49 protein-coding genes and 1 riboswitch (2 of these 50 cut by a window edge) are annotated in these 56,736 nt (G+C 60.6%); of the genes, 20 read left to right on the forward strand and 29 right to left on the reverse strand.

Annotated elements, in window-relative coordinates; all coding sequences use genetic code 11:
- On the forward strand, positions 1 to 674 hold the 3' portion of the coding sequence (locus EJ576_RS02670) for a transporter substrate-binding domain-containing protein (RefSeq protein ID WP_126569520.1). It extends 229 nt beyond the left edge of the window; the window shows 674 of its 903 coding nt (coding positions 230-903); the start codon falls outside the window, past its left edge; it ends in the stop codon at positions 672 to 674.
- A 3-nt stretch (positions 675 to 677) separates the two neighbouring features.
- Here EJ576_RS02670 and EJ576_RS02675 read toward each other — a convergent pair whose 3' ends face one another.
- Together EJ576_RS02675 and EJ576_RS02680 are read right to left on the reverse strand one after the other, a co-directional pair.
- Positions 678 to 1,397, reverse strand: coding sequence for a 16S rRNA (uracil(1498)-N(3))-methyltransferase (locus EJ576_RS02675; protein WP_123474965.1), 720 nt, complete (start codon positions 1,395 to 1,397; stop codon positions 678 to 680).
- Positions 1,398 to 1,468: 71 nt separating this feature from the next.
- Complete coding sequence (locus EJ576_RS02680; protein WP_122729598.1) at positions 1,469 to 2,875, reverse strand: adenosylmethionine--8-amino-7-oxononanoate transaminase; 1,407 nt, start codon at positions 2,873 to 2,875, stop codon at positions 1,469 to 1,471.
- Between the two features lie 271 nt (positions 2,876 to 3,146).
- On the opposite strand from EJ576_RS02680, the gene EJ576_RS02685 reads away from it, so the two are divergent.
- Both EJ576_RS02685 and EJ576_RS02690 read left to right on the forward strand, forming a co-directional pair.
- Positions 3,147 to 3,698, forward strand: a complete 552-nt coding sequence (locus EJ576_RS02685) for a cytochrome b (protein ID WP_028618276.1) — start codon at positions 3,147 to 3,149, stop codon at positions 3,696 to 3,698.
- A 32-nt stretch (positions 3,699 to 3,730) separates the two neighbouring features.
- A complete protein-coding gene (locus EJ576_RS02690; RefSeq protein ID WP_028618275.1) occupies positions 3,731 to 4,309 on the forward strand; it encodes a YceI family protein in 579 nt (192 codons plus the stop codon).
- Positions 4,310 to 4,468: 159 nt separating this feature from the next.
- On the opposite strand, the gene EJ576_RS02695 is transcribed toward EJ576_RS02690, so the two are convergent.
- From EJ576_RS02695 to ahcY, 5 genes are all read right to left on the reverse strand, one after another.
- Positions 4,469 to 6,346 (reverse strand): DEAD/DEAH box helicase, encoded by a 1,878-nt coding sequence (locus EJ576_RS02695; RefSeq protein ID WP_126569521.1) that lies wholly within the window; start codon positions 6,344 to 6,346, stop codon positions 4,469 to 4,471.
- Positions 6,347 to 6,567: 221 nt separating this feature from the next.
- Positions 6,568 to 7,359 (reverse strand): ABC transporter substrate-binding protein, encoded by a 792-nt coding sequence (locus tag EJ576_RS02700; RefSeq protein WP_122729591.1) that lies wholly within the window; start codon positions 7,357 to 7,359, stop codon positions 6,568 to 6,570.
- Positions 7,360 to 7,422: 63 nt separating this feature from the next.
- A complete protein-coding gene (locus EJ576_RS02705) occupies positions 7,423 to 8,505 on the reverse strand; it encodes a hypothetical protein (protein ID WP_028618272.1) in 1,083 nt (360 codons plus the stop codon).
- Positions 8,506 to 8,583: 78 nt separating this feature from the next.
- On the reverse strand, positions 8,584 to 9,429 hold the full coding sequence (metF, locus tag EJ576_RS02710) for a methylenetetrahydrofolate reductase [NAD(P)H] (protein WP_028618271.1): 846 nt from the start codon (positions 9,427 to 9,429) through the stop codon (positions 8,584 to 8,586).
- A 175-nt stretch (positions 9,430 to 9,604) separates the two neighbouring features.
- A complete protein-coding gene (gene ahcY / locus EJ576_RS02715) occupies positions 9,605 to 11,014 on the reverse strand; it encodes an adenosylhomocysteinase (protein ID WP_016977735.1) in 1,410 nt (469 codons plus the stop codon).
- Between the two features lie 21 nt (positions 11,015 to 11,035).
- Positions 11,036 to 11,141, reverse strand: a riboswitch (S-adenosyl-L-homocysteine riboswitch).
- A gap of 198 nt (positions 11,142 to 11,339) precedes the next feature.
- Here ahcY and EJ576_RS02720 point away from each other — a divergent pair.
- The 3 genes from EJ576_RS02720 to EJ576_RS02730 all read left to right on the forward strand — a co-directional run bounded on the left by EJ576_RS02720 (position 11,340) and on the right by EJ576_RS02730 (position 14,737).
- On the forward strand, positions 11,340 to 11,744 hold the full coding sequence (locus EJ576_RS02720) for an acyl-CoA thioesterase (RefSeq protein ID WP_010207175.1): 405 nt from the start codon (positions 11,340 to 11,342) through the stop codon (positions 11,742 to 11,744).
- Between the two features lie 99 nt (positions 11,745 to 11,843).
- Complete coding sequence (locus EJ576_RS02725) at positions 11,844 to 13,775, forward strand: patatin-like phospholipase family protein (protein ID WP_126569522.1); 1,932 nt, start codon at positions 11,844 to 11,846, stop codon at positions 13,773 to 13,775.
- A gap of 71 nt (positions 13,776 to 13,846) precedes the next feature.
- Positions 13,847 to 14,737, forward strand: coding sequence for a formate/nitrite transporter family protein (locus tag EJ576_RS02730; RefSeq protein WP_122729574.1), 891 nt, complete (start codon positions 13,847 to 13,849; stop codon positions 14,735 to 14,737).
- Positions 14,738 to 14,999: 262 nt separating this feature from the next.
- Here the strand turns inward: EJ576_RS02730 and EJ576_RS02740 are convergent, their stop codons facing one another.
- Entirely contained in the window at positions 15,000 to 16,235 is a 1,236-nt protein-coding gene (locus EJ576_RS02740; protein WP_028618265.1) for a sodium:proton antiporter, read from the reverse strand.
- 193 nt (positions 16,236 to 16,428) lie between these two features.
- On the opposite strand from EJ576_RS02740, the gene EJ576_RS02745 reads away from it, so the two are divergent.
- The gene (locus EJ576_RS02745; RefSeq protein ID WP_010207167.1) at positions 16,429 to 16,815 is read left to right on the forward strand and encodes an MAPEG family protein; all 387 of its coding nucleotides are present in this window, start codon (positions 16,429 to 16,431) and stop codon (positions 16,813 to 16,815) included.
- Positions 16,816 to 16,943: 128 nt separating this feature from the next.
- On the opposite strand, the gene EJ576_RS02750 is transcribed toward EJ576_RS02745, so the two are convergent.
- The gene (locus EJ576_RS02750) at positions 16,944 to 18,128 is read right to left on the reverse strand and encodes a murein transglycosylase A (protein WP_126569523.1); all 1,185 of its coding nucleotides are present in this window, start codon (positions 18,126 to 18,128) and stop codon (positions 16,944 to 16,946) included.
- Between the two features lie 129 nt (positions 18,129 to 18,257).
- Here EJ576_RS02750 and EJ576_RS02755 point away from each other — a divergent pair, with 129 nt between their 5' ends.
- On the forward strand, positions 18,258 to 18,707 hold the full coding sequence (locus tag EJ576_RS02755) for a cytochrome c (RefSeq protein WP_028618262.1): 450 nt from the start codon (positions 18,258 to 18,260) through the stop codon (positions 18,705 to 18,707).
- Between the two features lie 6 nt (positions 18,708 to 18,713).
- On the opposite strand, the gene EJ576_RS02760 is transcribed toward EJ576_RS02755, so the two are convergent.
- From EJ576_RS02760 to EJ576_RS02780, 5 genes are all read right to left on the reverse strand, one after another.
- Complete coding sequence (locus tag EJ576_RS02760) at positions 18,714 to 19,109, reverse strand: DUF1090 domain-containing protein (protein WP_126569524.1); 396 nt, start codon at positions 19,107 to 19,109, stop codon at positions 18,714 to 18,716.
- A 39-nt stretch (positions 19,110 to 19,148) separates the two neighbouring features.
- Positions 19,149 to 20,813: an NAD-dependent DNA ligase LigB gene (gene ligB / locus EJ576_RS02765; protein ID WP_126569525.1), complete on the reverse strand. Its 1,665-nt coding sequence runs from the start codon at positions 20,811 to 20,813 to the stop codon at positions 19,149 to 19,151.
- 95 nt (positions 20,814 to 20,908) lie between these two features.
- A complete protein-coding gene (locus EJ576_RS02770) occupies positions 20,909 to 21,259 on the reverse strand; it encodes a hypothetical protein (RefSeq protein WP_095013833.1) in 351 nt (116 codons plus the stop codon).
- A gap of 211 nt (positions 21,260 to 21,470) precedes the next feature.
- Complete coding sequence (gene metK, locus EJ576_RS02775) at positions 21,471 to 22,661, reverse strand: methionine adenosyltransferase (protein ID WP_028618258.1); 1,191 nt, start codon at positions 22,659 to 22,661, stop codon at positions 21,471 to 21,473.
- 19 nt (positions 22,662 to 22,680) lie between these two features.
- A complete protein-coding gene (locus tag EJ576_RS02780; protein WP_126569526.1) occupies positions 22,681 to 23,676 on the reverse strand; it encodes a metalloregulator ArsR/SmtB family transcription factor in 996 nt (331 codons plus the stop codon).
- Positions 23,677 to 23,935: 259 nt separating this feature from the next.
- Between EJ576_RS02780 and tkt the strand changes: the two genes are divergently transcribed.
- From tkt to fba, 6 genes are all read left to right on the forward strand, one after another.
- On the forward strand, positions 23,936 to 25,933 hold the full coding sequence (tkt, locus tag EJ576_RS02785) for a transketolase (RefSeq protein ID WP_028618256.1): 1,998 nt from the start codon (positions 23,936 to 23,938) through the stop codon (positions 25,931 to 25,933).
- Between the two features lie 159 nt (positions 25,934 to 26,092).
- Positions 26,093 to 27,148: an erythrose-4-phosphate dehydrogenase gene (epd, locus tag EJ576_RS02790; RefSeq protein WP_122729565.1), complete on the forward strand. Its 1,056-nt coding sequence runs from the start codon at positions 26,093 to 26,095 to the stop codon at positions 27,146 to 27,148.
- 17 nt (positions 27,149 to 27,165) lie between these two features.
- Positions 27,166 to 28,329, forward strand: coding sequence for a phosphoglycerate kinase (locus tag EJ576_RS02795; protein ID WP_025857657.1), 1,164 nt, complete (start codon positions 27,166 to 27,168; stop codon positions 28,327 to 28,329).
- Positions 28,330 to 28,358: 29 nt separating this feature from the next.
- Entirely contained in the window at positions 28,359 to 28,586 is a 228-nt protein-coding gene (locus EJ576_RS02800) for a hypothetical protein (protein ID WP_016977755.1), read from the forward strand.
- A gap of 47 nt (positions 28,587 to 28,633) precedes the next feature.
- Positions 28,634 to 28,969, forward strand: coding sequence for an MliC family protein (locus EJ576_RS02805; RefSeq protein WP_016977756.1), 336 nt, complete (start codon positions 28,634 to 28,636; stop codon positions 28,967 to 28,969).
- 124 nt (positions 28,970 to 29,093) lie between these two features.
- Entirely contained in the window at positions 29,094 to 30,158 is a 1,065-nt protein-coding gene (fba, locus tag EJ576_RS02810) for a class II fructose-bisphosphate aldolase (RefSeq protein WP_003177554.1), read from the forward strand.
- A 56-nt stretch (positions 30,159 to 30,214) separates the two neighbouring features.
- Here the strand turns inward: fba and EJ576_RS02815 are convergent, their stop codons facing one another.
- Positions 30,215 to 30,880, reverse strand: coding sequence for a polysaccharide lyase family 7 protein (locus tag EJ576_RS02815; RefSeq protein ID WP_016977762.1), 666 nt, complete (start codon positions 30,878 to 30,880; stop codon positions 30,215 to 30,217).
- Between the two features lie 310 nt (positions 30,881 to 31,190).
- Here EJ576_RS02815 and EJ576_RS02820 point away from each other — a divergent pair, with 310 nt between their 5' ends.
- Genes EJ576_RS02820 through EJ576_RS02830 form a run of 3 tightly spaced genes read left to right on the forward strand, consistent with a single transcriptional unit; the run spans position 31,191 to position 34,152 of the window.
- The gene (locus EJ576_RS02820) at positions 31,191 to 33,296 is read left to right on the forward strand and encodes a bifunctional diguanylate cyclase/phosphodiesterase (protein WP_122729563.1); all 2,106 of its coding nucleotides are present in this window, start codon (positions 31,191 to 31,193) and stop codon (positions 33,294 to 33,296) included.
- A gap of 41 nt (positions 33,297 to 33,337) precedes the next feature.
- Positions 33,338 to 33,838: a M48 family metallopeptidase gene (locus EJ576_RS02825; RefSeq protein ID WP_122729561.1), complete on the forward strand. Its 501-nt coding sequence runs from the start codon at positions 33,338 to 33,340 to the stop codon at positions 33,836 to 33,838.
- Between the two features lie 17 nt (positions 33,839 to 33,855).
- Positions 33,856 to 34,152, forward strand: a complete 297-nt coding sequence (locus tag EJ576_RS02830; RefSeq protein WP_122729559.1) for a helix-turn-helix domain-containing protein — start codon at positions 33,856 to 33,858, stop codon at positions 34,150 to 34,152.
- Here the strand turns inward: EJ576_RS02830 and EJ576_RS02835 are convergent.
- A complete protein-coding gene (locus EJ576_RS02835; protein ID WP_122729557.1) occupies positions 34,143 to 34,601 on the reverse strand; it encodes a GNAT family N-acetyltransferase in 459 nt (152 codons plus the stop codon). The genes EJ576_RS02830 and EJ576_RS02835 overlap by 10 nt on opposite strands.
- 201 nt (positions 34,602 to 34,802) lie before the next feature.
- Here EJ576_RS02835 and EJ576_RS02840 point away from each other — a divergent pair, with 201 nt between their 5' ends.
- On the forward strand, positions 34,803 to 35,540 hold the full coding sequence (locus tag EJ576_RS02840; RefSeq protein WP_122729555.1) for an ABC transporter substrate-binding protein: 738 nt from the start codon (positions 34,803 to 34,805) through the stop codon (positions 35,538 to 35,540).
- A 4-nt stretch (positions 35,541 to 35,544) separates the two neighbouring features.
- Here EJ576_RS02840 and yccS read toward each other — a convergent pair whose 3' ends face one another.
- The 10 genes from yccS to betI form a co-directional block, all read right to left on the reverse strand.
- Positions 35,545 to 37,728, reverse strand: a complete 2,184-nt coding sequence (gene yccS / locus EJ576_RS02845) for a YccS family putative transporter (RefSeq protein ID WP_122729553.1) — start codon at positions 37,726 to 37,728, stop codon at positions 35,545 to 35,547.
- 206 nt (positions 37,729 to 37,934) lie between these two features.
- On the reverse strand, positions 37,935 to 39,113 hold the full coding sequence (locus EJ576_RS02850) for an NAD(P)/FAD-dependent oxidoreductase (RefSeq protein WP_123474986.1): 1,179 nt from the start codon (positions 39,111 to 39,113) through the stop codon (positions 37,935 to 37,937).
- A 151-nt stretch (positions 39,114 to 39,264) separates the two neighbouring features.
- Complete coding sequence (dbpA, locus tag EJ576_RS02855) at positions 39,265 to 40,602, reverse strand: ATP-dependent RNA helicase DbpA (RefSeq protein WP_233081520.1); 1,338 nt, start codon at positions 40,600 to 40,602, stop codon at positions 39,265 to 39,267.
- Between the two features lie 130 nt (positions 40,603 to 40,732).
- On the reverse strand, positions 40,733 to 42,160 hold the full coding sequence (gene mdtD / locus EJ576_RS02860; RefSeq protein ID WP_126569527.1) for a multidrug transporter subunit MdtD: 1,428 nt from the start codon (positions 42,158 to 42,160) through the stop codon (positions 40,733 to 40,735).
- Positions 42,161 to 42,197: 37 nt separating this feature from the next.
- Positions 42,198 to 43,046, reverse strand: a complete 849-nt coding sequence (locus EJ576_RS02865) for an alpha/beta fold hydrolase (protein ID WP_028618248.1) — start codon at positions 43,044 to 43,046, stop codon at positions 42,198 to 42,200.
- Between the two features lie 286 nt (positions 43,047 to 43,332).
- Positions 43,333 to 44,649 (reverse strand): TldD/PmbA family protein, encoded by a 1,317-nt coding sequence (locus tag EJ576_RS02870; RefSeq protein WP_068937844.1) that lies wholly within the window; start codon positions 44,647 to 44,649, stop codon positions 43,333 to 43,335.
- Positions 44,649 to 46,091, reverse strand: coding sequence for a TldD/PmbA family protein (locus tag EJ576_RS02875; RefSeq protein WP_122729551.1), 1,443 nt, complete (start codon positions 46,089 to 46,091; stop codon positions 44,649 to 44,651). The genes EJ576_RS02870 and EJ576_RS02875 overlap by 1 nt, the downstream gene beginning before the upstream one ends.
- A 181-nt stretch (positions 46,092 to 46,272) precedes the next feature.
- Positions 46,273 to 47,976, reverse strand: a complete 1,704-nt coding sequence (gene betA / locus EJ576_RS02880; RefSeq protein ID WP_122729549.1) for a choline dehydrogenase — start codon at positions 47,974 to 47,976, stop codon at positions 46,273 to 46,275.
- Positions 47,977 to 48,119: 143 nt separating this feature from the next.
- Positions 48,120 to 49,592, reverse strand: coding sequence for a betaine-aldehyde dehydrogenase (gene betB, locus EJ576_RS02885; protein WP_122729546.1), 1,473 nt, complete (start codon positions 49,590 to 49,592; stop codon positions 48,120 to 48,122).
- 110 nt (positions 49,593 to 49,702) lie between these two features.
- Positions 49,703 to 50,296, reverse strand: a complete 594-nt coding sequence (betI, locus tag EJ576_RS02890; protein WP_028618243.1) for a transcriptional regulator BetI — start codon at positions 50,294 to 50,296, stop codon at positions 49,703 to 49,705.
- 379 nt (positions 50,297 to 50,675) lie between these two features.
- On the opposite strand from betI, the gene EJ576_RS02895 reads away from it, so the two are divergent.
- Positions 50,676 to 52,610: a BCCT family transporter gene (locus EJ576_RS02895; protein WP_223204552.1), complete on the forward strand. Its 1,935-nt coding sequence runs from the start codon at positions 50,676 to 50,678 to the stop codon at positions 52,608 to 52,610.
- 162 nt (positions 52,611 to 52,772) lie between these two features.
- Here EJ576_RS02895 and choV read toward each other — a convergent pair whose 3' ends face one another.
- From choV to EJ576_RS02910, 3 genes are all read right to left on the reverse strand, one after another.
- Entirely contained in the window at positions 52,773 to 53,951 is a 1,179-nt protein-coding gene (gene choV / locus EJ576_RS02900) for a choline ABC transporter ATP-binding protein (RefSeq protein ID WP_028618241.1), read from the reverse strand.
- The gene (gene choW, locus EJ576_RS02905) at positions 53,948 to 54,793 is read right to left on the reverse strand and encodes a choline ABC transporter permease subunit (RefSeq protein WP_016972877.1); all 846 of its coding nucleotides are present in this window, start codon (positions 54,791 to 54,793) and stop codon (positions 53,948 to 53,950) included. Before choW ends, choV begins: the two co-directional genes overlap by 4 nt.
- A gap of 66 nt (positions 54,794 to 54,859) precedes the next feature.
- Entirely contained in the window at positions 54,860 to 55,807 is a 948-nt protein-coding gene (locus tag EJ576_RS02910; RefSeq protein WP_028618240.1) for a choline ABC transporter substrate-binding protein, read from the reverse strand.
- Positions 55,808 to 56,222: 415 nt separating this feature from the next.
- Between EJ576_RS02910 and EJ576_RS02915 the strand changes: the two genes are divergently transcribed.
- Positions 56,223 to 56,736, forward strand: partial view of an L-serine ammonia-lyase gene (locus EJ576_RS02915; protein ID WP_126569528.1) — the 5' portion only. It continues 863 nt past the right edge of the window; 514 of the gene's 1,377 nt are visible here — the first part of the coding sequence; its start codon is at positions 56,223 to 56,225; its stop codon lies beyond the right edge, outside the window.

The raw sequence follows: 56,736 nt of genomic DNA on the forward strand, positions 1-56,736 counted from the left end.
AGAAAACCGGGGTGGCCAAGCTCAATGTGAAGTACAACCTGGTGACTTCCCAGACCCGCATCCCGCTGGTGCAGAACGGCACCGTCGACCTGGAATGCGGCTCCACCGGCGTGACCGCCGAGCGGCAGAAACAAGTGGCGTTTTCCTACGGGTTTATCTACGTGAAGGGGCAATTGCTCACGGCCAAGGACAGCGGCATCAAAGGCTTTCCCGACCTGGCAGGCAAGAACGTGGTGACCACCGCCGGTACCACCAATGAGCGTTTCCTGAAAAGCTACAACGCCGAGCACAAGACCAACATGTTCGTGATCAGCGCCAAGGACCACGGCGAAGCGTTCAAGATGCTCGAAACAGGCCGCGCTGTGGCGTTCTACATGGACGACGCGTTGCTCTACGGCGAGCGCGCCAAGGCCAAGGACCCACACAACTGGGTCGTGGTGGGCGAGGAGCAATCGCGGGAAATCTACAGTTGCATGGTGCGCAAGGACGACCCGCAGTTTCTGGCGGTGGTCAACGAAACACTCGCCGACCTGTACAGCAGTGGCGAGATCAACGGGATTTACCAGCGCTGGTTTGAACAGCCGATTCCGCCCAAGGGCCTGAACCTGGAATTCCCGATGACCAGCGAGTTGAAGGCGATCATTGCCAAGCCGGTCAGCGACCCAGTGGAGTAAACCCTAGAAATCGCCCCACAACTGTTGGGCGACTGCCAACGCCACCACCGGCGCCGTCTCGGTACGCAACACCCGCGGCCCGAGGCGGGCGGCGTGGTAGCCAGCGGCTTGGGCGCTGTCGACTTCATTATCGTTCAGCCCACCTTCAGGGCCGATCAGAAAGGCCAGGCTGGAAGGCTTGGCGTGACTGACCATTGGCTCGGCCACCGGGTGCAGCACCAGCTTCAAGTCCGCTTCGGTCTGTTTCAACCAATCCGCCAGCAGCAGCGGTGGGTGAATCACCGGCACCGTGGAGCGCCCGCATTGCTCGCAGGCGCTGATCGCCACCTGGCGCCAGTGCAGCAGGCGTTTGTCGGCGCGTTCGTCCTTGAGGCGCACTTCGCAGCGCTCGCTGAAAATCGGTGTGATGGCGTTGACGCCCAGTTCGGTGGCTTTCTGAATCGCCCAATCCATGCGCTCGCCACGGGACAGGCCTTGGCCGAGGTGGATATGCAGCGGCGATTCGGTCTGGCCGGCGAAGCTTTCGGTGAGCTGCACAGTGACGCGTTTCTTGCCGACCTCCAGCAGGCTGCCCCGGAACTCCTGGCCGGAGCCGTCGAACAATTGCACGGCGTCACCTTCGCCCATGCGCAGTACACGACTGATGTAGTGCGCCTGGGCTTCCGGCAGTTCGTGATCGCCAATGCTCAGCGGGGTGTCGGTGAAAAAGCGGGACAGTCTCATTTCTGTTCTCTGGAAAATGGGAGCGATGGCAAATCCCTGTAGGAGCCGGCAAGCCGGCTCCTACAAGGGGGCTAGCCTGGGTCGCGGAAATCGGGGTGGAAATTGTCTGGAACGGCGACGCTCACTTTGCTATTGGTGGCGATATCGATGCCTTCGCTGGCCACTTCAGCAAGGAAGTCGATCTGCTCCGGCGTAATCACATAGGGTGGCAAGAAGTACACCACGCTGCCCAGAGGCCGCAACAGTGCGCCGCGTTCCAGGGCGTGCTCGAACACCTTCAGGCCACGGCGTTCCTGCCAGGGGTAGGCGGCCTTGGTGGCCTTGTCCTGCACCATTTCGATAGCCAGCACCATGCCGGTCTGGCGCACTTCCGACACGTGCGGATGGTCCACCAGGTGCGCGGTGGCGGTGGCCATGCGCTGGGCCAGGGCCTTGTTGTTCTCGATGACGTTGTCTTCTTCGAAGATATCCAGGGTCGCCAATGCTGCCGCACACGCCAGCGGGTTGCCGGTGTAGCTGTGGGAGTGCAGGAAGGCGCGCAGGGTCGGGTAGTCGTCGTAGAACGCGTCGTACACGTCATCGGTGGTGACTACGGCGGCCAACGGCAGGTAACCGCCGGTGAGGGCCTTGGACAGGCACAGGAAGTCCGGGCGGATGCCGGCCTGCTCACAGGCGAACATGCTGCCGGTGCGACCGAAGCCTACGGCGATTTCGTCGTGTATCAAGTGCACGCCGTAGCGATCGCAGGCTTCGCGCAGCAATTTGAGATACACCGGGTGGTACATGCGCATGCCGCCGGCACCCTGGATCAGCGGTTCGATGATCACGGCGGCGACGGTGTCGTGGTGCTCGGCGAGGGTCTGTTCCATCACCTGGGCCATCGTGCGCGAGTGGTCTTCCCAGCTCACGCCTTCGGGGCGCAGGTAGCAATCGGGGCTTGGCACTTTGATCGTGTCGAGCAGCAGCGCCTTGTAGGTCTCGGTGAACAGCGGCACGTCGCCCACCGACATCGCGGCAATGGTTTCGCCGTGGTAGCTGTTGGTCAGGGTGACGAAGCGCTTTTTATTTGGCAGGCCGCGGTTGAGCCAATAGTGGAAGCTCATCTTCAGCGCGACTTCGATGCAGGACGAGCCGTTGTCGGCATAGAAGCAGCGGGTCAGGCCTTCAGGCGTCATTTGCACCAGGCGCTCGGACAGCTCGATCACCGGCTGGTGGCTGAAACCGGCGAGGATCACATGTTCCAGTTGGTCGACCTGGTCCTTGATGCGCTGGTTGATGCGCGGGTTGGCGTGGCCAAACACGTTGACCCACCAGGAACTGACGGCATCGAGGTAGCGCTTGCCTTCGAAGTCTTCCAGCCACACGCCTTCACCGCGTTTGATCGGGATCAGCGGCAGTTGCTGGTGGTCTTTCATCTGGGTGCAGGGATGCCACAGCACCGCAAGGTCGCGTTGCATCCACTGGTTGTTCAAGCCCATCGGTGATCTCCTCGAAGCGGTCCTGCGGCGGGCGCAGGTAAAACAATCGCGCAAGCCTATGCAATGCATGGCTGTGTCACAAGCCATTACCTATGAATTGACGGTAAAGGCAGGACGGTCTGTCACGTATCTTAGGAATAGTCTTAATCCCTTGTTAATTTATTATGCATAGGCTGTTGATCGTATTTCTCGATATTTCAAAGCGAAATTTTCCGCTTTAATTCGATAGGTAAATCGCTAGTCTTGGGCGCACTACTACGGGATTAAGTACATGCAGTTACGCAATTCACCGGCCCGCTATGGTTGGGTCAGCATGGTTTTGCACTGGGGCGTGGCCCTGGTGGTGTTTGGCTTGTTCGCCCTGGGCCTGTGGATGGTCGGTCTCGACTATTACAGCGCCTGGCGCAAAGACGCGCCGGACTTGCACAAGAGCATTGGCATCACGCTGTTCGCCATCATGCTGGTGCGTATTGTCTGGCGCCTGGTGAGCCCGCCGCCGCCACCGCTGGCCAGCTACAGCCGCATGACCCGTATCGGCGCTGCCTTCGGCCACGGGTTCCTTTATCTCGGGTTGTTTGCCGTGATGATCGCCGGTTACCTGATTTCCACCGCAGACGGTGTCGGTATCCCGGTGTTTGGTCTGTTTGAGATTCCTGCTGTGGTTTCCGGACTACCGGACCAGGCAGATAACGCCGGCCTGGTGCATCTGTACCTCGCTTGGGTGTTGGTGGTCTTCGCCGGCTTGCACGGCGTGGCTGCGTTGAAACACCACTTTATCGATCGTGATGCGACCCTGGTTCGTATGCTGGGGCGCAAAGCCTGATGTTCAACCTCGACTCACAAGGAATAGAAAGCATGTTGAAAAAGACACTCGCTGCGCTGGCAATTGGTACTGCCCTGCTGTCTGCAGGTCAGGTGATGGCTGCTGACTACAAGATCGATAAAGAAGGCCAGCACGCCTTCATCGACTGGAAAATCAGCCACCTGGGCTACAGCTTCATCCACGGCACCTTCAAGGATTGGGATGGCACCTTCAGCTGGGATGCCGCCAAGCCTGAGGCCAGCAAAATCGCGGTCGACGTGAAAACCGCCAGCCTGTGGTCCAACCACGCCGAGCGTGACAAGCACATCGCCAGCAAAGATTTCCTGGACGTTGCCAAGTTCGCTGATGCCAAGTTCGTCTCCACCGCAGTCAAGTCCACCGGCGACAAAACCGCTGACGTGACCGGCGACCTGACCTTCCATGGCGTGACCAAGCCGGTGACCTTCAAGGCCACCTTCAACGGTGAGGGCAAAGACCCGTGGGGCGGCGAGCGTGCCGGCTTCAACGCCAAGACCACTGTCAACCTGAACGACTTCGGCATCAAAGGCCCAGGCCCGTCCTCGCAGACCGTGGATCTGGACATCTCGCTGGAAGGTGTTAAGACGAAGTAATGCTTCGTACGTAGGAGCCGGCTTACCGGCGATGAGGCCCTTGAGGTTTGCAGTGACCCAATGACCGCTATCGCCGGCAATCCGGCTCCTACAGTTTCAAAGCGCTAAAAAAATGCCCCGCATCTTTCGATGCGAGGCATTTTTTTTGGCGTTTTTAAACTAGCGGTTGCGCGTCAGCAACGCTGGTTTTTCACCACGAGGACGGCCTGGCAGTTGATCCAACTGCTCGGGTGTCGGGAAGCGATCAGCCTTCGACTCCTTGTGGATGATCTTTGGCGCCGGGCCACCGCGTGGGTTCTGCACGGCCGGTTCGGAGGAGCGAGGCTGGTCGTCACGGGCTGGGCGACGGTTGTTGCTGCGCGAGTCTTCGCGGCGAGCCTGGCCGTCACGGGGTGCACCGTTACGCGGGCCGTTGCGCTTGGCTGGCGGCGTACCGGTGGTGCCGCCGCTGCTGTTGCGCGGGCCGTTCTGGCGACCGCCTTGTGGCTGGCCGCCGCGAGGGGCGCCTGCGCCCTGTGCCGGGGCACCTGGACGACGGCCACGGCCTTGGGCCGGTTTGGCCTGTGGCACGTAGTCAACGCGGTTACCGAAGTTATCCACATCGTCGTCGAGGAACTCGTCCGGAGCGCGGTCGGCAGCAGCGCGAGGTGGCTGGCTCGGCTGGCGCTGTTCGCGGGCCGGGGTGCCTTCACGGGGTTTCTGCTCACGGGCTGGGCGTTCGCCACGGCCGCTGGAGGCGGATTTTTCCTTGCCTTTGTCTTTGCCTTTGTCGCGACGACCGCCGCCACCACCGCCGCCGTTCGGGCCATCGCCCTTCGGACCGCGTGGGTTGCGCGGGTTGCGCACGTCCGGACGCTCGCGCGCTTCAGGCTTCTCAGCCTCCACGGCGCTGGCATCGAAGCCCATCAGGTCGCCGTCGGCGATTTTCTGCTTGGTCATGCGCTCGATGCTTTTCAGCAGTTTTTCTTCGTCCGGCGCAACCAGGGAGATGGCTTCACCCGAACGACCGGCACGGCCGGTGCGGCCGATACGGTGCACGTAATCTTCATCGACGTTCGGCAGCTCGAAGTTGACCACGTGTGGCAACTGATCGATATCCAGGCCGCGGGCGGCGATATCGGTGGCGACCAGGATGCGTACGGTGCCGGCCTTGAAGTCAGCCAGGGCCTTGGTGCGCGCGTTCTGGCTCTTGTTGCCGTGGATGGCGACGGCGGTGAGGCCGTGCTTGTCCAGGTACTCGGCCAGACGGTTGGCACCATGCTTGGTGCGGGTGAAGACCAGCACCTGTTCCCACGCACCGGCGGTGATCAGGTGGGCCAGCAGCGCACGCTTGTGGCTGGCTGGCAGGCGGAAGACACGTTGCTCGATGCGCTCGACCGTGGTGTTCGGCGGCGTGACTTCGATGCGTTCCGGGTTGTGCAGCAGCTTGCCGGCCAGGGCAGTGATGTCCTGGGAGAACGTGGCCGAGAACAGCAGGTTCTGACGTTTGGCCGGCAGGCGGGCGAGGACTTTTTTCACGTCATGGACAAAGCCCATGTCGAGCATGCGGTCGGCTTCGTCCAGTACGAGGATTTCCACGTGGGACAGGTCGACGCTGCCTTGGCCGCACAGGTCGAGCAAACGACCCGGGCACGCGACCAGCACGTCCACGCCGCGGGACATGGCCTGAACCTGTGGGTTCATGCCGACGCCGCCGAAGATGCAGGCGCTGACGAACTTCAAGTCGCGGGCATACAGCTTGAAGCTGTCGTGCACTTGGGCTGCGAGTTCGCGGGTGGGGGTCAGGACCAGTACGCGCGGTTGGCGCGGGCCGTGACGCTGGGATTTGTCCGGGTGACCATTGGGAAACAACCGCTCCAGAATCGGGAGGGCGAAGCCGCCGGTTTTACCAGTACCTGTCTGAGCCGCGACCATCAGGTCGCGACCTTGCAACACGGCGGGAATGGCCCGCTGTTGCACCGGAGTAGGCTCGGTATAGCCCGCTGCCTCGATGGCGCGGACTAAAGCCTCGGAGAGACCGAGGGAAGCAAAGGACATGAGTAATCCTGTTTTAGTTAGGGCTTGGCCCAAAGGGATAATCTTGCCGGGCGTGAATGACGCTTAGGGGAGCGAAATCCCGTCCGGTCCTGCTGCGTCTGGCGGGCACTCCACCGGCTCGCGCGGGCTGAAAGCTGCGCTGTAGCGGGGTTGGGTGCCTTTTTCAAGACCTCAGCGGCCGGGCGTGAGCCTGGCGGAAAGGCCGGAGTATAACAGAGCAATCACGGCGCGCTGCTTTCCTGCTGCTCAACGGTGTGTCCAGACCCCGTAATCGCTTGGATTCCACCATATTTGGCGCTCAAGACGCTATAGGCTGGTTCTTGTTTGAAGCGTTTGAGCTCGGCGGCAAAGCGCTGTACCAACAGGTCCATACCCGCGCCACGGCGCACCGCGAGGAACTGCTGCTGGCGGCTGACCACCACGGGAGCCTGGCTGACCTTGCCTTCCAGGCCCAGCGCCTTGATCACATGCTGGCCCACCCGGCGGTCCGTGATCACCACGTCGATGCGCCCGAGCATCAATTTGCCGAAGTTGGCCTCATGGCTGGGGGCAGGCTCGCGGTTGAACAGGGTGGAATCGCTGAATGCTGCGCCGTACAGATACCCCGGCGACGTACCGACAGTAAGGCCGCGCAGATCTTCGAGGCTTTGAACGGGGTGGGGGCGCTCATTGGCGTAGAACAGCACGAACTCCACCTCCGACAGCGGTTCGCTGGGGTACAGCAGCAAGGCGTCGCGCTCATGGCTGTGGAAAATATCCAGCGCCCCGTCAGCATGCCCTTGGTCGAGCATGGCCAGGCAGCGCTTCCAGGGCAGGAACTGCCATTGCACCTCAATGCCCAGGCGCTGGAATACGATGACGGTGGCCTCGTAGTCCAGGCCGCGCATGGTGCCTTTGTCGTCGTACACATAAGGCGCCCATGGCTCGGTGACAATACGCAGTTTCTCGCCATAAGCGGCCAGGCTCAGGCAAGTAAAGAGGGCGGCGGTCAACAACTTGAGAATGACGGGCATGCCCTGAGGTTACGATGCTCCTGCCTTAAAGAGAAGCTCTGGCACGCGCATCCGCAGGCGGGGCTATTGGGTCGGCGACGTCATCAAATGCTCATAGATCGCCGCGCGGCGTTCGCCGAGAATCAGGCGCACCACGGGGTTGGCGAACCAGTGTTCCAACTGGTGGGCTTCCAGCGGGCGTTTCTGGCGTTCTTCCAGGTTCTGTCGGGCCTTGTCCCACCAAACCGGGCCACAGGCTTGGTCGAATTCGTTCTCGTGCTCGTAGCAACCATAGAGAATTTCGCGGATGAACTGCTGCTGGTGTTTGGGCAATACCAGCGTGATCAGCTTGTACAGCAGGCGTTGCAGGCGGGGAGGGCGTGGCAGGTGTGAGGAAACCTGGCGAGTGTCGGCCAGTGCCAATGCGCTGGTCGGGGCTGACGCATGCTTGGCGATCCAGGCCTTGACCTTGGCGCGGAACAGTTGCTTGCGACTCCAGTAATGGTGGATCAGGTCCGGGCATTCGCGCACGTTGACCGTGCGATAGGCCGCGATCGACAGGCAGAACTCTTCAAGGGTGTAGGCGCCTTGGGCATGGGGAAACAGTTCGTCCATCAGCTCGATGGAGCGATCAAGGATGTGCGCGTCCTGTTGCGTCAGGCCCATGACCCCGGAATTGAGGGTCATCATGTCATCGTCGGCCACACCCATATCCAACAGACGCTGGTGCAGGGCGGTGTAAAGGATACTTTCGTGGTTATCGCCGTACTTGGTGTAGAAGGCGTTGCACAACAGGGTGCCAGGCTGCACGCGCTCGAACAGGTCCATGGGTGAATGATGGAAGAAGGTGTCGGTGTCGATCAGCATGGCCACCGGGGACTCTTCCAGCACTTGGCGCAACACCACATGCTTGGTGCGGAAGTGATAGCCGTGGGGCTCGCTCCAGCGCTTGCGCGTGGCTTCGTCCAGCGGGCGTACGCGCACGGGTAAAAGGCGATAGGGCTCGGGGTTGTCGCTGAATACCTGGATATCCACGGCGGCGTCCGGGGTGTCCCGCAGGAAGGCCAGCGCACTGGCGATGCTGAACACCGCTTCCTGGTGGTAGGTCTCGGAGCCGAAGACCAGGTAGACCAGTTGTGGGCGGGAAGTCGTGGGCACTGTATTCATGGACTGCTGGGTTCCGTGGGCACGTAAAACGACGAAGGCCCTCGTAGAGACGAAGGCCTTGGCACAACCGGACGAACCTCAGCGTGGCAGCTTGAGGTTGTTCCAGATGGCAAGGCTGGGTTCAGCCTGGTTCAGGGTATAGAAGTGCAACCCTGGCGCGCCACCTTGCAACAAATCTTCACACATAGTGCTGATGACCTGCTCGCCAAACGCCTGGATGCTCTTGACGTCGTCGCCATAGGCTTCCAGTTGTTTGCGCACCCAACGTGGGATCTCTGCACCGCAGGCGTCGGAGAAGCGCGCCAGCTTGCTGTAGTTGGTGATCGGCATGATGCCCGGCACGATCGGGATGTTCACGCCCATCGCCCGCACACGCTCGACGAAGTAGAAGTAGCTGTCGGCGTTGAAGAAGTACTGGGTGATCGCACTGTCGGCGCCGGCGTTGGCCTTGCGCACGAAATTCTGCAGATCGTCTTCGAAGCTATGTGCCTGGGGGTGCATCTCCGGGTACGCCGCCACTTCGATATGGAAGTGATCGCCGGTTTCTTCACGGATGAAGCTCACCAGGTCATTGGCGTGGCGCAGCTCACCGCTGGCCATACCCATGCCGGACGGCAGGTCGCCGCGCAGGGCGACGATGCGCTTGATGCCGGCGGCCTTGTATTGGGTCAGCAGGCCGCGCAGGTCGTCCTTGCTGTCGCCCACGCACGACAAGTGCGGAGCGGCGGGAACTTTGACTTGGCTTTCCAGCTGCAACACGGTGTTGATCGTGCGGTCACGGGTCGAGCCGCCGGCGCCGTAGGTGCAGGAAAAGAAGTCGGGGTTGTAGCTGGCCAACTGGGTGGCCGTGGCCATCAGTTTTTCATGCCCAGCATCGGTCTTGGTCGGGAAGAACTCGAAGCTGTAGCGACGATCTTGGGACATGGTCGTATCCTTTGAAACTCAGAATGCCGGGAGGTGTACACCGTCAATGCGGGCACCCGGTTCATGTGGGAGCCGGGCTTGCCCGCGATGCAGACACCACGGTACGTCAGGCATACCGAGGCGATGCTATCGCAGGCAAGCCAGCTCCCACATGAAGCTGGCGCTCGCCGGTCGATCAGTAGCGGTAAGCGTGCGGCTTGAACGGACCTTCGACCGTCACGCCGATGTAGTCGGCCTGGGTCTTGGTCAGTTGAGTCACGACGCCGCCGAAGCCACGGACCATTTCCAGGGCCACTTCTTCGTCGAGTTTCTTCGGCAGTACTTCCACGGTCAGGCGCTCGGCCTTCTGGGCAGGCGACAGGTCGGCGTACTTCTGGCCGAACAGGAAGATCTGCGCCAGCACCTGGTTGGCGAACGAGCCGTCCATGATGCGGCTTGGGTGGCCAGTGGCGTTGCCCAGGTTAACCAGGCGGCCTTCAGCCAGCAGGATCAGGTAGTCATCGTTCTGCGGGTCGAAATCACCTGCGCCGGTACGGTGAACCTTGTGTACCTGTGGCTTCACTTCTTCCCATGCCCAGTTCTTGCGCATGAAAGCGGTGTCGATTTCGTTGTCGAAGTGGCCGATGTTGCAGACAACAGCACGCTTCTTCAGGGCTTTGAGCATGTTTGCGTCGCAAACATTCACGTTGCCGGTGGTGGTCACGATCAGGTCGATCTTGCCCAGCAGCGCCTTGTCGATGCTTGCTTCGGTGCCGTCGTTCTGGCCGTTGATGAACGGCGAAACCACTTCGAAACCGTCCATGCAGGCTTGCATGGCGCAGATCGGGTCAACTTCGGAAACCTTGACGATCATGCCTTCCTGACGCAGGGACTGGGACGAACCCTTGCCCACGTCACCGTAGCCGATCACCAGGGCTTGCTTGCCCGACAGCAGGTGGTCGGTGCCACGCTTGATGGCATCGTTCAGGCTGTGACGGCAGCCGTACTTGTTGTCGTTCTTGCTCTTGGTCACCGAGTCGTTGACGTTGATGGCCGGGATTTTCAGCTCGCCCTTGGCCAGCATGTCCAGCAGACGGTGTACGCCGGTAGTGGTTTCTTCGGTCACACCGTGGACGCGGTCCAGGATCTGCGGATACTTCTTGTGCAGCAGCTCGGTCAGGTCGCCGCCGTCGTCGAGGATCATGTTGGCATCCCAAGGCGCGCCATCCTTGAGGATGGTTTGCTCCAGGCACCACTCGTACTCTTCTTCGGTCTCGCCTTTCCAGGCGAATACGGCGATACCGGCAGCAGCGATAGCGGCAGCGGCCTGGTCTTGAGTCGAGAAGATGTTGCAAGACGACCAACGTACTTCGGCACCCAGGGCAACCAGGGTTTCGATCAGCACGGCAGTCTGGATGGTCATGTGGATGCAGCCGAGGATCTTCGCGCCTTTGAGCGGCTGCTCAGCGGCGTACTTGCGGCGCAGACCCATCAGGGCAGGCATTTCGGATTCGGCGATAAAGGTTTCGCGACGGCCCCAGGCGGCGAGGGACATGTCGGCGACTTTGTAGTCGTTGAAATCTGCAGGCGTGTTTACTGCGCTCATGAAGAGCCTCCATTCGTAGTGTGCGAATGGGCGCCGTTGTGCGTTTAGTATCCAGCTGGCTAACCAGGCCGGACAACGCCCCATCCGAGCCTGACAGGTTGAACCTGCTGCAGCGCCCCTCGGACAGGTGGCGGGAGAACGGTATCAACTGGAGATGACCGTTTTGAAACGGCGCCGATTATAGCTGTGTGCGCCAGACTTCCCAAGCCTTTCCGTCGGCCATATGAAGATCGCTGATGGGGTTGATAGGCAATGGCGCGTAGAGCTTGGGCCCAGGCTCTGCCATGATGTTGCCCATCATTCGGCAAGACGCTTTGGAGTGACCATGAACTTCCACACCCGCAAATGGGTAAAACCCGAAGACCTCAACCCCAACGGTACTCTGTTCGGTGGCAGCCTGCTGCGCTGGATCGACGAAGAAGCCGCGATCTACGCCATTGTCCAACTGGGCAACCAGCGCGTGGTGACCAAGTACATCTCCGAAATCAACTTCGTCAGCGCCTCGCGCCAGGGCGACATCATCGAACTGGGCATTACGGCTACCGAATTTGGGCGCACCTCCATCACCCTGACCTGTGAAGTGCGCAACAAAATCACCCGCAAAAGCATCCTCACAGTAGAGAAGATGGTCTTCGTCAACCTGGGTGAAGACGGTTTGCCGGCGCCCCACGGTCGCACCGAGATCAGGTATGTGAAGGACCAATTCAAGGACGATAGCCTTCCCGAGTAACCCAGCAGCGGCCTGATTTGCTTTACCAAATCATTCCGCGCGGATCTTTCCCGGGCGCTCTCATCACTCAGGACTACACCCTGTAGAGAGAGCCCATGGATGAAAGTGTTTAACTCGATTGCCAAGACCCAACCCTCATTGACTGAAAAGGCGTCTTCCACGACCCATCAAGTGGTCGGGACGCCGCTGGTGGAGGGGGTTGGCGCGCGCAATGTGACACTCATGCGTGATCAGCAGGGACGGGTAGACGTGTTTTTATCGGCACCCCCTGTCACCAGCTTGGTACTCAGTGGGGGTGGCGCCAAGGGCATTGCTTTCTCGGGGGTGGTGCGGGCACTTGAAGATACCCAGAAGTTGCAAGGTATCCAATCGATCTCCGGCTCATCTGCCGGTGCGATTTCGGCGGCCTTGATTGCCAGTGGCATGGGCGCTGAAGCGTTCGACCGGTTGTCGGACGGTATAGATTTGCCCAGCCTGCTGAACAGCACAGACGCCGTGACGGCCTGGATGCAGGAAGCCAGTTCGACACTGGGCAAGCTTGTGGGGCGCTTGCCCGGCGCCGTCGGTAGTACCTCTCAGTTGTTGATGACCTTGCTGCCGCGCCTGCAGAGTGAGGCATTTCCCCTTGAGGAACTGGTCCGCAACGAGTCGCGCAGGTCGATTCTGGGGCATATCGCGCAAACCCCTCGGGAAACCCGCTCGGCCGAAGTCATGCGCATTGCTGACAGGTTGAGTGCCGGTAGTGGCCCTACGTTTGGCGATCTTGAGGTGTTGAACCGACACATTCCCGCAATCAAGCAACTCAACATCACCGGCACTGGCATGTTCGCTGGCCGTCCACAGTTGGTGGTGTTCAATGCCAGCCTGACCCCGCAGATGGACATCGCCCGGGCGGCGCATATTTCCGGTTCGTTGCCGCTGGTGTTCAAAAGCCCGGTGGAACAAGGACACGGTTTTCAGGCTTCAGCTGAAAGCACCGCGTTCAAGGACGGTGGCTTGCTGCTCAATACCCCGGCGCCAGGGGGGGTGGATCGGTTGTTTCCCGAGAGCCCTCTGGCCAAGTCTGAGTCGCTGATCGTCAAGTTCGAGTCCGACGCACCTGATACGCGAGCGCGCAGTGGCAGTTTTCTCGGCAGCCTGGCAGAGCGCATCACAGGCGTTGCGCATACGGCTGCTGAAGCCTTCCAAGACAAAAAGCTCGAGGCGTTCGCCGAGCAGATCGTGACATTGCCCCTGAAGACCGAAAAAGGCGATTTTCGAGGGCTGCTCACGGGCACGGTCAACTTCACGATGCAGGATGAGCAGAAGCAACATCTGCAAGCGAAGGCGCGCCAGGCGGTAGATGCGCATTTGGAGCGCCGCACCACGGCACTGGAGCAGCACTCGTTCCAGTCGCTGAGTGATGCGGTGTTGGCCATGGATGATGCAATGCTTGCCAGCGTGCAGCCAGCGCTGCAAAAAGACCCGGCCGCCTCGGATGTGCTGATGTTTCGGAAAACCGCGCAACAGGCGTTGCAAGTACTGGATGCCTCGATTGCCGAGGCTAACCAGGCAAAGGGCGCGCTGGTGCTCACGCCGAGAATCTTATCGTCCCTGCGTAATCTCGATGCCCTGGCCCAGCGTCCTGAGCAAATTGATTGGTTGGCGCGACGCCTCAACGTCGCCAATCAACCCAACTTTCAGCAGTTGCTGCAAGTGGCGGCCAGACAGATCGCAGGCGGTGCATTGCCGATGTCCAAGGTCATTGGCAAGGCTGTCGCTGAGATGAGCGTGCGTGATATTGCGATAAAAGCTGAAAACTTCACGGGGGAGGTGATCTACCCGTCGCTGTTTCGACCCGGCCAGCCCAAATCCAATGTTGAACTGTTGCACCGTGCGGCTCGGGACCTGGCATGGGCCACCACACCCGCCGCATTCAATCGGGTACTCGACACCCTCGTTGACAGTTACAAAGCGCGTAACAATTCCTGGGACAAGGCCTCCCGTTCAACCACCGTGGAGATGGCCAAGGCCTGGAGGTTGCAGGTTTAGTTGCCTGGCCACTGAACAGCCATCGCGGCGGCGTGTCGTAGCTACACGCACCCTTTGGACTCCGGAAGATCATGGCCACCGACGAATCAGGCAAAACCCCCAACCTGTCGCAGGAAGAGCAGCAGGACGTCGACAAGAATCAGCCGCCTCGCGCGGCGGTGTTGCATGAAATCATCCGCACCCAGGGCGACCAGGAGTTGGAGCGCAGCGTCGCCGCCTTGTGGTGGTCGGCCTTGGCAGCCGGGTTGACCATGGGGTTGTCGCTGATGGCGATGGGGTTGCTGAACTCGCGGCTGCCGGATGGTGAAGCGTTCAAGGTGATCGCCAGCTTTGGTTACTGCGCAGGCTTCCTGGCGGTGATCCTCGCGCGCCAGCAATTGTTTACTGAAAACACCCTGACGGCCGTGTTGCCGGTAATGAGCAAGCCCACGCTGGGCAACGCCGGGCGACTGTTGCGGTTATGGACAGTGGTGCTGGTCGGCAACCTGTGCGGCACCCTGCTGGTGGCGTATGTGATGCTGCACCTGCCGATCTTCGATACCCGGACTGACCAGGCCTTCCTCGAGATCGGGCGCAAGATCATGGAAAACGACGCTGGCCAGATGTTCGCCAAAGGCATCATCTCCGGCTGGATGATCGCGACCATGGTGTGGATGATCCCGTCGATGGAAAGCGCCAAGATGTTCATCATCATCTTGATTACCTACCTGATGGCGCTGGGGGACTTTACCCATATCGTGGTGGGCTCGGCGGAAGTGTCGTACTTGGTGTTTGCTGGCGAGTTGGCGTGGAAGGACTTCTGGCTGGTGTTTGCCGGACCGACCTTGGCAGGCAATATCATCGGCGGCAGCTTTATCTTTGCGTTGATCAGCCACGCGCAGATTCGCAGCGAAACCAAGGCGCCTTCTGGTACTCACCCAGGCGCAGGGAAACAGCATCCTCAGCGTGAGGAAAAGATCTGAAATCACCCCGCATAGGCTCGAGCGCACGCTTTGCGGGGCGCTTGGAATAGAGCCATCAGGCGTTGAGCGGTGCGCTGGCTGGCTCGACCGCTGTTGTACTGTCAGGCGACGGGCGGGGATGTCATGCAGTGGCCTATCCGTCTTGCCGGTCGACGACACACCTCGCTATGCGCGGGACTTGGTTGTCATGCATAGCTCGACGCCGCGCCGCCCGGTGGCGATGCGGTGCAGAGCGTCGATGGACAAACGTGTGGTGTAGGGCTTACTGCGGTTCGGCTACGCGCTTTACGACTCGACCAATGGTCAAGCCCTGCAACAAGATCGATGACAACACCACGATGTAGGTGATGCTAAGCAGCAGGTCGCGTTCCGGACCCAGCGGCAAAGCCAGTGCCAGTGCCACCGAGACTCCGCCACGCAAACCTCCCCAAGTCAGGATGCGGATGGTGCCGCGTGGCACCGTGCGCCAGCGCCGTAGCAACAGAATCGCCGGGGCCACCGTCAACAGGCGCGACAACAGGATTGCCACGGCCAGCAGGCTGGCGGCGAATACATGCAGCCAATTGAACGGCAACAGCAGCAGCTCCATGCCGATCAGGGCGAACAGCAGGGCGTTGAGCATGTCATCGAGTAATTCCCAGAAGCCATCCAGGTAGCGACGGGTCATGTCATTCATCGCCAGCTTGCGGCCCAGGTTGCCGATGATCAGGCCGGCGACCACCATCGCAATCGGTGCCGAGACGTGCAGTTCGGTGGCCATCGCCGAGCCGCCGATCACCAGGGCGAGGGTCAGCATCACTTCGATCTGGTGCTGCTCGATGCTCTTGATCATCAGGTAGACCAGGTAGCCAATCAGCCCGCCGAACACCACGCCGCCGATGGCTTCATGGGCGAATAGCATGGCGGTGGCGCCGAGGGTGGGCGTTTCACCCAATTGAGCGATACCCAGCAATACGGTGAAGACCACCACGGCGGTGCCATCGTTGAACAGCGATTCGCCGACGATGGTGGTTTTCAGCGGTTTCGAGGCATTGGCCGTACGCAATACACCCAGCACCGCAATCGGGTCGGTAGGCGAAATCAGCGCACCGAACAGCAGGCAGTAAAGGAAGCTTACATGCCAACCAAACAGGGCGAAGATGTAATACGCCAGGCTGCCGATCACCCCGGTCGCGATCAATACGCCGAAGGTCGCCAGCAGGCCGATGGGCCAACGATAGCTGCGCAGGTCGTTCAGGTTCACGTGCAGGGCGCCGGCGAACAGCAGGAACGACAGCATCCAGTTCATCAGCAAATCGCCGAAGTCGATCTGGCCGATCAACTGCTGGATGCGCTCTTCCAGGCCTGGGTAACCGAGAACGCTCAAGCCTTGCAGGATCAGCGAAAACAACAGGGCCGTGACCATCACACCGATGGTGGGCGGCAGGCCGATAAAGCGGAAGTTCACATAGGTGAGCAGGGTGGTGAGGCAAATAAAGGCGGCGACAAGTTCAAGCATCCGGGGTCCTTGGAAGTTGGGTGGCAGTGCATTGTTGGGGGGATGGACCGCACCACAGACGCGATGTTGCAAGGCATTGGATAAAACGCCATAGAACCTTTGGGTGAGCCAGGGCTCATAGCGGGTGAGTGCGGTTTGGTATTTATAGTGCTAAAACTCTAATCGCTGTTTAAAACTACAAAAGGAATGTGTGATGACGGTCGCTTTCTGGTGTGTGTTGATCGCAATTTTTCTACCCTACCTGTGCACAGGTGTGGCCAAGTTCAGCGGTGGCAAGTTCGGCCCACGGCAGAACCATGACCCGCGTGCTTTCCTGGACACCCTTGAAGGGTTTGCCAAGCGTGCCCACAGTGCCCAGCTCAACAGTTTCGAAGTCACGCCGGCCTTCGCGGCGGCAGTCATCATCGCGCACCTGGCCGGCACGGCCGAATTGGTGACCATCAATGTGCTGGCCGTGCTGTTTATCACCAGCCGCCTGCTGTACATCATCTGCTACTTGGCAGACTGGGCGATGCTGCGTTCGCTGGTGTGGTTCGTGGGGATGGCGTTGATTGCGAGTTTCTTCTTCGTCTCGATCTGACGGGTTGATGAAGATCCCCTGTGAGAGCGGGCTTGCTCGCGAATACGGAGTGCCAGTCAGTACATAGGTGGCTGATACACCGCATTCGCGAGCAAGCCCGCTCCCACATTTTGGATTCTCAGCGTCCCTTAGTTCCCCGCAGGAGCATCAGGCACCTGGGGTAACGCTGCACCCTTTGGCCACAACATCCAGATCTGCCCCTGCTGCTTCATATTCCCAGCCAGTTCACCCGCCGCATCGCCGGTGCCCCAGAACAAATCTGCACGCACTTCACCCGTGATCGCGCCACCGGTGTCCTGTGCCGCGACGGGCCGTGCGATTGGCGAACCGTCGGGCTTGGTGGTCGACAGCCACAACAGGCTGCCCAGCGGAATCACCTTGCGATCCACCGCCACGCTGTAGCCGGCGGTCAATGGCACGTTTAACGAGCCGCGCGGGCCTTCGTTGCTGTCGGGGCGCGCGCTGAAGAACACGTAGCTCGGGTTGCTCGCCAGCAGTTCCGGAATGCGCTGCGGGTGCGCCTTGGCCCAGGCGCTGATGGCACCCATAGTGACATCTTCCTTCTTCAGCTCGCCTTGTTCCACCAACCAGCGGCCGATAGGGCGATAGGGGTAGCCGTTCTGGTCGCCATAACCGACGCGCAGTTGGCGCCCACCGGCCAGCTGGATGCGGCCAGATCCCTGGATTTGCAGGAATTGCAGGTCCATCGGGTCCGTCAGCCAGGCAATCGGTTTGGCCGTGGAACCCTGGCCGTTGATGGCGTTGGCATCGTCGTAAGGCTTGAGCACACGACCTTCCAGGCGACCGCGCAGGCGCTTGCCCTTGAGTTCAGGGTAGATACTTTCCAGGTTGACGATGATCAGGTCATCTGGCACGCCGTATACCGGCACGTTGGCTTTGGCGGTCTTGGTCAGGCTGCCGGGGTAGACCGGTTCGTAGTAGCCGGTGATCAAGCCGTTGGGCGTGTTGTCGGCAGAGCGCAGGCCGAACACATCCAGACGCTCCTTGAGGAAGCCCCGCACCGCCGCAGCATTAGCGGGCACGGTCGCAGCGGCTGCGCACGTCGCCCCCCAGATCGGGTCCGCCTTGAGGCGTTGGCAGGCGCTGCGCCAGGATTCAAATCCCGCCAGCAAGTCGCTGTCGGACACCGCCGGCAACGCTTCCCACGGCGCATTGACATAAGTGGCGACGGCGTGGGGCTTGGGTGTTTCATCTTTGGCTGTTTCTTTGCCCGCGTCGCAGCCGGCCAGCAGTGCGATCATCGGCAGAGCCCACGCCAAGCGCCGGCTCCAGGGTTTCAAGGTGACATTCATACAAACACTTCCTGAAGCGGTTGCCCGCGTCGCAACGCTGCTGGGCAACCCTTATTATTAATAGGGCTATTGGTCTTTGCGGGCGGGGCGAGGATACTGGCCGCCGTTTCCCGTGACCTCGAAGCAACCATGACTTTTAAAAGACTGACTGTTGTATTGCTGGCCTGCCTGACACTGTCCGCCTGTGGCGGCGTGGATCCGAATTCGCCGCTGGGCCAGCGCAAGGCGATCTTCAAACAGATGCTCAAGACTGGCGAAGACCTGGGCGGCATGCTGCGTGGGCGTATCCCGTTCGACGGCGCCAAATTTGCCGAAGGCGCGGTCAAGTTGGACGCGTTGTCCCATGAGCCTTGGAAGCATTTTCCGAGCGTGCGCGAAGAAGATCACACCAGTGCCAAGGATGATGTCTGGCAGAAGCAGGCGCAATTCCAGCAACTGGCCCGCGACCTTGAAGCGGCCACCGGTGAATTGGTGACCGCGAGCCAGGTTCAGCCTTACAAAGCCAGCAACCTGGGGCCGGCAGTGCAGAAAGTCGAAGATGCCTGCAGCGCCTGCCATAAGCAGTTCCGGGACCACTGACCGGTTTTACTGATCGAGTTCTTCCACTGCGTCCTGCAGTTCTTTGCGGGACTCGGCGAGTTTGTCCTTACGTTTGTTGATCTTGTCTGCGTCGCCTTTTTTCATGGCCTTGTCGAGGTCGGCCTGACGGCGGCTGACTTCATGCTTGGCATCAAGCACCTTGTTTTCGCGCTCCTTCTTCAAGGACGCGTCGGTGCAATTGGCGGTGACTTCGCTCAGGGCTTTTTCCAGGCCGGCTTGCTGGGCGCTGTTGCGGTGGGCCTTGGCCTGTTCGATCTGCGTGCTGATGGCTTGGCGTTTGGCGGCGCAGCCGGTGAGCTGAAGGGCCTCTTCGGCGGCCAGCAGGGGTGTCGCCATGAAGCTTGCGACGGTCAACAGGGCAAAGGGGGCTAGAAATTTCATGTGGAGCTCCAAAGTCGCAATCTGATGGTCGGCTCGGGTTCAAAAACCGTCGATGCCGGCCACGTGTAATGTGTCTGCCAAGGCCTGTACTTGCGGGTCGCGGAAAAAAGCGCTCAGTTGCGCCGCGCGGCCCGGGCCGATGCCATCGATGGCCAGCCAGGCCTGGGTGTCGCGCGCGACCAGCGTCTGCCAGCCGCCTTCCAGGTTGTTGCGTGCCGCAGGCGGTACGCCCAAGGCTTTGAGCCATTGAGCAAAGGACTGTTGCCGCGCGTTGTGGAGGCTTTCGAGCACGCGCGCGCGGCTGCGATCACCCAAGCCATCAATGTTAGCAAGCTCTGCCGCATCCAGGGTTAACCAATCGAGAAAGCCTGCGATTAGACCGGCCTGGATCAATATGTTCCAGGTCTCGCGGCCTATATGGGGTAATGCAAGGCCTTGATTGCTGCTCAGCCAGGTCAGGCGCGCGAGTAGCTGCTCTTCGCAGCCAGGGTCCAGTTGCCAGCAGCTCAAGGCATGAAAGTCCCGTGGGTCAGGCACTTTCAGGTCTGCCCGGTGAGTGTTTCGCAGGATGACTTCATCCAGTCGCGGGATCACCTGGCCCGCCAGGCTGATGGAAACCTGGTCGCCAGGGCGGATATCCAGCGCTTGCCAACGCTTCAATGAACCGGTACTCACCCGGCTGATCTGCCGGTCATCCAACCGCACGGGTTCCAGCTCAAGCATGGGCGTAATGCGTCCGGTGCGACCGATCTTGAATTGCACGCTGCGCACCAGTGCCAGGGCCTTGGCAGCCGGATATTTCCAGGCCACCGCCCAATAAGGTTCGCTGGCTTGCCAGCGTTTGGCGGGTGCGCGCTGCGCCTGGTGCAGCACCACCCCATCGCTGGCGAATGGCAATGGATGGTTGTACCAATAGGCGCGCCAGTGCGTGGCTTCGGCGATATCCCGGATGGGCTGACTGTAGCGTCGGCTATCGGTAAAACCCCAGCGTGCCAGTGTGGCCAGGCGCTCGGTAAACGAGTCGGGCCCCTCCGGCCACGCCCACACGAACAGGCCTATGCCGGCAGCGTCGGCGTCGCTCAGATGCAGGCGGCTCATCAGCCCGGCCACCTTGCTGCGGGCATTGAGCCCGCCGTTTGCCGATTGCACATGGTCGTCGAGTCGCCAATAGAGTTCGCCTTGCAGCACCAGGTCGATAGGCTCCGGCAGTTGCTGGACAATGCCGGGGATCCTGCGCGCGGACACTGACCAGTCGCGGCCCATCAAGCCGTCGCCCCGGCTGATCACGTGCCGCAGGCGACCTCGTTGATAGACCAGCGTCACCGCCACGCCATCCACCTTGGGTTGAATCCATACCTCTTCGCGTGTTTGCAGCCAGGTACCGACCGCCTGTTCATCGAGCAGCTTCTCTAGACCCGTATGGGCAATGGGGTGAACGTGGGTGCCGCGTGAACTCGCCAGTGGCTTGTCGGGTTTCGTTAGAGAATCGGGGAAACATTGGCGCCAGCGGGCCAGGCGTTGACGCGCCTGGTCATAGAGTTCGTCGCTGACGGGGGATTGGTTGAGGCGGTGGTAGCTGTCGTCCCACAAGCGTATCTGTTCGGCCAAGGTCTTGACCTGTGCCCGGGCCGCGTCGGGACACTCCTCGGCCCACCCCACGCTGGGTAAAATACTGAGTAAAAGCGCTAGCAGTAAATGCATCATGAGCATCCTTGCTCGAAAAGGGTGCCCAGCCTAAATGATCCACTCAGGCACAAAAAAGCCCCGACGCTGCGGGGCTTTTTACTGAGTGTTTCTGTTTACTTGAACAGACCACCCAGGGCCTTCACGGCGTCTGGCTTATCGGCCTTGGCCTCCTGTGTTTGCTGCTTGGCGTCGGCTTTGGCCTGGGCTTCAGAAAGTTTGTCACAACCTTTGTTGATCTGGTCCTGCGCGGCTTTGAAGGCCTTCACTTTCAGGGTGTCTTTCTGGGCTTCGGCGGCATCGATCTTGGCTTGCAGGTCGTTGGCTTGTTTCTGGCAATCGCCGGAGTTGCCGCCACCCAGTTGGGCGCTCAGGGCGCCACTCAGTGCGCTCAAGTCGGCGGCGTTTACCGGCAGGGCGAACAGGCTGAGCAGAAGGGCGGCAGGGGCGAGCGTGGAAATGCGCATGAAAAACCTCAATGTTCGATTGCCTGCGCACTGATGAATCCCGGGCTGGCGCAGGGCAATATCCAAATAAGGTGAAGGGCCCGAGAGGGCGCGGATTCTAAGGGGCCATCATTGGGCCTGCAAGCTTTGGATCCAAAAAGCGTGAAGGTCGTCGCGCAATAAAAAAGCCCCGCCGGAATAACTCGGCGGGGCTCTTGTGCATCGATAGCGATTATAGGCCGGCGGCAGTCCGCAGGTCGTTGGCGCGGTCGGTTTTTTCCCAGGTGAAGGTGGTGAACGTGTCGTCGCCGACAGTCTTCTGCGCAGGGGTACGACCGAAGTGGCCGTAGGCTGCGGTTTCCTGGTACATCGGGTGCAGCAGGTCGAGCATGGTGGTGATCGCGTAAGGGCGCAGGTCGAAGATCTCACGCACCAGCTTCACAATCTTGTCATCGCTGATCTTGCCGGTGCCGAAGGTATTCAGCGAGATCGACGTAGGCTGGGCCACACCAATGGCGTAGGAAACCTGGATCTCGCAACGCTCGGCCAGGCCGGCAGCAACGATGTTCTTGGCCACGTAACGACCCGCGTAAGCAGCCGAACGGTCAACCTTGGATGGATCTTTACCCGAGAACGCGCCACCGCCGTGACGGGCCATGCCGCCGTAGCTGTCGACGATGATCTTGCGACCGGTCAGGCCACAGTCACCTACCGGGCCGCCGATGATGAACTGGCCGGTCGGGTTGATGTGGAACTGGGTGTCCTTGCTCAGCAGTTCGGCCGGCAGCACGTGCTTGACGATCAGCTCCATCACGCCTTCGCGCAGGTCGGCGTAGGACACGTCCGGGTTGTGCTGGGTCGACAGTACAACAGCGTCGATACCGACGACTTTGCCGCCTTCGTAACGGCAGGTCACCTGGGACTTGGCGTCCGGGCGCAGCCACGGCAGCAAGCCGGATTTACGCGCTTCGGCCTGACGCTGTACCAACTGGTGCGAGAAGGTGATTGGCGCAGGCATCAGCACGTCGGTTTCGTTGCTGGCATAGCCGAACATCAGGCCCTGGTCGCCGGCGCCTTGATCTTCAGGCTTGGCACGGTCGACACCCTGGTTGATGTCCGGGGATTGCTTGCCGATGATGTTCATCACGCCGCAGGTTGCGCCGTCGAAGCCGACGTCGGAGCTGGTGTAGCCGATGTCGGTGATCACGTCACGAACGATCTGCTCCAGGTCAACCCAGGCGGTGGTGGTCACTTCGCCAGCGATGATCGCTACACCGGTTTTCACCAGAGTCTCGCACGCCACACGGGCGAACTTGTCTTCAGCAATGATGGCGTCCAGCACCGCGTCAGAAATCTGGTCGGCGATTTTGTCCGGATGCCCTTCAGACACGGACTCGGAGGTGAAAAGGGAGTATTCGCTCATCTCGATGTTTTCCTGATATTTACCGATGGTGAGTGTCGCCAGCCGGCCGCTGAAAATGGCGGACCTGGATCTGGAAACCATTACGTAAACCTACATAGAGGCTTTCCCCGGGAACAAGTCCCGCAGCGGTGGCCCAACGGGCCAGATCATCCTGTTCAAAACCCAACCAGAGATCACCGCAGGCCTCCCTGGCCCAATTCTGGTTGTGGCTGCATAAATCCGTAACCAACAGGCTACCGCCGGGGTGCAGCAGCCCGGCCATTTGCTTGAGGGCGTCGGCGGGGGCGGCGAAATGGTGCAAGACCATGTTCAACACCACGCAGTCGGCCTTTAAGTTTGTGCCGTTCAGTGCGTCGGCCAATTGGAGGCTGACGTTGCCCAGCGACTCACGCTCGCAGAGTTGGCGCGCCAGTTCGAGCATCGCCGGACTGTTGTCCAACGCTGTGACTTGCTGAAAACGCCGTGCCAGCTCTGGCAGGAAACCGCCGTCGCCAGGGCCGACTTCCAGTGCCGTGGCGTCATCACTGAAGCTCAATTTGTCGAGCAGCGCCAATACGCTGTCGCGGTATTGGGCAAGGCCAGCAATCAGGTCTTGCTGGGCGCGAAATTTCTCGGCAACCCGTGCGAAAAAATCCTGGCTGGCGGCGGCGCGTTGTCCATGCACCTGGCCGATACGCGACTGTACGTCGCCCGGCAGGCTCAGGTTATCCACTTCTTCAAGCAGGGCTGCGTGCAGTTTGCCGCCCAGCAGCTCGGTATGGGGCAGCGCACGGCGGTAGAAAATCGCATTGCCTTCACGGCGGGTAGCCACCAGGTCGGCCTGGGCCAGCACCTTCAAATGGTGGCTCATGCCGGATTGGCCGATGGCAAAGATCTGCGCCAGTTCCAGTACGCCGAAGGAATCGTTGGTCAGTGCGCGCAACACGTTCAAGCGCAACGGATCGCCAGCGGCCTTGCACAAGGCTGCCAGTTCATCGCCGTCGTCGGGGCGCAGTGAGGGCATGGGTAGATTCATAAGGCCAGCAGTCTAGTGACGGGCGGAATGCATCGCAAGGCCAATATCAAAAAGTTTTGATATTGATCGATAAGTGGCGGTTATAAGCCGCCGCTATAACCTTTAGACGAACCGGCTAAAGGTTTCTGCAAGGGATTGATGCCCAAAGCACAGGAAAAACGTCCTCAAGTGACTATCTGTCATTGCCCGCAGGCGGTGGCTGAGGGAAAATACCGGTCCTTTTTTCCGTTTCTTTTCAGCAAACCCCAGGAGATCAGCGATGCCCAGCCGTCGTGAGCGTGCCAACGCCATTCGTGCCCTCAGCATGGATGCCGTGCAAAAAGCCAACAGCGGCCATCCCGGTGCCCCGATGGGCATGGCGGATATCGCCGAGGTACTTTGGCGTGACTACCTGAAACACAACCCGAGCAACCCGTCGTTCGCCGACCGTGACCGCTTCGTGCTGTCCAACGGCCATGGTTCGATGCTGATCTACTCGCTGCTGCACCTGACCGGCTACGACGTCACCATCGACGACCTGAAAAGCTTCCGTCAACTGCACAGCCGCACCCCGGGCCACCCGGAATTCGGCTATACCCCAGGCGTCGAGACCACCACCGGTCCCCTGGGTCAAGGCCTGGCCAACGCCGTTGGCTTCGCGCTGGCTGAAAAAGTACTGGGCGCGCAGTTCAACCGCCCTGGCCATGACATCGTCGATCACCACACCTACGTGTTCCTGGGTGATGGCTGCATGATGGAAGGCATTTCCCACGAAGTCGCTTCCCTGGCCGGCACCCTGGGCCTGGGCAAGCTGATCGCGTTCTATGATGACAACGGCATCTCCATCGACGGCGAAGTCGAAGGCTGGTTCACCGATGACACCCCTAAGCGTTTCGAAGCCTACAACTGGCAGGTGATCCGCAACGTCGACGGCCACGATCCGGAAGAGATCAAGACCGCCATCGACACCGCCCGCAAGAGCGCGCAGCCGACCCTGATCTGCTGCAAGACCACCATCGGTTTCGGTTCGCCGAACAAGCAGGGCAAAGAAGACTGCCACGGCGCCCCCCTGGGTGACGCGGAAATCGCCCTGACCCGTGAAGCCCTGAAGTGGAACCACGGCCCGTTCGAAATCCCGGCCGACATCTACGCCGAATGGGATGCCAAGGAAAAAGGCCTGGCCACCGAAGCCGAGTGGGACCAGCGTTTCGCGGCCTACTCCGCCGAATTCCCTGAACTGGCCAATGAACTGGTCCGTCGCCTCGCCGGTGACCTGCCTGCCGACTTCTCGGAAAAAGCCTCGGCCTACATCGCCGAAGTCGCGGCCAAGGGCGAAACCATCGCCAGCCGTAAAGCCAGCCAGAACACCCTGAACGCCTTTGGCCCGCTGCTGCCGGAGATCCTCGGCGGTTCGGCTGACCTGGCCGGCTCCAACCTGACCCTGTGGAAAGGCTGCAAGGGCGTGTCGGCGGAAGACGCCAGCGGCAACTACATGTACTACGGCGTACGTGAGTTCGGCATGAGCGCCATCATGAACGGCGTATCCCTGCACGGCGGCCTGGTGCCTTACGGCGCGACCTTCCTGATGTTCATGGAATACGCCCGCAACGCCGTACGCATGGCTGCGCTGATGAAGAAGCGCGTGATCCACGTGTACACCCACGACTCCATCGGCCTCGGTGAAGACGGCCCGACGCACCAGCCGGTCGAGCAACTGACCAGCCTGCGCACCACGCCGAACCTGGATTGCTGGCGCCCAGCCGACGCGGTGGAATCCGCCGTGGCCTGGAAGCACGCCATCGAGCGCAAGGACGGCCCTTCGGCGCTGATCTTCTCGCGTCAGAACCTGCAGCACCAAGTGCGTACCGACGCGCAGATCGCCGACATCAGCCGTGGCGGTTACGTGCTCAAGGACTGCATTGGCGAGCCGGAGCTGATCCTGATCTCCACCGGTTCCGAAGTGGGCCTGACCGTTCAAGCCTATGACAAGCTGACTGCCCAAGGCCGCAACGTACGCGTTGTGTCCATGCCGTGCACCAGCGTGTTCGAAGCCCAGGACGCCGGCTACAAGCAATCGGTGCTGCCGTTGCAGGTCAGCGCGCGCATCGCCATCGAAGCGGCGCATGCCGACTACTGGTACAAGTACGTGGGCCTGGAAGGCCGCGTGATTGGCATGACCACCTACGGTGAGTCGGCGCCGGCGCCAGCGTTGTTCGAAGAGTTCGGTTTCACCCTGGAAAACATCCTGGGTCAGGCTGAAGAGCTGCTGGAAGACTAAAGCGCGAACGCGGCGGTCAACTGGCCGCCGCACCCCTTGTAGGAGCTGGCTTGCCAGCGATGGCGTCCGTCCAGCCAACATCCATGTTGAAGCTGATGGCCTCATCGCTGGCAAGCCAGCTCCTACAATGGTTTGTGTCGCCCATAATGCGAGAACCCCATGCCTCAACCGCGTCCCTACAAAGTTGCACTCAACGGCTACGGCCGCATTGGTCGTTGCGTCTTGCGTGCTCTGTTCGAGCGAGGGGCGGCGGCCGGGTTTGAAATTGTCGCTATCAATGATTTGGCCGACATGGCCAGCATCGAATACCTGACACGCTTTGACTCCACCCACGGTCGCTTCCCCGGCGAAGTACGGGTCGAAGGCGATTGTCTGCACATTAATGGCAACTGCGTGCAGGTCTTGCGCAGTGCCACCCCCGAAGACATCGACTGGAAGGCATTGGGCGTCGACCTGGTGCTGGAATGTTCCGGTGTCTATCACACCCGTGCCGACGGCCAGCGTTTCCTCGACGCCGGCGCACCGCGTGTGCTGTTTTCCCAGCCGATGGCCAGCGAGGCGGATGTCGACGCCACCATCGTCTACGGCATCAATCAGGATTGCCTGACCGGCGATGAGCTGCTGGTGTCCAACGCTTCTTGCACCACCAACTGCAGCGTGCCGCTGTTGCGCCTGCTGGATCAGGCGATTGGCCTGGATTATGTGTCGATCACCACGATTCACTCGGCAATGAACGACCAGCCGGTGATCGACGCCTATCACCACGAAGACCTGCGTCGCACGCGTTCGGCGTTCCAGTCAGTGATTCCGGTGTCCACGGGCCTGGCTCGCGGTATCGAACGACTGTTGCCGGAACTTGCCGGGCGAATCCAGGCCAAAGCCGTACGGGTGCCGACGGTGAACGTGTCCTGCCTGGACATCACCATGCAAACCGTCAGCGACACCGATGCGACAGAGGTCAACCGGATCCTGCGCGACGCCGCCACCAGCGGCCCGCTCAAAGGCCTGCTGGCCTACACCGAGTTGCCGCACGCCAGTTGCGATTTCAACCATGACCCGCATTCGGCAATTGTCGATGCCAGCCAGACCCGCGTTTCCGGCCCGAGGCTGGTGAACATCCTGGCCTGGTTCGACAACGAATGGGGCTTTGCCAACCGAATGCTGGATGTTGCGGAACATTATCTGCACATCGCCTCTAAACAACCTCAACAGTAATTCAGGAACTGCGACCCATGACCGTGTTGAAGATGACCGACCTCGATCTGCAAGGTAAGCGCGTACTGATCCGCGAAGACCTCAACGTCCCAGTCAAGGACGGTGTTGTCACCAGCGATGCGCGAATCCTGGCCTCGCTGCCGACCATCAAGCTGGCCCTGGAAAAAGGCGCGGCCGTGATGGTCTGCTCCCACCTGGGTCGTCCGACCGAAGGTGAGTTCTCCGCCGAAAACAGCCTCAAGCCTGTCGCCGATTACCTCAGCAAGGCCCTGGGCCGCGACGTGCCGCTGGTGGCTGATTACCTGGGCGGTGTGGACGTGAAAGCTGGCGACATCGTGTTGTTCGAAAACGTACGCTTCAACAAGGGCGAGAAAAAGAACAGCGACGAACTGGCCCAGCAATATGCGGCGCTGTGCGACGTGTTCGTGATGGACGCATTTGGCACCGCTCACCGTGCTGAGGGCTCGACCCACGGCGTGGCCAAGTTCGCCAAGGTTGCCGCCGCTGGCCCGCTGTTGGCTGCTGAGCTGGACGCACTGGGCAAGGCGCTGGGCGCTCCGGCTCAGCCAATGGCTGCCATCGTGGCCGGCTCCAAGGTGTCCACCAAACTGGACGTGCTCAACAGCCTGAGCCAGATCTGCAACCAGTTGATAGTCGGTGGCGGCATCGCCAACACCTTCCTGGCCGCAGCCGGTCACCCGGTGGGCAAGTCCCTGTACGAACCGGACCTGCTCGACACGGCCCGTGCCATCGCCGCCAAAGTCAGCGTGCCATTGCCGGTCGACGTAGTGGTCGCCAAGGAATTTGCCGAAAGCGCCGAAGCCACCGTCAAGCTGATCGCTGATGTGGCCGCCGACGACATGATCCTGGACATCGGCCCACAAACCGCAGCCAACTTCGCCGAACTGCTGAAAGCCTCGCAGACCATTCTGTGGAATGGTCCAGTGGGTGTGTTCGAATTCGACCAGTTCGGTAACGGCACCAAAGTGCTGGCCAAGGCCATCGCAGAAAGCTCGGCCTTCTCCATCGCCGGCGGCGGCGACACACTGGCAGCTATCGATAAATATGGCGTTGCTGACCAAATCTCCTACATTTCTACCGGTGGCGGCGCATTCCTTGAATTCGTCGAAGGCAAAGTTCTGCCGGCCGTGGAAGTGTTGGAAACCCGAGCCAAAGGCTGAGGCTCGTGATCCGGAAAAGGAGTATTCCCATGATCAAGTCGTTGGCAATGGTGATCGCAGCGGGCCTGTTGGCCGGCTGCGGCAGCACGCCAAACGCAGAGCCGGACGCTGGCAAGCCTGCGGCACAGCAGAAAAAGAGCTGCTACCAGGCGGACTGGCAAGCCGAGACCATGCCGGTGATCAACAAGCGCATCGGCAACGAACGGCTGGAGAAATACGACGCCGCGCCCAACGGTCAGGAACAGGGTTGCCCTTGACGGGTCTGATCAACTGGCGGCCATCGGTCGCCTCACGAGGATTGGCAATGAAAGGCGTTTTCGCCCTGGCAGCCCTGGCCCTGTTGGCCGGCTGCAGCAGCATGAACATGTTCAGCAACAAGGCAGAAACTGCCGACAAGTGGACCACTTGGACCTGCGACAGCAAAGCCGAGGTGAACTGGCGCTTTGCTAATCAGGCCAAATCCGAGGTGGATGTCCGTTTGGGCGGTTCCGACCAGGTTTACCGCCTCAAGCAGGACGTTGCCGCCTCGGGCGTGCTGTACAGCGACGGCCAATTGGCGTTTCACACAAAAGGTGAGGAAGGCCTGGTTTACTGGGTTGCCACCGATGACTTGATCGGGCGCGGCTGCAAAGCGCAGTAAGCCTGACAGCAATAACGATTCAGCAGGCCAGGTATTGAAAGCCTGGCCGGCAATAACTTGAATAGCAGCCGCCGCTACGGCAGGCTTGCACGATTAACGACCCTCGACCGGGAGAGACAACACAATGGCACTTATCAGCATGCGTCAAATGCTGGACCACGCAGCCGAGTTCGGCTATGGCGTCCCAGCCTTTAACGTCAACAACCTTGAGCAGATGCGCGCCATCATGGAAGCCGCTGACAAGACCGACTCCCCCGTGATCGTCCAGGCCTCGGCCGGTGCCCGCAAATACGCCGGTGCCCCGTTCCTGCGTCACCTGATCCTCGCCGCAATCGAAGAATTCCCGCACATCCCGGTGTGCATGCACCAGGACCACGGCACCAGCCCTGACGTGTGCCAGCGCTCCATCCAACTGGGCTTCAGCTCGGTGATGATGGACGGTTCCCTCGGCGAAGACGGCAAGACCCCGACCGACTACGAGTACAACGTACGCGTCACCCAACAAACCGTGGCCATGGCCCACGCCTGCGGCGTATCGGTTGAAGGCGAGTTGGGCTGCCTGGGTTCTCTGGAAACCGGCATGGCCGGCGAAGAAGACGGCATCGGCGCCGAAGGTGTGCTGGATCACAGCCAAATGCTGACCGACCCGGAAGAAGCCGCGGACTTCGTGAAAAAGACCCAAGTTGACGCCCTGGCCATCGCCATCGGTACCAGCCACGGCGCTTACAAGTTCACCAAGCCGCCTACCGGCGACGTGCTGGCCATCGACCGCATCAAGGAAATCCACAAGCGCATCCCTAACACCCACCTGGTGATGCACGGTTCTTCCTCGGTCCCGCAAGAGTGGCTGGCGATCATCAACCAGTACGGCGGCGACATCAAAGAAACCTACGGCGTGCCGGTTGAAGAAATCGTCGAAGGCATCAAGTACGGCGTGCGCAAGGTCAACATCGACACCGACCTGCGCCTGGCGTCCACTGGCGCGATGCGTCGCCTGATGGCCACCAACCCAAGCGAGTTCGACCCGCGTAAGTTCTTCGGCGCGACCGTGACCGCGATGCGTGATGTGTGTATCGCGCGCTACGAGGCCTTTGGCACTGCCGGCAATGCTTCGAAGATCAAGCCGATCTCGTTGGAAGCGATGTACCAGCGTTATTTGAAAGGTGAGTTGAACGCCAAGGTGAATTAAGCCTCAGCGTTTATAAAAGAAGCCCGCAGCGATGCGGGCTTTTTTGTGGCTGCAATTCAATCGTGGTCAATATCCAACTTGGCAAACGTCACCCGTGCGCCTTCCTTGCTATCCCCACTGTTGTCCTGCACATAGGCGCCTGCCTTGAAGTACAACGGCTTCGCCCCCCACGCGGCACCAATACGTTCATTCCACTCACCATCCGCGGCATACACACTGAGCAGCCCGGCTTTGTTGAGGTTGATCACGTAGGTAAAGCTCTTCTCCAGCGGCACATTCGACGCCACGATGATCACCCGTCCTTCATCCTCATCCGGGCGCATGCGCACTTTGGCGACGATATTGCCGGTCTGGGTCTTTTCCTTGAATTGATACTCCAGCTTGATCAGGGGTTTCTGGCTGTCATAGGCGTGGATCTGCCCGATGACAATCTTGCCGGTGGAAGGCACCTGATTGACCTCCAACGTGGCGCGCAGGAAGTTGTCCGCGTCGGGGTAGGTCCAGTTGCGCAGCCGCCCATCGGCGTAGGTTTCACGCAATTCGCTGCGCGGGTACACGGCATTCTCGGTGCGAGTGCCGGTGACGGGTGTCCAGAATTGCACGTTGCTGCCTTCGGCCTGGAAATACTGGTCTTTGAAGCCGTTCATCAGCTTCGGGGTGTCGATGGTCGCGGGCGGGGAGCCTACTGGGATGCTGAGGTTCCAGGTGGAAAGGTCGATCATGGCATTTGCCTTTTTACAGAAGGTGAAGGCTTTGGCCCGTGGGCCAGACAGGTTCTTTATAGGTGGTGTTAACCGTCTTGTTAAACGTTTGCTGGCAATTTATTGGCGTCAAAGGAATGCCAAAAAGCCATGTTTCCCGTGAATCGTGGGCTGTAGCGGTTGACCGTTAGTCGGCTTCCTGAAAATTGGCGCAATGATGGCACTGCCGTTACTTCTGCTTTTTTGGAACCGGGGCTAGAGTGAGGCCTCAGCGTTTGTCCGGGTTTTCTCTCAGAATTGACCGGAGTGGCTCCCAAGGAAGAGACGTAGCATGGAATGCGCTCCACACCACGGCGATGGCAGTTCGGTTCTTCTGGTGGTCGATGACTACCCGGAAAATCTCATCAGCATGCGTGCGCTTTTGCAGCGCGAAGACTGGCGGGTGATTACCGCAGCTTCCGGCCTGGAAGCCTTGGAGCTACTGCTCGCTCACGAAGTCGACCTAGTGTTGCTGGACGTGCGGATGCCCGGCATGGACGGTTTTGAAGTGGCACGGCTGATGCGTGGCAGCCAACGCACACGCATGACGCCAATCATCTTCCTCACGGCCAACGCCCAGTCGCCCGCAGCGGTGCTGGAAGGCTATGCCAGTGGTGCCGTCGATTATCTGTTCAAGCCGTTTGACCCGAATATCCTCAAGCCCAAGGTCCAAGCCCTGTTGGAGCACCAGCGTAATCGCCGTGCCTTGCAGCGCCTGAGTCATGAACTTGAGTCCGCCCGTGCCTTTAATGCCTCGGTGCTGGATAACGCCGCCGAGGGCATTCTGGTGGTGGGCGAGGGCAGTGTGATCGAGTACGCCAACCCGGCTATTTCGCGGCTGCTGAATGCCACCATGACGGAATTGCAGGGAGAGAGCTTCCTGAGTTTTCTGCAAAAACCCCATGTGCCGGCCTGGCTGGGGTTCGCGATGTTCGAGGCGTACCGCAAAGGCGAAACGTGGCGCCAGCATGACGCCATTTTACGCACCGGTCGCGGTCAGCAGGTGCCGGTGGCGCTGTCTTGCGCGCCGTTGCCTGCCGAGCAGAAGGCCATGGTGGTGACGGTGCTGGACATGTCCGAAGTGCGTCATTTGCACCAGCAACTGGAGTTCCAGGCCGTCACCGACCCGTTGACCGGGTTGTTGAACCGGCGTGGTTTCCACCAGGCAGCAGAGAACACATTGCTGCGCAGCGAGCGTAATGAGCTATCTCTGGTGTTGCTGTATCTGGACCTGGATGGCTTCAAGCGGGTTAATGACTCGTTGGGACATGACGCAGGCGACCGGGTGTTGCGCTGGGTCTCGGAACAGATGCAGGCCTGTTTGCGATCTGGCGACATGCTCGGGCGCATGGGTGGGGATGAATTCACGGCATTGCTGGAACTGGAATTCCCTGAGCAAGCCGCGAAGATTGCGGAAAAACTGATCGAACGAGTGTCGGTGTGCCAGCAGATCGACGGCCTGGATGTGATGCTGGGGGTCAGCATCGGTATCGCCACGTTCCCGGATTGTGGCTCGGACCTGAACGGCCTGCTGCGCGCCGCTGACATTGCCATGTACGAAGCCAAGCGCGCTGGCCGTCAGCAATATCGCTATTACGACCAGGAAATGAACGGCCGCGCCCGCTCGCGCCTGATGCTCGAAGACAGTGTGCGCACGGCGATTCAGAACAAGGATTTCACCCTGGTCTATCAGCCTCAAGTTTCTCTGGAGGACGGCCGCCTGCGTGGCGTTGAAGCGCTGTTGCGCTGGCAGCATCCGAGTGTTGGCGATGTGCCGCCGGGGTTGTTTCTGCCGTTGCTGGAAGAGGCGCGGTTGATCAGCCAGCTCAGCACCTGGATTTATCAACAGGTCGCCGCGCAGCGCCAAGTGTGGCAAGCAACGTTTGGTGATGAGTTGGTGCTGAGCGTGAGCCTCTCCAGCAACCAGTTCAATATGCCCAACCTGGCCAGCCAACTGCAGCAGGTGATGGAGCGACATGGGTTGCAGGGGCGACAGTTGGAGGTGGAAATCAGCGAAGACTGCCTGATGAGTAACCTGGAAGAGTCGACCAAGCAGCTCAAGCTGTTGCACCAGATCGGCGTGCGCATTGCCCTGGATGACTTTGGCCTGGGCAATTGCTCCCTGGCGCATCTGCGCGATCTGGCGTTCGATACGCTCAAGCTCGACCCGCAATTGGTTGCGCGCCTGCCGGGTTCCGCGCGCGACGCGGTGATGGCGCGCAGCATCATTGAGCTGTGTGGGCATTTTGAGGTTGTGGTGGTGGCTGAGGGCGTCGAAACCCAGGAGCAAGCCCAATGGCTCAAGGCCAACGGTTGCCCGTTTATCCAAGGCCCTTTGGCGGCGCAGCCGTTGATGGCCGAGGAAGTGACGCACTGGTGCCGCGCCCGTCTGGGCTGAATTCGTTACACTGACGGCCATCCGAACCTGTTGCAGACCCCATGACCGCGCTGAAATACCTCCAGGCCTATCCCGCCGCCCTCCAGGAACAAGTGCGCCAACTGATTGCCAAGGACCAGTTGGGTGCCTATCTGGAACAACGTTACCCCGAACGCCACGCCGTACAGAGCGACAAGGCGCTGTACGCTTACGCCCTGGCCTTGAAGCAGGAACACCTGCGCAACGCGCCGGCCATCGACAAGGTGTTGTTCGATAACCGCCTGGACCTGACGCACCGCGCCCTCGGCCTGCATACCACGATCTCCCGGGTGCAGGGCGGCAACCTCAAGTCGAAAAAAGAGATTCGCATTGCCGCGCTGTTCAAGGAGGCCGCGCCGGAGTTTCTGCGCATGATCGTCGTGCACGAACTGGCGCACTTCAAGGAGTCGGACCACAACAAAGCGTTCTATAAACTCTGTGAGCACATGATGCCGGGCTACCATCAGGTGGAATTCGACCTGCGCGTCTACCTCACGTACCGCGACCTGCAGGGCAAACCCTGACCACAAGGCGACCGACCATGGATGTGAGCAAGACCAAGAGCAGCTTCTACCGCCGCCTGTATGTGGCTTACCTGATCGATAGCGGGCAGGCCAGCAATGTCCCGGCGTTGACCGACGTTACCGGCATGCCCCGGCGCACGGCGCAGGACACGATTGCGGCGTTGGCCGACCTGGATATCCTGTGTGAATTCGAGCAGGAGGACGGTGCCCGCAACCACGCCGGGCACTATCGGATTCGCAACTGGGGAGCGATCGATCGGCGCTGGATCGAAGCAAATCTGCGGCAGATCAAGCAGGTGCTGGGTTACCCCTGACCTTTTCGCATGCCAATGTGCGGAATGTCATCCTCAAGGTATTCCTCACCCGCCACCACAAACCCATAACGCCCGTAGTAGCCCTGCAAATGCGCCTGGGCTGACAGGAATATCGGTGTTTCAGGCCAGATGTCCTCAATCCGCTTGAGTGTTTCTTCCATCATCCGATGCCCCAACCCGGTGCCACGCGCCACCGGTGCCACAATCACGCGGCCGATCACCACGTCACCGCCTTGAGTCTCTGGGTCCAGCAGGCGCAGGTAGGCCACCAGTTGGTCGTCCTGCCAGGCCATCAAATGGTGTGTGTCGCCGGAAAGATCCTGCCCGTCGAGATCCTGGTAGGCGCATTTCTGTTCGACAACGAAGACCTCGTTGCGCAGGCGCAGGATGGCGTAAAGCTGCTCCTTGCCCAGGTCATCGTGGTGCTTGCAAACCCATTCAACGGTCATGGCATGTTCTCTTATAGATGTCTGTTGCGGATAGTAAGCGCGGCAGGCGTTTGTGTCTAAATCGGCTATTTTTGTGAGTGAAATCAAATTGCCATCATTGAGTGCGCCCTGCGCCGGTTTCTTTGTGTAATCTGAGCTACTGTTAGAACCTCAGGCCCCGCCTGAGCTAAGGCCACCGCCTGCCTGCCAAGGATTTTGAGCATGCCGCGATTCTCTCGTGCCGTTGCTTTGATTGGAGTGTTGCTACTGGTTCAGCCAGCGTTCGCGCAACGTCTGCGCCTGGTAGCGGATGCCTGGCCACCCTTTACCGACGCCACCTTGATCAATGGCGGGCTGGCCACCGATATCGTCAGCACTGCCCTGGCCCGCGCGGGTTATGCCAGTGACTTCGAACAGGTGCCTTGGGCCCGGGCGTTGATGGGCGTGGGCGACGGTCGTTATGACGTTTTGGTGAACGCCTGGTATGACGATGCGCGCACGCAGTTGGGGCAATTCTCCGACGAGTACCTGCTCAACCGCGTGCGTTTCATCAAGCGGCGTGACGATCCCATTGAATTCCAGAACCTTGAGCAACTGCACGACTACCCCATCGCGGTGGTGCGTGGGTATGCCTATTCATCGGCGTTCGATGGCGATGCGCAGTTGCAGAAAGTGCCGGTGCACAATTTCGCCATGGCGGTGCGCATGCTCGCGGCGCAGCGGGTTCGGCTTACGGTGGAGGACGAATATGTTGCGCGTTATTACCTGTCGCGTGAATCGACTCGGGTGCGCAATTCGGTGGAGTTTTTACCCAAGCCGTTGAGTGAAAACAGCCTGCATATCCTGGTGAGTTTGAAGAACCCCGAGCATGAACAGATCGTCGCCAGCTTTGATCGAGAGATTGCCAAGATGAAGGCCGATGGCAGTTATGCGCGGTTGATGAAGCAGCATGGGATGTAGCGGCCTAAGCCGCGCTGGTGTCCTTGATCAGGTGCGTCGCCAGCGTGCGCAGCGGCCCCAGTTGACGACAAATCAATGCCAATTGCGTCTGCACCAATCGCTGCCCCTCATCGATCTCATCCGGCATCTGCTCCAGGTCGGCTGCCAACGCTTCCTCGGCATCGCTCTGGATCGCAATGGGCTGCTTGTTGGCCAATCCCGTGGCGATTTCATCGATGCTTGCCGCCAAGGTTTTCCCGGCGCCATCGATCAGATGTTCACGCACCTCGGCCGGCAACTGGGTTTCGCGGTGCGCGCCCAGCCCTGACAAATAGCTGAGCAACGTGTGCGACAGCACCAGGAAGCGGAAGCCCACATCCGCCTCCTTACGGAAGTGCCCAGGCTCCATCAACATGTTCGCCAGGGTGGTCGACAGCGCCGCATCGGCGTTGTGTGCATTGCGTCGGGCCAGGCGGTAGGCCAGGTCGTCGCTTTTGCCGGCGGCGTACTGCTGCATGATCTGGCGCAGGTAGATGCTGTTGCAGGTCAGGGTGTTGGCCAACACCTTGTTCAAGCGGCGGCCCTGCCAGTCCGGCAGGAACAGGAATACCGCCAGGCCCGCAATCAAGCTGCCGAGCAGGGTATCGAACAGACGCGGCAGGAACAGCCCGTAACCGTCACCCACCTGGTTGAAGCAGAACAGCACCATCAGCGTGATAGCGGCGGTGGCCAGGGTGTAGCGGGTGGTGCGGTTGATAAAGAAGACCAGGCCGGCGGCGATGGCGAACATCGACTGCACCAACGGGCTCGGGAACAGATCGAACAGCGCCCAGGCCACAGTAAGGCCGATGGCGGTGCCGATGATCCGCTGGCCGAGCTTGCGCCGCGTGGCGCCGTAGTTCGGTTGGCATACGAACAGCGTGGTCAGGATGATCCAGTAGCCTTGGGAGGCGTGAATCGCATGCAACATGCCGTAGCCCACGGTCAGCGCCAGGGACAGGCGCAAGGCATGGCGGAACAGCAACGAGGTGGGCGTCATCTGCGTACGCAGGCGCGTCCACATTTCCTTGAGGTTGCGCGGGGCGCGGTCCAGCAGGTTGCTATCGGTGGCGTCCGCCAGGCTGTCGGGATTGCTGGCGTCGCCCAGCAGGCGATCCAGGGTGGACAAGTTGGCCGCCAGCGCGCGCAACGAGCGCAGCAGGCCGCGCCAGGCCGGGTTGCTCTGGATGCGCAGGTGTTCCAGGGAGGCGTTCAGGTCACCCAGGGCCTCGGCGAAGCTGTCGTCATAGATGAACGGCTGGCGCAGCTGGATCGACTCGGCCAGGGCCTGGCACGCCTTGCCCTGCTGGCGCAGCAGGCGCTGGCAACGGAACAGCACATCGCTGTGGAAGAAGGCCTCGGCCAGGGCGTTGTAGGGATAATGGGACGAGCTGGCGCGTTCGTGGATGTCTTGGGCGAGGAAGTACAGCTTGAGGTAGCGGCTGACTTTCGAGCCAGGGCGACCATTGCCCACGCGGTGCAGGATGATTTCCTTCGCCGCATTCAGCGCGGCCACAACCCGCCCATTTTGCTGGGCCAGTTCCAGGCGACGCGCTTCCACGTCCAGCTGGCGAATCGGCTCGAACAACGACGATTTGAGTTTGAGGTACCGCCCCAGCTCGCGAAACAACCGCGCCAGGCTTTGCTGCACCGGCTGGTTGGAAAACAGCGCCTGCCATAGCACTGACAGCACACCGTACCAGGCGGCGCCGGCCACCAGCAGCAGCGGCTCGTGCCAGAAGTCGGAAACGGCGCCGCCACGCTGGTCCACGCCGATCATGGTGTACACCGACAGGATCAGCGTCGCGGATGCAATCGCGCCATAACGTTCGCCCAAGGCGCCGAGCATGGTCAGGCAGAAGGTGGCCAGGGCCAGAGAGATCGCGAAGATCCAGGGATAAGGGAACAGCAGCTCTACCGACAGCGCGGCGATGCTGAAACATACCAGGGTCACCGCCAGGGCATTGAGGCGGCCTTGCCAACTGTCATCGGTCTCGGCCAGGGCGCTGGCGATAATCCCCAGGAACAACGGGATCAGCAGCGTCATTTCATCCTGGTACCAGCACAGCGCCATGCTGCCGGTGAGGGCGATGAACACCCGAATGCTGTAACTGAATTTATCCAGCGCCCACAGGCGCCGCATGGACTGCTTGAACGAGGTCGATGACATGAAGTCTGGAGTCTTCCGGAACGATGCCGCTAAATTGAGCCATCAGTGACGTCACGGCAAGCGTGGCAATCACATCTCATTGCATATTTTTGAGTGCCACCCCAAAACGAAAGTGGGAGCTGGCTTGCCTGCGATGGCGGCGATGAATTCACCACCGCTATCGCAGGCAAGCCAGCTCCCACATTTTGACCGAGTACAGCCTTTTTTCAGGCGTATTGCGCGGCGGCATAGCCGGACGCCCAGGCCCACTGGAAGTTGAAGCCGCCCAGGTGACCGGTCACATCCAGCACCTCACCGATAAAGTACAGACCGGGGCTTTTCAGCGATTCCATGGTCTTGGACGACACTTCCCGTGTGTCCACACCACCCAGCGTGACTTCCGCCGTGCGATAACCCTCGGTGCCCGCCGGCACCAATTGCCAGTTGCCGAGTTTTTGCGCGATGTCGGCAACTTCGGCGTGGGTGTACTGCTTCATCGGCTTGGACGCAAACCAGGTGTCCGCCAGCAGGTTGGCCATCTTCTTGGTGAAGATCTCGCCCAGCAGGGTTTTCAGCTCGCTGTTGGGACGCTCGACCTGTTGCTGTTGCAGCCAAGTGTGGGCGTCATGGTCGGGCAGTAGGTTGATTTCCACCGTGTCGCCGGATTCCCAATACGAAGAAATCTGCAGGATCGCCGGCCCACTCAGGCCGCGGTGGGTGAACAGGATGTTTTCGCGAAAGCTCTGGCCGTTGCAGCTCACCAGGCAATCCACCGACGTGCCCGACAACTCGCCGCACAAGTCCTTGAGCTGATCGGTGATGGTGAACGGTACCAGCCCGGCGCGCGTCGGCAGCAGTTCGTGGCCGAATTGCTTGGCCACCTGATAACCAAAACCGGTGGCGCCCAGGGTGGGAATCGACAGGCCGCCGGTGGCGATCACCAGGGATTCGCAGCGCAGCTCACCCAGGGTGGTCTGCAACTGGTAGCCGCTGTCGAGCTTGGCGATTTCCTGGATCGATGTGTCCAGATGCAGGCTCACGCCGACCTGGATGCACTCATCGAGCAGCATGCCGAGGATGTCGCTGGACTTGTTATCGCAGAACAGCTGGCCGAGCTTCTTCTCGTGGTACGGCACGCCGTGCTTGGCCACCAGCCCGATAAAGTCCCATTGGGTGTAGCGGGCCAGGGCTGATTTGCAGAAATGCGCGTTATGCGAGAGGAAGTTGGCCGGCTCGGTGTACATATTGGTGAAATTGCAGCGGCCACCACCGGACATCAGGATCTTCTTGCCGGCCTTGTTCGCATGATCGATCAACATCACCTTGCGCCCACGCCCGGCGGCGGTCAGGGCGCACATCAAGCCTGCGGCGCCGGCGCCAATGATCACAACTTCGGTCGAGCGCAAAACGGTGTCCTCATACATGAATCGATACGATCACTGTAGGAGCGAGCTTGCTCGCGAAAAACGTGAACGAAAACGCGTGTTGTCTGGTTAAACGCGGCGCGCTTAGGTTTTTCGCGAGCAAGCTCGCTCCTACAGGGGGGCGGTGGTGTTCTTACAGGATCCGCACGCGCAACGAACGGCCTTTGATCTTGCCGTCGTTCAAGCGCTGCAACGCCTGCTTGGCGATCCCGCGCTCCACGGCCACGAAGGCCTGGAAATCAAAGATGGCGATCTTGCCGACCTGGGCACCCGGGATGCCGGCTTCTCCGGTCAGTGCGCCAAGGATGTCGCCTGGACGAACCTTGTCTTTACGCCCGGCCGCAATGCACAGGGTGCTCATCTGTGGCAGCAACGGGCCACCGCTTTGCGGCTTGAGGTTGTCCAGTTGATCCCAGTTCAGCGGCGACTTCTGCAGTTGCTCGATGGCCTGGGCGCGGTGCGCTTCGGACGGAGCTACCAGGCTGATGGCGATGCCGGTCTCACCGGCACGACCGGTACGGCCGACGCGGTGGATGTGGATTTCCGAGTCGCGGGCCAATTCGACGTTGATCACCATGTCCAGCGAATCAATGTCCAAACCACGGGCGGCAACGTCGGTAGCGACCAGCACTGAGGTACTGCGGTTGGCGAACATCGCCAGCACCTGGTCACGGTCGCGCTGTTCCAGGTCGCCATGCAGGCCGACGGCGGAAATACCCTTGGACGTCAGGTGATCCACGGTTTCCTGCACTTGCTGCTTGGTGAAGCAGAACGCTACGCAAGACGCTGGGCGGAAGTGCGCCAGGACTTTGGTCACCGCGTCCATGCGTTCTTCCGGCGAGATCTCGAAGAAACGCTGCTCGATCTGGTCATCGGAGTGGAACGCTTCGGCTTTCACTTGCTGCGGCGCGCGCATGAACTTGGACGCCAACTGCTTGATACTCACCGGGTAGGTGGCCGAGAACAGCAGGGTCTGGCGGCGCGGCGGGGTCTTGCTGATGATGTCTTCGATGGCGTCGTAGAAGCCCATGTCGAGCATGCGGTCGGCTTCGTCGAGGATCAGCGTGTTCAGGCCGTCGAGGACCAGCGAGCCCTTGCGCAAGTGCTGCTGGATACGGCCCGGCGTGCCGACGATGACGTGGGCGCCGTGTTCCAGGGAGGCGATCTGCGGGCCAAGGGACACGCCGCCGCACAGGGTCAGCACCTTGATGTTGTCTTCGGCACGGGCCAGGCGGCGGATTTCCTTGGCAACTTGGTCGGCCAGCTCACGGGTCGGGCACATCACCAGGGCCTGGCAGCCGAAGTAGCGCGGGTTGATCGGGTTCAACAGGCCGATGCCGAAGGCGGCGGTCTTGCCGCTGCCGGTCTTGGCCTGGGCAATCAGGTCCAGCCCCTTGAGGATCACCGGCAAGCTTTGCGCCTGGATCTGCGTCATCTCGACATAACCCAGCGAGTCGAGGTTAGCCAGCATGGCGGCGGACAGGGGCAAAGTATTAAAAGCGGTGGCGATGGTAGTCACGGGACTGGCTCTGCAAAACAAAATGTCGCGCAGTGTACCAGCCCTGTGGGATTTTCCCCGCAAGTTCTAGACGAGAAGCCTGTTAATGCTCGATATGCTGCTCGGGACTGGCTGCACGCTTGCCGTCTTTTGGCGACAGTTGCAGGAAGATCGCCGCCGCCAGCATCGCCATGATGCCCACCGTGAGGAAGGTCAGCTGGAACGCGCCGAGGACCGTGCTCACGCCGTCATTGCCGGTTTCAGCGGTAAATCCGCCGAGCAGTGCACCGGCGCAGGCGACCCCGAGGCTCAACGACAACTGCGCCACCACCGACAGCAAACTGTTGCCGCTGCTGGCCTGGGCGTCATCTAGGTCGATCAGGGTGACGGTGTTCATCGCGGTGAATTGCAGCGAGTTGATCGCTCCCAATACCGCCAGCATGCCCAGTAGCAGCGGGTAGGGCGTGTGTTCCGTGACCAATCCCATGCTCGCCAGCATGATGCCCAGGGCCAGGGTGTTGCCCGTCAGCACGATGCGGTAGCCCAAGCGTTCGATCAGCGGGCGTGCCACGGACTTGGCAAACATCGCCGCCGCCGCCAGGGGCAGCATGCTCATGCCGGCTTCCGACGGTGAATACCCCAGCGCCACTTGCAACAGCAGCGGCACCAGGAACGGCAGGGCGCCGCTGCCCAGCCGCGCGAACAGGTTGCCGAGGATGCCCACGGCAAAGGTGCGGGTCTTGAACAGCACCGGAGAAAACAGCGGGTTATCGATATGCCCGGCGCGCAGCCAATACGCCGCGAGGCACGCCAGCCCGCCGAACAGCAGCAACATTACCCGCAGGTGCGGCAAGTGCAGCTCGCCCAGGCCTTCCATGGCGATGGTGATCAACACCATCGCGGCGCCAAACAGCAGGAAGCCGATCCCGTCGAAGCGCGTGCGTTCACTGCCACGCAGGTCGGGGATGAATTTCCACACGGCGTAGCAGCCGATCATGCCCACCGGCAGGTTGATCAGGAAGATCCAGTGCCACGTAAGGTATTGCACCATCCAGCCGCCCATGGTCGGGCCGAGCAACGGGCCGAGCAAACCGGGAATGGTGATGAAGCCCATGATGCGCACCAGTTCGGAGCGCGGGTAAGCGCGCAGCACCACCAGCCGGCCCACGGGCAGCATCAGCGCACCGCCCAGGCCTTGGATCACCCGAGCGCCCACCAGCATGGTCAAGCTGCTGGACAGCGCGCACAGCAGTGAGCCAATGCTGAACAGCATGATTGCGCCGAAGAAGATTCTCTTGGTGCCGAAGCGGTCGGCGATCCAGCCCGACGCCGGGATCAGCAAGGCGACGGTGAGCATGTAGGCGATCACCACCCCTTGCATGCGCAGCGGGTTTTCCGCGAGGTCCCGGGCCATCGCCGGTAATGCCGTGTTGAGGATCGTCCCGTCGAGCGACTGCATGAAGAAGGCAATCGCGACCACCCAGGGGAGCCAGCGGGCGGTCTTGGCATCGAGCGGGACGCGGTTCGGCATGGAAACCCTTTTTGGTTAGCAGGCTATGTGTTGGCGATTATGCGCCATTCGTCGCGCGTTTTCCCACCAGGAAATCCAGCAGTTCACGGTGCACCGCCACGGCGGCTTCGTTGGATTCAAGGTCGAGCAAGTGGCCAGTATGTTCGGCCACAGCAAAACTGCTGCGCCCCACGTATTGCTTGAACAATTGGGCCTCGGCGGCGGGGGTGTATTCGTCCAGGGCGCCGTTGAGGAAGTGCACCGGCGTTTCAATCTGCCGCAGTGCTGGCAGGTAGTTGCCATCGCCCAAGGCCAACACTTGGTGGATATGAAAACGCGCCTGGCGGTATTCGGTGGTGGCCATGGTCGACAGGTGCCGGTGGTTGTTGCGCTTGAGCCGGGGCGACAAATACTTGCCCACGGTTTCATTGAGCAAGTGGCCGACGGCGGACTTGTCGTCCGCTTCGATCAATACGCGTACACGTTCCACATAGTCGAGCATGGCTTGGTTGAGGTTGGGCGCGAGGGCCATCACCACTGAGCTTTCGATGGAGGGTGGGTTGTGCGCCAGGGTCAGTAACGTGGAGATACCGCCCCAGGAGGCCGACACCAGATGGTTGACCTGGAAGCGCTCGACCAGGGCGCGCAGCATCTGCACCTCGTCGTCTTTGGTCACCAGGTCAAGGTCAGTGTTGTGTTCGCGGGAATAGCCGGAGAACGGCAGGTCGAACAGCAGCACATTGAAATGCTCGGCCAGGCATTTGCTGGTGCGGGCGAAGGAGCGCGTGGTGGACAGCGCGCCGTTGACCATCAAGACGGTCTTCTTTTGCGAATCGTTTCCTAGTTGCTCAACATGAACGTTGTAGTGCTTGAACAGCTTTTCAATGACAAAACTTCCATGGTTCATGTCAACGCTCCAGCTTGCCCTTCCCGGGCAAGGTCGTGCTCTAGTGGGTGAGGGTGGCGGGATGCCATTAACCCTTATAACGAGGTTTTTTAAGCGCGACAACTGAGCACGCTGGAGCAAGCGTGAGATGGGATTTGACGGTAGGAAGGATTGAGTCGAGGTGTCGGAAGTAACCGCAAGATAGTGTGGGAGCGGGCTTGCTCGCGAAGGCGGAGCGCCAGCCACCGGATAAGTTGACTGATACGCCGCCTTCGCGAGCAAGCCCGCTCCCACAAGGGGTTTGTATTTACAAGGTTAAGGTCAGGCGTTTGACCAGCGCCCCTGGCAGCAGATTCGAGGCGGTGTTGCGCTGGCTGTAGGTGCTGGCCGACAACAGCAGTTCCCGATCAGCGGTCAGCGCTTCCAACTGCGCGCCGAGCAGGTTGTAGACGCTGTCATCAAAACGCATGGTGCTGACCGGCGCCTTGATCTCGCCGTCTTCCACCCAGAAGGTGGCGAAGCGCGTCATGCCGGTCAGGCGGGCCGCCGGCAGGTCCGAATAGTTCAGGTACCACAGGTTGCTGATGTACAACCCGGTGCCCAACTGCTTGAGGATATCGGCCTGGGCCAAGTTGCCGGCGGCCATCTGCAACGCGCTGGGCGATTCATCGCTGCTTGCGCCGTTAGTGCTCAAACCATATTCAGCAGCGCTGCGCGAGTTGATCAATTGGCCATCGGCTTGCCCCGCCTTGATCAGCGTGACGTCGCCGCGCGGGTAACCTTCGGTGGAAAACGCCTGGCTCAGGGAGCCGCTGATCTGTTCCGCTACTGTCACCAGCGGGCTCAGGGACTGTTCGCCGGCATACAGCTTTTGCAGCGAACTGCCCTTGCTGGCGATGGCTTGGGCGGAAAACCCGCCCCAGGTGATGATGCTGATGATTTCTTCAATCGCCGCCGGGGCGAGGTAGGCGCGATAGTGTCCGGGGGCCAGCTTGTGCAGTGGACGGCCGAGGAACTCAAGCTGCTCGCGGGCCTGCTGGAAGCGCGCGGCAAACTCGGCGCTGTCCCAAGTGTGCCCGGCGTAGCTGGCCTTTACCGCTTCGCCATTGGCGTGGAACAGACTGAAGTCGAAGTTGAAGCTATTGGCCTGATGCCAGCCGAAGGCGCCCGATGAACTGGCAAAGCCCCGGCTGATGGGGCCGGCCGCATAAAAGCCGACCAGGTCCACGCCTTGGGCGGCCCGGCTGATGTCTTCCAGTACCTGGGCCAGTTCCGGCAGCGGGCGGGTTTGTTCGTTGTTGCTTTGCCAGGCGTTGTGGTTCAGCAGCAGGTACGGGTCTTGTGGCAGCAGCGGCAGGGTTTCGCGCAACTGTTGCAGGCCATCGGCCAAACGCTGGCGGTCCAGCTCGGGCTCGCCGGCAAGGGTGATGCCGAGGTCGGCGTGGCGGCCATCGTTGATCAGTTTCAGGTTGAGGCTGGCCTGTTGCACTTGGCCCGCCTGGCGCACCTTGGCGTGATTGAAACGCACGAATTCGGACGCTTCATCCGCATAGCCGAGGTGGAATTGTTCATTGTCGGTGATGGCGTGTTTGAGCCACTCCACCAATGCCTTGAAGTTGTTCATCAGGCGTCCCCCCCAAATACGTCGACATCACTGAATACGCAGGCCGGCGACGCATGGCCGACGCGGATCACCTGATTGGGTTCGCCTTTGCCGCAGTTCGGCGTGCCCAGGACCTTGAAGGTGCTGGCGTCACCGACCGCGCTGAGGTTGCGCCAGAAGTTGGCAGAAATGGCGCGGTAGTTGGGGTTCTTCACCACACCTTTCAGCTCGCCGTTCTCGATCAATTGACCCCATTCGCAGCCGAACTGGAATTTGTTGCGCGCATCGTCGATGGACCATGAGCGGTTGGTCGACATCAGGATGCCGCTTTCAATACCGCCGATCAGTTGTGCCAGGCTCTTGTCGCCCGCTTCGATGTTCAGGTTGGCCATGCGGTCGATGGGCGCACGGTTCCAACTGCTGGCCCGGCTATTGGCCACGCCGCTCATACCCGAACGGAATTGCGACAGCGCACCGCCCAGCGGTTTGAGCAGCAACCCTTCGCGGATCAGGAACTGCTTGCTGGCGGGCGTGCCGTCGTCGTCATGGCTGTAGCTGGCGAGTTGCTCTGGGATGTCCGGGTCGAACGTCACGTTGAGCAACTTGGAGCCATAGTGCAGATGGCCGAAGTCGCTGGCCTTCACAAAACTGGTGCCGGCGTAATTGCGCTCGTCACCCAGGATGCGGTCCAGCTCCAGCGGGTGGCCGATGGATTCGTGGATCTGCAGGATCATCTGGTCAGGCATCAGCAACAGGTCGCGCGGGCCGTTGGGGGTGTTGGGCGCGAGCAGCAGTTGCAGGGCTTCGTCGGCAATGCGTGGCGCTGCGCCGACCAGGCCGAAGCGGCTGATCACATCAAAGCCACCTTGCTGGCCGAAGTTGCTGCCGCCCAGGGTGCGGCTCTGGCTGTCGTTGCCATCGTAGGCCGTGACATTGACGCCGGGGAACACGAAGCGCTGGGCTTGGCGCAGCTCGGCGCCGGCGTTGTTGAGGTAGATCTGCTCGACGTGGGTCAGGCCGAGGCTGACTTCCCAGCTCACCAGGCGCTCGTCCTTGGGCACAGCGGCGGATTCGTCGCCCAGCAATTGGTAGCAGTCGCTCAGGGACGGGAAAGGCTGATTGAGTTCGGGGGACAGGTAGTCCGCCACATCGCTGGAGACATGTTGGTCACGCAGGTCGAGCAGGGCGTGGGGCTTGATCAACCGGGCTTGCTGTTCGGCACGCTCAAGGGCGGCTTGCAGGCCAGGCAGGGAAATATCGTTGGTCGCGGCGTAGGCTTCCACGCCGTTGAGACGCACGGTGAGCATGGCGCCTTCGTCGTGGTTCAGGTGCGGTGGTTCGGCGACGTTTTTGCGTACGGCCAGGTATTGGCCGGATTCGCGGACGTAGCGCAGGGAGAAGAATTCGGCGCGGGTGCGCAGGGCTGTGAAGTGTTTTTTGAGTGTGGCGTGGTGGTCGAACATGGGGCCTTCCTTGTGGGCGGCTCGTCGCGGGCAGGCAAACAGAGTAGCTGATCAAGGAGGGGTTTTGCATTGGCTGGTCGGGCCTCATCGGGGGCAAGCCCCCTCCCACATTTTTGACCGTGTGAACCCGATCAAGTGTGGGAGGGGGCTTGCCCCCGATGGGAACACCGCGGTGTATCAGTTACTGCGCGGTAGGGCCCACTTCACGCATCGGCTTGCCACGCACCGGCGCATCGCCCGCCACGTAGTAGTCGGCGGTGCTGCGCGGCAGCGGCTGGCGGCCACGGATCTTGTCGGCGATTTTCTCGGCGATCATGATCGTCGGCGCGTTCAGGTTACCGGTGGTGATGATCGGCATGATCGACGCATCCACAACGCGTAGACCCTGCATGCCATGCACGCGGCCTTCGCCGTCCACTACGGCCATCTCATCGGTGCCCATCTTGCACGAACAGGACGGGTGGAACGCAGTCTCGGCGTGCTCGCGGATGAACTTGTCGAGCTGCTCATCGGTTTGCACGTCGATGCCCGGGCTGATCTCGCGGCCACGGTACTGGTCGAGTGCCGGCTGCTGCATGATTTCACGGGTCAGGCGGATGCCGTCGCGGAATTCCTGCCAGTCCTGCTCGGTGGCCATGTAGTTGAAGAGGATGCTCGGGTAGTCCCGTGGGTTCTTCGACTTCAATTGCACGCGGCCACGGCTTGGGGAACGCATGGAGCCCATGTGCGCCTGGAAACCGTGCTCTTTCACACCGTTGCTGCCGTTGTAGTTAATCGCCACCGGCAGGAAGTGGTACTGGATGTTCGGCCATTCGAATTCTTCACGGGTACGGATGAAACCGCCCGCTTCGAACTGGTTGCTGGCGCCAATGCCGGTGCCGTTGAACAGCCACTCGGCGCCGATCGCCGGCTGGTTGTACCAGAGCAGCGACGGGTACAGCGACACGGGCTGAGTGCACGCATATTGCAGGTACAGTTCAAGGTGGTCCTGCAGGTTTTCGCCGACGCCTGGCAGGTCATGGACCACCGGGATGTCGAGGCTTTCCAGCAGCTTGGCCGGGCCGACACCGGAGCGTTGCAGCAGTTGCGGCGACGCGATTGCGCCGCTGCACACCAGCACTTCTTTGCGCGCGCGGGCTTCAACGCGCTCTTCGGCAGCGCCGATCAGGTAACGCACGCCAACGGCACGCTTGCCTTCGAACAACACCTTGTCGGTAAGGGCGTGGGTGACGATGGTCAGCGTGGAGCGCTTCTTAGCGGTATCCAGGTAACCGCGTGCGGTACTGGCGCGACGGCCGTTCGGCGTGACGGTACGGTCCATCGGGCCGAAGCCTTCTTGCTGGTAGCCGTTCAAGTCTTCGGTACGCGGGTAACCAGCCTGCACGCCGGCTTCGACCATGGCGTGGAACAGTGGGTTATTGCCGGCTTTCGGCGTGGTCACGCTGACCGGGCCATCGCCGCCGTGCCAGTCGTTCGGGCCGATGTCGCGAGTTTCGGCCTTGCGGAAATAGGGTAGGCAGTCGAGGTAGGTCCAGTTTTCCAGACCTGGCAATTTCGCCCAGTTGTCGTAATCCATGGCGTTGCCACGGATGTAGCACATGCCGTTGATCAGCGAAGAGCCGCCGAGGCCCTTGCCGCGACCGCACTCCATGCGACGGCCGTCCATGTGTGGCTCTGGATCGGTCTCGTAGGCCCAGTTGTAGCGGCGGCCTTGCAGTGGGAAGGCCAGGGCGGCTGGCATCTGGGTACGGAAGTCGAGACGATAGTCCGGGCCGCCGGCTTCCAGCAGCAGGACGGTGACGCCTTCGTCTTCGGTCAGACGGGTCGCCAGGGTGTTACCGGCGGAGCCGGCACCCACAATGATGTAATCGTATTCTTGGGACATTGGATGCACCCTCTTTGAAGTTGGTCAGGTCGGACCTCATCGGGGGCAAGCCCCCTCCCACATTTGGAATGTGTTCACAAATCAAAGTGTGGGAGGGGGCTTGCCCCCGATGGCGGCCTCAAAGGCAATACAAATCTCAGCTCTTAGAACACCGAGGCGTAGTCGCCCAGCTCAACCTGTACCGATTTGATGCGGGTGAAGTTGTTCAGCGAGCTGATCCCGTTCTCGCGGCCAACACCCGACTGCTTGTAGCCACCGACCGGCATCTTCGCGTCGGACTCGCCCCAGGCGTTGATCCAGCAGATACCCGCTTCCAACTGATGAATCACGCGGTGGGCGCGGTTCAGGTCTTTGGTCACCAGGCCAGCAGCCAGGCCGAAGTCGGTGTCGTTGGCGCGGCGGATCACTTCTTCTTCGGTTTCGTAGGTGAGGATGCTCATCACTGGGCCGAAGATTTCTTCACGCACGATGACCATGTCGTCGGTGCAGTCGGTGAATACGGTTGGGGCCACGAAGGCGCCTTTGGCGAAGTCGCCGTCGGTCAGGCGGTCGCCGCCGCACAGCAGGCGAGCGCCTTGCTCTTTGCCCTTGGCGATGTAGCCCAGCACGCTTTCCATGTGGGCAAAGCTGACCAGCGGACCGAAGTTGGTGTTTTCGTCTTCCGGGTTGCCAACGCGAATGCGCGCGACACGCTCAACGATCTTGGCTTCGAACGCAGCTTGCAGGTGCTTCGGTACGAACACGCGAGTGCCGTTGGTGCAGACCTGGCCGGAGCTGTAGAAGTTGGCCATCATCGCGGTGTCGGCGGCGCGGTCGAGGTCGGCGTCATCGAAGATGATCAGCGGGGACTTGCCGCCCAGTTCCATGGTTACGTCTTTGAGCGAAGAGCTGGAAGCGCTGGCCATGACTTTCTTGCCGGTGTCGGTGCCGCCGGTGAACGAGACTTTCTCGATGCGCGGGTGTTCGGTCAGCCAGGTGCCGACTTCACGGCCGCTGCCGGTCAGCACGTTGAACACGCCCGCCGGAACGCCGGCTTCGGTGTAGATCTCAGCCAGTTTCAGGGTGGTCAGCGAGGTGACTTCGCTTGGCTTGAAGATCATCGCGTTACCGGCGGCCAGTGCCGGTGCGGATTTCCACAGGGCGATCTGGATCGGGTAGTTCCACGCGCCAATACCGGCGACCACGCCCAGTGGCTCGCGGCGGGTGTAGACGAACGAGGTGTCGCGCAGTGGGATCTGCTCGCCTTCGATGGCTGGCACCAGGCCTGCGTAGTATTCCAGCACGTCAGCGCCGGTGACGATGTCGACGTACTTGGTTTCGGAGAAGGATTTACCGGTATCCAGGGTTTCCAGGGCGGCCAGTTCGTCGTTGCGCTCGCGCAGGATGTCGACGGCACGACGCAGGATGCGCGAACGTTCCATGGCGGTCATGGCGGCCCAGATTTTCTGGCCTTTTTCGGCGCTGACCACGGCACGTTCAACGTCTTCTTTAGTGGCGCGTTGCACTTGGGCGAGAACTTCACCGTTAGCCGGGTTGATGGCGTCGAAGGTGGCATCGCTGCCAGCGTCGCTGTAACCGCCGTCAATGTAGAGTTTTTGCAGGTCGAAACGGGCCATAAAGTCCTCGCAAGTGCATAAGTGGTTGGCGTTAACCGCCGAACAGTGGGCCATAAGGGTGTGGCAACACTGAGCGGCAGCAGTTCAGGGGTTGAGCGGTTATGTGTGCTCTAACTCACCTGCTTGGCCAATTGGAAATCCATGTATTCGTAAGCGATCCGTTGCGCCTGCGCCGTGTCGAAAGCGTCTCCCGACAGGGCGCCGCGCAACCACAAACCGTCGATCAGGGCCGCCAGGCCTCGGGCTGCTTTGCGTGCGTGCGGCAGCGGCAGCACTCGGCGGAACTGGCAGCACAGGTTGGAATACAGACGTTGATCGTTGATCCGCTGCAACCTGTGCAATGACGGGTGGTGCATGCTGGTGGCCCAGAAGGCCAGCCAGGTTTTCATTGCCGGGCCGTTGACCTGGCTGGCATCGAAGTTGCCCTCGATGATCACCTGAAGGTGCGCCCGTGGGCTGTCATCCTTCAGTGCGAGCCTGCGTTCGTGGACGTTCTCGATCAGCACATTCATCAAGTACCGCATCGTCGCGGCGATCAGGCCGTTCTTGTCCTGAAAGTAGTGACTGATGATGCCGTTCGAGACGCCGGCCAAACGGGCGATCAGCGCAATGCTGGCATCTCCCATTCCGACCTGATCGATGGCCGTTAGCGTGGCTTCGATCAACTGCTGGCGGCGTATGGGTTGCATACCGACCTTGGGCATGTAGCACCTCTCCTTAGGCCTGCCGATGGGCGATCAACGTCCGTCGGCTTGAGGGCCAGTCTATTTTGTTTTGATTGAACGTTCAATCAACAAAGAATAAGATCTGCGACAAATGGTCGCGTCCTACGGGTATTTCCTACATGTAGGCACGACATCTGGCACCTGGTTAAACCCCTGAAACGTCCCTGGGCACTGCGCTCATGGGGTGCAGGGATTTAAGGGGTGTCTTTATAACACCCGTCCGTCGACTGCCGAAAAATCGATGTCCCGGGATAACCGTTGCCTTGTGTTTCTCTCTCGCACTGCCCGGAGCATCTGCGCCATGAGTTCTGCCTCTCTTATAAAGACCCCGCCAGAAAAGGTGCGGGTCAACGGTTGGGTGTTCTACACCTCCACCGCGTTGATTCTGTTGTTGACTGCCATCCTGATCATCGCCCCGCAGGAGGCCGGGCGCATGCTCGGTGTCGCCCAGGCGTGGCTGTCGAAAAGCTTCGGCTGGTACTACATGGTGGTCATCGCCGCCTACCTGGTGTTTGTGGTCGGCCTGGCGTTTTCCTCTTACGGCAAATTGAAACTGGGCAGCAAGGACGACACCCCGGACTTCAGCTACGGCGCCTGGGCCGGCATGTTGTTCTCGTCGGGCATCGGCATTTCGCTGCTGTACTTCGGCGCTTCCGAGCCGCTGGACCACTACTTCAACCCGCCCGAAGGCGCTGCCGCCAGCAATGGCGCAGCACGCCAGGCGCTGCAATTGACCTTCCTGCACTGGGGCCTGCACGGCTGGGCGATCTACGCCCTGGTCGGCCTGGCCGTGGCCTACTTCGCGTATCGTCATAACCAGCCGCTGGCCTTGCGTTCGGCGCTGTACCCGCTGGTGGGCGAGCGTTGGGTGAAAGGCGCGGCCGGCCACGCGGTGGACGGTTTCGGCATGTTCGTGACCCTGCTTGGCCTGGTGACGAACCTGGGGATTGGTTCGATGCAGGTGTCGTCCGGGCTGGAAAACCTGTTCGGCATGCAGCACAGCAACACCAACCTGCTGATTGTGATCATCGTGATGAGCACCGTGGCGACCATCGCCGCCGTGTCGGGGGTGGAGAACGGCATTCGTCGCCTCTCCAACCTCAACATCGTGTTGTTCAGCGGCCTGTTGATCTTCGTGCTGCTGTTCGGCCCGACTCTGCATTTGCTCAACGGCTTGGTGCAGAACACCGGTGACTACCTCAACGGCATCATCCTGAAAACCTTCGACCTCTATGTGTACGAAGGCGACGCCGACAAAACCGAACGCTGGATGGGCCTGTGGACCCTGTTCTACTGGGCGTGGTGGATTTCCTGGGCGCCATTCGTGGGCATGTTCATCGCGCGCATTTCCCGTGGTCGTACCGTGCGTGAACTGGTGGCCGGCGTGCTGCTGATCCCGCTGGGCTTTACCCTGGCGTGGCTGTCGATCTTCGGTAACTCGGCCCTGGACCTGGTGCTGAACCACGGTGCGGTGGAGTTGGGCAAGACCGCGCTGGAACAGCCGTCCATGGCCATCTACCAACTGCTTGAGCATTACCCGGCGTCGAAAATCGTCATCGGTGTGTCGATTTTCGTAGGCTTCGTGCTGTTCCTGACCCCGGCGGATTCCGGCGCGGTGATGATGGCCAACCTGTCGTGCAAAGGCGGCAACGTGGACGAAGATGCGCCGCACTGGCTGCGCATCTTCTGGTCGGCGGTGATCACCCTGGTGACCATCGGTCTGTTGTTCGCCGGCAACTTCGAAGCCATGCAGACCATGGTGGTGCTGGCCGGGCTGCCGTTCTCGGTGGTGTTGATCTTCTTTATGTTCGGCTTGCACAAGGCGATGCGCCAGGATGTGGCCATCGAACAGGAGCAGGCGCAACTGGCTGAGCGTGGCCGCCGTGGTTTCAGCGAGCGTTTGACCGCGCTGGACCTGCAGCCGAGCCAAGGCACCGTGCAACGCTTTATGGACAAGCACGTGACGCCAGCGTTGGAAGAAGCGGCGACGGCCTTGCGTGAACAGGGGCTGGAGGTGCAGACACTGCTGGGTAAATCCAAGCGCTGCATCGGTGTGCGCATCGAGATGGAAGAGGGCAACCCGTTTGTCTACGAAGTGAGCCTGGATGCTTACTCGTCGGCACCGAGCGACCTGCCCGAGGAAGAGCGCACGCGTTACTACCGCGCCGAGGTCTACCTGCACAACGGACCTCAGGAATACGACCTGATGGGCTTCGCCCAGGAACAGATCACCCGGGACGTGCTCGATCAGTTTGAAAGCCATCGGCAGCTCCTTGGCCGTGTCTATAGCTGATACGTGAGCTAGGTGGTGTCTTCACTGACACCACTGTTCCAATGTTTGAATGGGATCAACTGTGGGAGCTGGCTTGCCTGCGATAGCGGTAGTGAATTCACCACCGCTATCGCAGGCAAGCCAGCTCCCACATTGTTTCTTCAGTTGCTTTTGCGGTATCTGTCAGCCGAGGTTCTTGCCTAGCAGGGCATGGTAGAGCTCACTGTCACCCAAGATCCCCACCACCTGGTTGTTGTCATGCAACACCAGCTTGTTCCCGGTGTGATAACGAATCTGCAACGCATCGCGCATGCCGATATTCGAATCCACCAGCGTCGGCACTCGGCCCAAACCTTCCACCGCTTGTCCCGGTGCCCAGTTCTGCAAATTCATCACCGCGCCATTCTGGCGGGCGCCCTTGATGGTGTTGCCTTCGGCCAGGTCCAGCCACGAGTCGCCGCCCGGGTCCAGGCACACCGAACCGTTGACGCGCTTGCAGTTGTCCAGGGTGCGCATCAGGCTGCGCCCGCACAGCACGTTCAGCGGGTTGGTATGCGCGACGAAGGTGCGCACATAGTCGTCCGCCGGGTTCAGCACGATCTCTTCCGGCACGCTGTACTGGATGATCTTGCCGTCTTTCATGATCGCGATGCGGCTGCCCAGTTTGAGCGCCTCGTCGAGGTCGTGGCTCACGAACACGATGGTCTTGCTCAGCTTGCGTTGCAGTTCCAGCAACTCGTCCTGCAGGCCTTGGCGGATCAGCGGGTCGAGGGCGGAGAAGGGTTCGTCCATCAGCAGGATGTCGGCGTCCATTGCCAACGCGCGGGCCAGGCCGACGCGCTGTTGCATGCCGCCGGAGAGTTCGTCCGGCTTCTTGTTGCGCCATTGGGTCAGGCCTACCAGCTCGAGCTTTTCGTCCACCAGCTTGCGCCGGTCTTTCTCCGGACGGCCCTGCATTTCCAGGCCGAAGCTGATGTTTTCGCGCACCGTCAGCCAAGGCATCAGGGCGAATTTCTGGAACACCATGGCGATGCGTTTGGTGCGCATCATTTTCAGCTCGGCAGGTGTGCAGGAAGCGATGTCGATCTGGCGACCTTCATGTTCCACGAACAGTTGCCCACGGCTGACGGTGTTGAGGCCATTGATGCAGCGCAACAAGCTGGATTTACCGGAGCCCGACAGGCCCATCAGCACGCAGATCTCGCCTTTCTCGATATCCAGGCTGGCTTTTTCAACGCCGACAATCTGCCCGGTCTTTTTCAGGATCTCGTTACGGCTCATGCCCTGGTCCAGCAGCTTGAGCGCCTCGCGTGGGTCTTTTGAAAAGATCACGTCGACCTTGTCGAATCGGATAATGCTCATGCATCACCCCCTACTTTAGCGTCGGGTTGTTTGCAGATGCGGTCGAGCATGATGGCCAGCAGCACGATCGCCAGACCGGCTTCAAAGCCCAGGGCGATGTCGGCGGTGTTGAGTGCGTTGACCACGGGTTTGCCGAGGCCGTCGGCGCCCACCAGGGCCGCGATCACCACCATCGACAACGACAGCATGATGCATTGGGTAATGCCGGCGGCAATGCTCGGCATGGCGTGGGGCAGTTCAATGCGCGAGAGCAACTGACGGCGCGAGCAGCCAAAGGCCTTGCCGGCGTCCATCAACTCTTGCGGTACATCACGGATACCCAGGTAGGTCAGACGGATCGGCGCGGCAATCGCGAACACCACCGTGGAAATCAGCCCAGGCACCACACCCAGCCCGAAGAGGGTCAGGGTAGGGATGAGGTAGACGAAGGTCGGTACGGTCTGCATCAGATCGAGCACCGGCCGCATCATGGTGTAGAACAACGGTTTGTGCGCGGCAACAATGCCCAGCGGCACACCGATGACCACGCAGACCAGGGTGGCGAACAGCACTTGCGCCAGGGTCTCCATGGTTTCCTGCCAGTACCCCAGGTTGAGGATCAGCAGGAAGGAGGCGATGACAAAAACAGTCAGTCCCCATTTACGTTGGATAAAGTGAGCCAGCAGCGCAATCAGACCGATCAATGCCAGCGGATTGAACCAGGTCAGCGCGAACGTCACGCCGTGGATCATCGTTTCCAGAGTCGATGCGATTGCGTCGAAGTAGTTGGCGCCGTGTTGGGTCAACCATTCGACGAAGGCAGCGATGTACTGGCCTAGTGGGATTTTCTGTTCAGTCAGCATGGTAGTGAATGTCCACATGCGAAGAGGGAAAACATCCCGGGGCAGCGCACCGCCCCGGGGACAACATTACTTGGCGAGGTAGGCTTTAACGGCGTCGAGTCCTGGTTTGCCATCTACGGTAGTGACACCGGCGAGCCAGGTGTCGAGGACTTGTGGATTGGCTTTCAGCCAGGCCTTGGCGGCGGCATCAGGCTTTTGTTTGTCGTCCAAGACGTTACCCATCAGGGTGCTTTCCATGTTCAGGGTGAACACCAGGTTTTTCAGCAACTGGCCCACGTTGCTGCATTCCTCGGTGTAGCCCTTGCGGGTGTTGGTGTAGATGGTGGCCTGGCCGTAGTTGGGGCCGAACGAGTCGTCCCCGCCGGTCAGGTACTTCATCTTGAAGCGGGTGTTCATCGGGTGCGGTTCCCAGCCGAGGAACACGATGGCCTGGTCGCGCTTGGTGGCGCGTTCGACCTGGGAGAGCATGCCGGCTTCGCTGGATTCGACGACTTTGAAGCCGGCGGTTTTCAGGCCGAAGGCGTCTTTGTCGATCAGGGTCTGGATGGTGCGGTTGCCGTCATTGCCGGGCTCGATGCCGTAGATCTTGCCGCCCAGCTCATCCTTGAATTTGGCGATGTCGGCGAAGTCCTTGAGGCCCTTGTTGTACAGCGCTTCCGGGACGGCCAGGGTGTACTTGGCGTTCTCCAGGTTGGCGCGCACGGTTTCCACGGTGCCGGCATCACGGTACTGCTTGATGTCGTTTTCCATGGTCGGCATCCAGTTGCCGAGGAAGATGTCCATGTTCTTGCCGTCGGCCAGGGACTTGTAGGTCACTGGTACCGAAATCATCGTGGTGCGCGGCTTGTAGCCCAGGCCCTTGAGGATCTCGCTGGTGGTCGCGGTGGTGACGGTGATGTCGGTCCAGCCGACATCGGAGAAGTTGACGGTCTGACATTGTGCCGGTTCTGCGGCGTGCGCCATGACTGGCAGACTCAGCATGGCGGCCAACAACAACGAGGGTGAACCTTTCATCTGGGTAGACTCCTGTGTTTTTTCTGGCGGCATTCGCCGCGCTTTATAAGTGTTGCGGTTGGTGCGTGCGACAACAGCTCTGGCACGGTGCCTTGCAAACGAGTCGAGACTGATCATGTACCAGTGAAAATCTGACGCCTACAGGGGGCGTCGTATCCAGTACAGGGATGGTCGTATCCAGTGTCGGTGACGTCGCTTACAGATTTTTCCAGCGGCAAAACTGCAGGTTTTGCCCATCTGCACCGCTAAAAACGGCCAAAACAGGTGATCGCACGGTAGCGACGCTTGTGAGCATGAGTGCGTCGGTGTGAGACGCCGTGACGGCAAGTAAAAGCTTGATGATGCCGCCATCTGGGCGATCTGAGCGTAGCAGCTCGTTGGTGTCCGGCCTGTTCACCTGCGGAGTTCCACGTTAATGGCTATCAGTGTTTTCGACCTGTTCAAGATCGGCATCGGGCCTTCGAGTTCTCACACCGTCGGCCCCATGCGCGCCGCGGCGTTGTTCGTTCAAGGCTTGCGTGAACGTGAACTGTTGGAACAAGTGCGGCGCGTCGAAGTTCAGCTCTACGGCTCCTTGTCCGCCACCGGCATCGGCCACGGCAGCGATACCGCGACCATCATGGGCCTGATGGGCGAATGGCCGGACGCGATCGATCCGTCGCAAATCGGCCTGCGCATTCACACCCTGCGCGAGACCGACACGTTGCTGCTGGACGGGCACCTGCCGGTGTCCTTCGTCTGGGCGCGGGACATGCGCCTGCTCGACGAAAACCTGCCGTTCCACCCCAACGCCATGACACTGGTGGTGTTCGGTGACAAGGGTGAACTGCACCGCGATACCTACTATTCAGTAGGCGGCGGTTTTGTAGTGGATGAAGCCCAGGCGCAAAGCGGCGTGGCCGATATGGACCGTACCGAGTTGCCTTACG

The sequence above is a fragment of the Pseudomonas sp. C 49-2 genome, assembly GCF_003970195.1.
Lineage (GTDB): Bacteria > Pseudomonadota > Gammaproteobacteria > Pseudomonadales > Pseudomonadaceae > Aquipseudomonas > Aquipseudomonas canadensis.

What these genes read in the sequence shown, in the direction of transcription:
- EJ576_RS02675 (WP_123474965.1), bottom strand. Translation starts at nt 1,397, where the DNA reads ATGAGACTGTCCCGCTTTTTCACCGACACCCCGCTGAGCATTGGCGAT.
- EJ576_RS02680 (WP_122729598.1), bottom strand. Translation starts at nt 2,875, where the DNA reads ATGGGCTTGAACAACCAGTGGATGCAACGCGACCTTGCGGTGCTGTGG.
- EJ576_RS02685 (WP_028618276.1), top strand. Translation starts at nt 3,147, where the DNA reads ATGCAGTTACGCAATTCACCGGCCCGCTATGGTTGGGTCAGCATGGTT.
- EJ576_RS02690 (WP_028618275.1), top strand. Translation starts at nt 3,731, where the DNA reads ATGTTGAAAAAGACACTCGCTGCGCTGGCAATTGGTACTGCCCTGCTG.
- EJ576_RS02695 (WP_126569521.1), bottom strand. Translation starts at nt 6,346, where the DNA reads ATGTCCTTTGCTTCCCTCGGTCTCTCCGAGGCTTTAGTCCGCGCCATC.
- EJ576_RS02700 (WP_122729591.1), bottom strand. Translation starts at nt 7,359, where the DNA reads ATGCCCGTCATTCTCAAGTTGTTGACCGCCGCCCTCTTTACTTGCCTG.
- EJ576_RS02705 (WP_028618272.1), bottom strand. Translation starts at nt 8,505, where the DNA reads ATGAATACAGTGCCCACGACTTCCCGCCCACAACTGGTCTACCTGGTC.
- metF (WP_028618271.1), bottom strand. Translation starts at nt 9,429, where the DNA reads ATGTCCCAAGATCGTCGCTACAGCTTCGAGTTCTTCCCGACCAAGACC.
- ahcY (WP_016977735.1), bottom strand. Translation starts at nt 11,014, where the DNA reads ATGAGCGCAGTAAACACGCCTGCAGATTTCAACGACTACAAAGTCGCC.
- EJ576_RS02720 (WP_010207175.1), top strand. Translation starts at nt 11,340, where the DNA reads ATGAACTTCCACACCCGCAAATGGGTAAAACCCGAAGACCTCAACCCC.
- EJ576_RS02725 (WP_126569522.1), top strand. Translation starts at nt 11,844, where the DNA reads ATGAAAGTGTTTAACTCGATTGCCAAGACCCAACCCTCATTGACTGAA.
- EJ576_RS02730 (WP_122729574.1), top strand. Translation starts at nt 13,847, where the DNA reads ATGGCCACCGACGAATCAGGCAAAACCCCCAACCTGTCGCAGGAAGAG.
- EJ576_RS02740 (WP_028618265.1), bottom strand. Translation starts at nt 16,235, where the DNA reads ATGCTTGAACTTGTCGCCGCCTTTATTTGCCTCACCACCCTGCTCACC.
- EJ576_RS02745 (WP_010207167.1), top strand. Translation starts at nt 16,429, where the DNA reads ATGACGGTCGCTTTCTGGTGTGTGTTGATCGCAATTTTTCTACCCTAC.
- EJ576_RS02750 (WP_126569523.1), bottom strand. Translation starts at nt 18,128, where the DNA reads ATGAATGTCACCTTGAAACCCTGGAGCCGGCGCTTGGCGTGGGCTCTG.
- EJ576_RS02755 (WP_028618262.1), top strand. Translation starts at nt 18,258, where the DNA reads ATGACTTTTAAAAGACTGACTGTTGTATTGCTGGCCTGCCTGACACTG.
- EJ576_RS02760 (WP_126569524.1), bottom strand. Translation starts at nt 19,109, where the DNA reads ATGAAATTTCTAGCCCCCTTTGCCCTGTTGACCGTCGCAAGCTTCATG.
- ligB (WP_126569525.1), bottom strand. Translation starts at nt 20,813, where the DNA reads ATGATGCATTTACTGCTAGCGCTTTTACTCAGTATTTTACCCAGCGTG.
- EJ576_RS02770 (WP_095013833.1), bottom strand. Translation starts at nt 21,259, where the DNA reads ATGCGCATTTCCACGCTCGCCCCTGCCGCCCTTCTGCTCAGCCTGTTC.
- metK (WP_028618258.1), bottom strand. Translation starts at nt 22,661, where the DNA reads ATGAGCGAATACTCCCTTTTCACCTCCGAGTCCGTGTCTGAAGGGCAT.
- EJ576_RS02780 (WP_126569526.1), bottom strand. Translation starts at nt 23,676, where the DNA reads ATGAATCTACCCATGCCCTCACTGCGCCCCGACGACGGCGATGAACTG.
- tkt (WP_028618256.1), top strand. Translation starts at nt 23,936, where the DNA reads ATGCCCAGCCGTCGTGAGCGTGCCAACGCCATTCGTGCCCTCAGCATG.
- epd (WP_122729565.1), top strand. Translation starts at nt 26,093, where the DNA reads ATGCCTCAACCGCGTCCCTACAAAGTTGCACTCAACGGCTACGGCCGC.
- EJ576_RS02795 (WP_025857657.1), top strand. Translation starts at nt 27,166, where the DNA reads ATGACCGTGTTGAAGATGACCGACCTCGATCTGCAAGGTAAGCGCGTA.
- EJ576_RS02800 (WP_016977755.1), top strand. Translation starts at nt 28,359, where the DNA reads ATGATCAAGTCGTTGGCAATGGTGATCGCAGCGGGCCTGTTGGCCGGC.
- EJ576_RS02805 (WP_016977756.1), top strand. Translation starts at nt 28,634, where the DNA reads ATGAAAGGCGTTTTCGCCCTGGCAGCCCTGGCCCTGTTGGCCGGCTGC.
- fba (WP_003177554.1), top strand. Translation starts at nt 29,094, where the DNA reads ATGGCACTTATCAGCATGCGTCAAATGCTGGACCACGCAGCCGAGTTC.
- EJ576_RS02815 (WP_016977762.1), bottom strand. Translation starts at nt 30,880, where the DNA reads ATGATCGACCTTTCCACCTGGAACCTCAGCATCCCAGTAGGCTCCCCG.
- EJ576_RS02820 (WP_122729563.1), top strand. Translation starts at nt 31,191, where the DNA reads ATGGAATGCGCTCCACACCACGGCGATGGCAGTTCGGTTCTTCTGGTG.
- EJ576_RS02825 (WP_122729561.1), top strand. Translation starts at nt 33,338, where the DNA reads ATGACCGCGCTGAAATACCTCCAGGCCTATCCCGCCGCCCTCCAGGAA.
- EJ576_RS02830 (WP_122729559.1), top strand. Translation starts at nt 33,856, where the DNA reads ATGGATGTGAGCAAGACCAAGAGCAGCTTCTACCGCCGCCTGTATGTG.
- EJ576_RS02835 (WP_122729557.1), bottom strand. Translation starts at nt 34,601, where the DNA reads ATGACCGTTGAATGGGTTTGCAAGCACCACGATGACCTGGGCAAGGAG.
- EJ576_RS02840 (WP_122729555.1), top strand. Translation starts at nt 34,803, where the DNA reads ATGCCGCGATTCTCTCGTGCCGTTGCTTTGATTGGAGTGTTGCTACTG.
- yccS (WP_122729553.1), bottom strand. Translation starts at nt 37,728, where the DNA reads ATGTCATCGACCTCGTTCAAGCAGTCCATGCGGCGCCTGTGGGCGCTG.
- dbpA (WP_233081520.1), bottom strand. Translation starts at nt 40,602, where the DNA reads ATGCTGGCTAACCTCGACTCGCTGGGTTATGTCGAGATGACGCAGATC.
- mdtD (WP_126569527.1), bottom strand. Translation starts at nt 42,160, where the DNA reads ATGCCGAACCGCGTCCCGCTCGATGCCAAGACCGCCCGCTGGCTCCCC.
- EJ576_RS02865 (WP_028618248.1), bottom strand. Translation starts at nt 43,046, where the DNA reads ATGAACCATGGAAGTTTTGTCATTGAAAAGCTGTTCAAGCACTACAAC.
- EJ576_RS02870 (WP_068937844.1), bottom strand. Translation starts at nt 44,649, where the DNA reads ATGAACAACTTCAAGGCATTGGTGGAGTGGCTCAAACACGCCATCACC.
- EJ576_RS02875 (WP_122729551.1), bottom strand. Translation starts at nt 46,091, where the DNA reads ATGTTCGACCACCACGCCACACTCAAAAAACACTTCACAGCCCTGCGC.
- betA (WP_122729549.1), bottom strand. Translation starts at nt 47,976, where the DNA reads ATGTCCCAAGAATACGATTACATCATTGTGGGTGCCGGCTCCGCCGGT.
- betB (WP_122729546.1), bottom strand. Translation starts at nt 49,592, where the DNA reads ATGGCCCGTTTCGACCTGCAAAAACTCTACATTGACGGCGGTTACAGC.
- betI (WP_028618243.1), bottom strand. Translation starts at nt 50,296, where the DNA reads ATGCCCAAGGTCGGTATGCAACCCATACGCCGCCAGCAGTTGATCGAA.
- choV (WP_028618241.1), bottom strand. Translation starts at nt 53,951, where the DNA reads ATGAGCATTATCCGATTCGACAAGGTCGACGTGATCTTTTCAAAAGAC.
- choW (WP_016972877.1), bottom strand. Translation starts at nt 54,793, where the DNA reads ATGCTGACTGAACAGAAAATCCCACTAGGCCAGTACATCGCTGCCTTC.
- EJ576_RS02910 (WP_028618240.1), bottom strand. Translation starts at nt 55,807, where the DNA reads ATGAAAGGTTCACCCTCGTTGTTGTTGGCCGCCATGCTGAGTCTGCCA.